The organism is Gordonia jinhuaensis, assembly GCF_014639795.1.
GTDB classification, from domain to species: domain Bacteria; phylum Actinomycetota; class Actinomycetes; order Mycobacteriales; family Mycobacteriaceae; genus Gordonia_B; species Gordonia_B jinhuaensis.
In genome coordinates, this window is record NZ_BMGC01000012.1 from 1 (window position 1) to 57,671 (window position 57,671).

Annotated in this window: 43 protein-coding genes and 1 pseudogene; 34 read left to right on the top strand and 10 right to left on the bottom strand. The window is 66.8% G+C overall.

From position 1 onward, the window contains the following. Positions 1–117 precede the first annotated feature (117 nt). The 3 genes from IEW22_RS10070 to IEW22_RS20470 all read left to right on the top strand — a co-directional run bounded on the left by IEW22_RS10070 (position 118) and on the right by IEW22_RS20470 (position 2,172). Positions 118–498, top strand: coding sequence for a hypothetical protein (locus IEW22_RS10070; RefSeq protein WP_188586487.1), 381 nt, complete (start codon positions 118–120; stop codon positions 496–498). Next, positions 495–1,598 carry a glycosyltransferase family 39 protein gene (locus IEW22_RS10075; protein WP_308421384.1) on the top strand — a complete coding sequence of 368 codons (1,104 nt, stop codon included), beginning with the start codon at positions 495–497 and terminating at the stop codon, positions 1,596–1,598. The genes IEW22_RS10070 and IEW22_RS10075 overlap by 4 nt, the downstream gene beginning before the upstream one ends. A gap of 421 nt (positions 1,599–2,019) precedes the next feature. Further along, positions 2,020–2,172, top strand: coding sequence for a hypothetical protein (locus IEW22_RS20470; RefSeq protein WP_308421385.1), 153 nt, complete (start codon positions 2,020–2,022; stop codon positions 2,170–2,172). Between the two features lie 41 nt (positions 2,173–2,213). Here the strand turns inward: IEW22_RS20470 and IEW22_RS10080 are convergent, their stop codons facing one another. Next, the gene (locus IEW22_RS10080) at positions 2,214–3,353 is read right to left on the bottom strand and encodes a beta-mannosidase (RefSeq protein WP_188586488.1); all 1,140 of its coding nucleotides are present in this window, start codon (positions 3,351–3,353) and stop codon (positions 2,214–2,216) included. A 67-nt stretch (positions 3,354–3,420) separates the two neighbouring features. Here IEW22_RS10080 and IEW22_RS10085 point away from each other — a divergent pair, with 67 nt between their 5' ends. The 10 genes and pseudogenes from IEW22_RS10085 (at position 3,421) to IEW22_RS10130 (ending at position 14,059) form a co-directional block, all read left to right on the top strand. Continuing rightward, positions 3,421–4,989, top strand: coding sequence for a carboxylesterase/lipase family protein (locus tag IEW22_RS10085; RefSeq protein ID WP_188586489.1), 1,569 nt, complete (start codon positions 3,421–3,423; stop codon positions 4,987–4,989). Between the two features lie 23 nt (positions 4,990–5,012). Next, positions 5,013–5,501 (top strand): DUF2599 domain-containing protein, encoded by a 489-nt coding sequence (locus IEW22_RS10090; protein ID WP_188586490.1) that lies wholly within the window; start codon positions 5,013–5,015, stop codon positions 5,499–5,501. A gap of 101 nt (positions 5,502–5,602) precedes the next feature. Further along, on the top strand, positions 5,603–6,547 hold the full coding sequence (locus IEW22_RS10095) for a metal ABC transporter solute-binding protein, Zn/Mn family (RefSeq protein WP_229742418.1): 945 nt from the start codon (positions 5,603–5,605) through the stop codon (positions 6,545–6,547). Positions 6,548–6,552: 5 nt separating this feature from the next. After that, a complete protein-coding gene (locus IEW22_RS10100) occupies positions 6,553–7,389 on the top strand; it encodes a metal ABC transporter ATP-binding protein (protein WP_229742420.1) in 837 nt (278 codons plus the stop codon). Next, positions 7,386–8,297: a metal ABC transporter permease gene (locus tag IEW22_RS10105; RefSeq protein WP_229742422.1), complete on the top strand. Its 912-nt coding sequence runs from the start codon at positions 7,386–7,388 to the stop codon at positions 8,295–8,297. The genes IEW22_RS10100 and IEW22_RS10105 overlap by 4 nt, the downstream gene beginning before the upstream one ends. Continuing rightward, entirely contained in the window at positions 8,294–9,166 is an 873-nt protein-coding gene (locus IEW22_RS10110; protein ID WP_229742424.1) for a metal ABC transporter permease, read from the top strand. Before IEW22_RS10105 ends, IEW22_RS10110 begins: the two co-directional genes overlap by 4 nt. 123 nt (positions 9,167–9,289) lie before the next feature. After that, positions 9,290–10,270, top strand: coding sequence for an alpha/beta fold hydrolase (locus IEW22_RS10115; RefSeq protein ID WP_188586491.1), 981 nt, complete (start codon positions 9,290–9,292; stop codon positions 10,268–10,270). After that, a complete protein-coding gene (gene mshA, locus IEW22_RS10120) occupies positions 10,267–11,637 on the top strand; it encodes a D-inositol-3-phosphate glycosyltransferase (protein ID WP_188586492.1) in 1,371 nt (456 codons plus the stop codon). Before IEW22_RS10115 ends, mshA begins: the two co-directional genes overlap by 4 nt. 62 nt (positions 11,638–11,699) lie before the next feature. Then, positions 11,700–12,365: a type III secretion system chaperone family protein gene (locus IEW22_RS10125; RefSeq protein WP_188586551.1), complete on the top strand. Its 666-nt coding sequence runs from the start codon at positions 11,700–11,702 to the stop codon at positions 12,363–12,365. 115 nt (positions 12,366–12,480) lie between these two features. Next, positions 12,481–14,059 (top strand): annotated as a pseudogene (locus IEW22_RS10130) (AMP-binding protein). Between the two features lie 269 nt (positions 14,060–14,328). Here the strand turns inward: IEW22_RS10130 and eccE are convergent. Further along, entirely contained in the window at positions 14,329–16,743 is a 2,415-nt protein-coding gene (gene eccE, locus IEW22_RS10135; RefSeq protein WP_188586493.1) for a type VII secretion protein EccE, read from the bottom strand. Positions 16,744–16,965: 222 nt separating this feature from the next. Between eccE and eccB the strand changes: the two genes are divergently transcribed. Then, the gene (gene eccB / locus IEW22_RS10140; protein WP_188586494.1) at positions 16,966–18,444 is read left to right on the top strand and encodes a type VII secretion protein EccB; all 1,479 of its coding nucleotides are present in this window, start codon (positions 16,966–16,968) and stop codon (positions 18,442–18,444) included. An 80-nt stretch (positions 18,445–18,524) separates the two neighbouring features. Here eccB and mycP read toward each other — a convergent pair whose 3' ends face one another. Both mycP and eccD read right to left on the bottom strand, forming a co-directional pair. Beyond that, the gene (mycP, locus tag IEW22_RS10145; RefSeq protein ID WP_229742425.1) at positions 18,525–19,985 is read right to left on the bottom strand and encodes a type VII secretion-associated serine protease mycosin; all 1,461 of its coding nucleotides are present in this window, start codon (positions 19,983–19,985) and stop codon (positions 18,525–18,527) included. Then, positions 19,982–21,535: a type VII secretion integral membrane protein EccD gene (eccD, locus tag IEW22_RS10150; RefSeq protein ID WP_188586495.1), complete on the bottom strand. Its 1,554-nt coding sequence runs from the start codon at positions 21,533–21,535 to the stop codon at positions 19,982–19,984. Before eccD ends, mycP begins: the two co-directional genes overlap by 4 nt. A gap of 313 nt (positions 21,536–21,848) precedes the next feature. Between eccD and eccCa the strand changes: the two genes are divergently transcribed. Further along, on the top strand, positions 21,849–25,901 hold the full coding sequence (gene eccCa / locus IEW22_RS10155; RefSeq protein WP_188586496.1) for a type VII secretion protein EccCa: 4,053 nt from the start codon (positions 21,849–21,851) through the stop codon (positions 25,899–25,901). A 181-nt stretch (positions 25,902–26,082) separates the two neighbouring features. Here eccCa and eccA read toward each other — a convergent pair whose 3' ends face one another. Further along, positions 26,083–27,885 (bottom strand): type VII secretion AAA-ATPase EccA, encoded by a 1,803-nt coding sequence (gene eccA, locus IEW22_RS10160; protein ID WP_188586497.1) that lies wholly within the window; start codon positions 27,883–27,885, stop codon positions 26,083–26,085. Between the two features lie 151 nt (positions 27,886–28,036). Here eccA and purL point away from each other — a divergent pair, with 151 nt between their 5' ends. Then, a complete protein-coding gene (purL, locus tag IEW22_RS10165; protein ID WP_188586498.1) occupies positions 28,037–30,319 on the top strand; it encodes a phosphoribosylformylglycinamidine synthase subunit PurL in 2,283 nt (760 codons plus the stop codon). A 17-nt stretch (positions 30,320–30,336) separates the two neighbouring features. Here purL and IEW22_RS10170 read toward each other — a convergent pair whose 3' ends face one another. Then, the gene (locus tag IEW22_RS10170; protein ID WP_188586499.1) at positions 30,337–30,951 is read right to left on the bottom strand and encodes a TetR/AcrR family transcriptional regulator; all 615 of its coding nucleotides are present in this window, start codon (positions 30,949–30,951) and stop codon (positions 30,337–30,339) included. A 175-nt stretch (positions 30,952–31,126) separates the two neighbouring features. Here IEW22_RS10170 and IEW22_RS10175 point away from each other — a divergent pair, with 175 nt between their 5' ends. Together IEW22_RS10175 and IEW22_RS10180 are read left to right on the top strand one after the other, a co-directional pair. Further along, positions 31,127–32,299 carry a thiolase C-terminal domain-containing protein gene (locus tag IEW22_RS10175; RefSeq protein WP_188586500.1) on the top strand — a complete coding sequence of 391 codons (1,173 nt, stop codon included), beginning with the start codon at positions 31,127–31,129 and terminating at the stop codon, positions 32,297–32,299. 159 nt (positions 32,300–32,458) lie between these two features. After that, complete coding sequence (locus tag IEW22_RS10180; RefSeq protein ID WP_268235473.1) at positions 32,459–32,752, top strand: OB-fold domain-containing protein; 294 nt, start codon at positions 32,459–32,461, stop codon at positions 32,750–32,752. A gap of 54 nt (positions 32,753–32,806) precedes the next feature. On the opposite strand, the gene IEW22_RS10185 is transcribed toward IEW22_RS10180, so the two are convergent. Continuing rightward, complete coding sequence (locus tag IEW22_RS10185) at positions 32,807–34,348, bottom strand: MFS transporter (protein ID WP_188586502.1); 1,542 nt, start codon at positions 34,346–34,348, stop codon at positions 32,807–32,809. A 118-nt stretch (positions 34,349–34,466) separates the two neighbouring features. Here IEW22_RS10185 and IEW22_RS10190 point away from each other — a divergent pair, with 118 nt between their 5' ends. Further along, the gene (locus IEW22_RS10190; RefSeq protein WP_188586503.1) at positions 34,467–35,174 is read left to right on the top strand and encodes a TetR/AcrR family transcriptional regulator; all 708 of its coding nucleotides are present in this window, start codon (positions 34,467–34,469) and stop codon (positions 35,172–35,174) included. Between the two features lie 15 nt (positions 35,175–35,189). Here the strand turns inward: IEW22_RS10190 and IEW22_RS10195 are convergent, their stop codons facing one another. Then, the gene (locus IEW22_RS10195; RefSeq protein ID WP_229742429.1) at positions 35,190–36,923 is read right to left on the bottom strand and encodes a PucR family transcriptional regulator; all 1,734 of its coding nucleotides are present in this window, start codon (positions 36,921–36,923) and stop codon (positions 35,190–35,192) included. Between the two features lie 210 nt (positions 36,924–37,133). Between IEW22_RS10195 and IEW22_RS10200 the strand changes: the two genes are divergently transcribed. The 3 genes from IEW22_RS10200 to IEW22_RS10210 all read left to right on the top strand — a co-directional run bounded on the left by IEW22_RS10200 (position 37,134) and on the right by IEW22_RS10210 (position 41,057). Further along, on the top strand, positions 37,134–38,630 hold the full coding sequence (locus IEW22_RS10200; protein ID WP_188586504.1) for a CoA-acylating methylmalonate-semialdehyde dehydrogenase: 1,497 nt from the start codon (positions 37,134–37,136) through the stop codon (positions 38,628–38,630). 72 nt (positions 38,631–38,702) lie between these two features. Next, positions 38,703–40,085 carry an aspartate aminotransferase family protein gene (locus tag IEW22_RS10205; RefSeq protein ID WP_188586505.1) on the top strand — a complete coding sequence of 461 codons (1,383 nt, stop codon included), beginning with the start codon at positions 38,703–38,705 and terminating at the stop codon, positions 40,083–40,085. A 132-nt stretch (positions 40,086–40,217) separates the two neighbouring features. Beyond that, a complete protein-coding gene (locus IEW22_RS10210) occupies positions 40,218–41,057 on the top strand; it encodes a phytanoyl-CoA dioxygenase family protein (protein WP_188586506.1) in 840 nt (279 codons plus the stop codon). A gap of 36 nt (positions 41,058–41,093) precedes the next feature. Here IEW22_RS10210 and IEW22_RS10215 read toward each other — a convergent pair whose 3' ends face one another. Further along, positions 41,094–41,723, bottom strand: coding sequence for a DUF2461 domain-containing protein (locus IEW22_RS10215; RefSeq protein ID WP_188586507.1), 630 nt, complete (start codon positions 41,721–41,723; stop codon positions 41,094–41,096). A 79-nt stretch (positions 41,724–41,802) separates the two neighbouring features. Here IEW22_RS10215 and IEW22_RS10220 point away from each other — a divergent pair, with 79 nt between their 5' ends. The 3 genes from IEW22_RS10220 (at position 41,803) to IEW22_RS10230 (ending at position 45,005) form a co-directional block, all read left to right on the top strand. Continuing rightward, entirely contained in the window at positions 41,803–42,171 is a 369-nt protein-coding gene (locus tag IEW22_RS10220) for a nuclear transport factor 2 family protein (protein ID WP_188586508.1), read from the top strand. A 236-nt stretch (positions 42,172–42,407) separates the two neighbouring features. Then, positions 42,408–43,055, top strand: a complete 648-nt coding sequence (locus tag IEW22_RS10225) for a hypothetical protein (RefSeq protein WP_188586509.1) — start codon at positions 42,408–42,410, stop codon at positions 43,053–43,055. Positions 43,056–43,337: 282 nt separating this feature from the next. Then, entirely contained in the window at positions 43,338–45,005 is a 1,668-nt protein-coding gene (locus IEW22_RS10230) for a CocE/NonD family hydrolase (RefSeq protein ID WP_229742430.1), read from the top strand. 27 nt (positions 45,006–45,032) lie between these two features. On the opposite strand, the gene IEW22_RS10235 is transcribed toward IEW22_RS10230, so the two are convergent. Next, complete coding sequence (locus IEW22_RS10235; RefSeq protein ID WP_188586510.1) at positions 45,033–46,541, bottom strand: glutamate-cysteine ligase family protein; 1,509 nt, start codon at positions 46,539–46,541, stop codon at positions 45,033–45,035. Between the two features lie 117 nt (positions 46,542–46,658). Between IEW22_RS10235 and IEW22_RS10240 the strand changes: the two genes are divergently transcribed. The 9 genes from IEW22_RS10240 to purM all read left to right on the top strand — a co-directional run bounded on the left by IEW22_RS10240 (position 46,659) and on the right by purM (position 57,635). Then, entirely contained in the window at positions 46,659–47,081 is a 423-nt protein-coding gene (locus IEW22_RS10240) for an ArsR/SmtB family transcription factor (protein ID WP_188586511.1), read from the top strand. A 1-nt stretch (position 47,082) separates the two neighbouring features. Beyond that, positions 47,083–48,225 (top strand): cation diffusion facilitator family transporter, encoded by a 1,143-nt coding sequence (locus IEW22_RS10245; RefSeq protein WP_188586555.1) that lies wholly within the window; start codon positions 47,083–47,085, stop codon positions 48,223–48,225. An 8-nt stretch (positions 48,226–48,233) separates the two neighbouring features. Continuing rightward, positions 48,234–48,638, top strand: a complete 405-nt coding sequence (locus IEW22_RS10250) for a sterol carrier family protein (protein ID WP_188586512.1) — start codon at positions 48,234–48,236, stop codon at positions 48,636–48,638. Positions 48,639–48,814: 176 nt separating this feature from the next. Continuing rightward, the gene (purF, locus tag IEW22_RS10255) at positions 48,815–50,446 is read left to right on the top strand and encodes an amidophosphoribosyltransferase (protein WP_188586513.1); all 1,632 of its coding nucleotides are present in this window, start codon (positions 48,815–48,817) and stop codon (positions 50,444–50,446) included. Between the two features lie 343 nt (positions 50,447–50,789). Continuing rightward, on the top strand, positions 50,790–52,319 hold the full coding sequence (locus tag IEW22_RS10260) for an ABC transporter substrate-binding protein (RefSeq protein ID WP_373284169.1): 1,530 nt from the start codon (positions 50,790–50,792) through the stop codon (positions 52,317–52,319). Positions 52,320–52,374: 55 nt separating this feature from the next. Then, on the top strand, positions 52,375–53,478 hold the full coding sequence (locus IEW22_RS10265; protein ID WP_188586514.1) for an ABC transporter permease: 1,104 nt from the start codon (positions 52,375–52,377) through the stop codon (positions 53,476–53,478). Between the two features lie 13 nt (positions 53,479–53,491). Continuing rightward, positions 53,492–54,724, top strand: a complete 1,233-nt coding sequence (locus IEW22_RS10270) for an ABC transporter permease (RefSeq protein ID WP_188586515.1) — start codon at positions 53,492–53,494, stop codon at positions 54,722–54,724. Further along, complete coding sequence (locus tag IEW22_RS10275; RefSeq protein WP_188586516.1) at positions 54,721–56,451, top strand: ABC transporter ATP-binding protein; 1,731 nt, start codon at positions 54,721–54,723, stop codon at positions 56,449–56,451. The genes IEW22_RS10270 and IEW22_RS10275 overlap by 4 nt, the downstream gene beginning before the upstream one ends. Positions 56,452–56,513: 62 nt before the next feature. Next, the gene (gene purM / locus IEW22_RS10280) at positions 56,514–57,635 is read left to right on the top strand and encodes a phosphoribosylformylglycinamidine cyclo-ligase (RefSeq protein WP_188586517.1); all 1,122 of its coding nucleotides are present in this window, start codon (positions 56,514–56,516) and stop codon (positions 57,633–57,635) included. Positions 57,636–57,671 lie beyond the last annotated feature (36 nt).

Consider the following 57,671-nt stretch of genomic DNA (forward strand, 5'->3'; position numbering starts at 1 on the left):
ACCGCCTCGGCAGATTGACCCCCATTGAATTCGAGACCATCATCAACCACGAGGCCCCTCAGGCCGCGTGACTAACCCTGTCACCTATCCGTGCACCAGGCCCACATGCTGTTCTGGATGATGACCTTCGTGTGGGTGATCGGTCAGGTGGGACTGATCGCCGAACTGTTCCCGCCCGGGGTCTACTACCCGGCGATGATCTCGTTCATCTTCGGCAACTCGGCGACCATCTACATGAACCTGATCGCACTGCGTGAGGATCAGCGGAGCGCACTGATGTGGCCTGCCCTGGTGGTGCCGCTCTACTGGGTGTTGATGAGTATCGCTGCGCTCAAGGGCATGTGGCAGATGATCTCGGCACCCTCGTACTGGGAGAAGACTGCTCACGGTCTGGCCAACGACGAATCGGCGTCGGGCACTTCCGGTGACGGCGATGCAGGCATCGGGACGCCGACGGCCGGGGGTTCGGCGCCCCCGGATACGGCGACTGCGACATGAGCCGGATCACCGCGCTGCGCTCACGCGCTCCGGGACTGTCGATCTATCTGGCGGCCTTCGTCTTCTACCTCGCCATCGGCCTCTACCTCAACGTCACCGTGCAGTTCATACTCGGAGACACTCTGTCGAGAGTTGCTGCCGCACAAGCGGTGTTGTTCAGTCGCTTCCCGCACCTGTCGGCGATCGGCTTCGTGTTCACCCCGCTGACCGCGATCGTCCAGCTGCCGGTGGTGGCGTTCAGCCGGATCTGGCCGGTGATCACCGCCGACGCGATCTCGGCGGTGATCATGTCGGCGTCGTTCATGGCGGGTGCGGTGTTCATGCTCTTCGGGATCACCCGCGACCGCGCGCTCCCCTGGACGATGTCCTCGGCGGTCACCGTGCTGTTCGCGATCAACCCGATGATCGTGTTCTACGGTGGCAACGGCATGAGTGAGGCGCCGTTCGTCTTCTTCCTCCTGTGGGCGGTGCGCCGACTGTTGCGGTGGGTCGACAGCGACGACGTCCACGACCTCACCACATGCGGGATCGCCCTGGGCCTGGCCTATCTCGTGCGTTACGACGCGGTGGCGGCCACCATCGCGGTGGCCGTCGTGGTGGCGATCCGTACCTGGACGCGGGCGCCGGAGGAGGGGCGCCGGCGGCGGGTGCTGCTCGACGTGGTGCTGGTCGCCGGGCCGGCGTTCTTCGCGTTCGTGGTGTGGGCGGCCACGAGCTGGCTGGTCACCGGAAATGCCTTCGAGCAGTTCGAATCCCAGTACGGCAACGCCGCGATCCTGCGCGAGTCCGGTGGTCGGGCACCGGAGTCACTGGTGTCGGCGATCAAGTTCCCGATCATCGAGATCGGCATCCTGGCACCGGGACTGGTCGTGGTGGTCGGTGTGGTGGCGCTGGTGCGGGGTGTGCGACGTCGATGGTGGCCGTTCGTGGTGCCGGTGATGGTCTTCGGTTCGGTGCTGGCCTTTCAGGCGCTCACCTACATCCGCGGCTCCACCTTCGGCTTCCTGCGGTTCTACATCGTCGCGATCCCGCTGCTCGCGGTGTTGGCCCTGCTCATGGTCCCGGCCCGCCGGGTGCTGCCGGCCAAGCGCCCCGGGTGACTCGCGCAGATGCCGCAGCCACGCGGTTCCGAGCGCCCCGCAGTACGCGCGGTGGCATCGGTGATGGCGGTGGTCGCGGTGGCCGTCTGCATCCCCGTGACCCTGTGGGGAATGCTCTCGCGCACCTATGCCCCGCAGGAGTTCCCGCTTCATGCGGTGGTCTTCCGTGAGGACACACCCACCTCGGAGCGAGTCAAGCAGGAGCAGAGGGTGCTGCGCACGTTCGCCACTGAGCGCCGGCTGGCCGAGGTGATCGACGCGCTGCACCTGCCGAATTCCTCGGTGCTCAGCGACACCCAGGACGGCTTCGCGATCATCACCCGCTCGCGGCGCCCGAAACAATTCGTCCAGCCCTCGGACCACGACTTCAATCGACATCCTCAACGATCCGGTCGATTACAACATCCGGCTGCTGATCGCCGTGCCCAAGACCGGTCGCGGTGCCTCGAATGCGCTCAACATCCGCTATCCCACCCTGTACGAGAACGGGGCCGGCATTGCCGATCTGATGCTCGAGATCCCCAACCCGTCGCCGAATCAGCCCAGTTACCGCGTGTACCGGCTGCGGCGCTGAGACACGGCTGGGTTCAGGTTTCGGGGCTCAGGGTTCGGGGTTCAGGGTTCGGCCAGGTCGGCGACGACCGAATACAGCGGATCGCCCAAGCCGATGTCGAAGGTGCAGTCCTGTGGCCGCGGGTCGGGCACCCATGCCCACAGCAGCGCTCCGTCGGTGCCCGCCTGTCGCTGTCCGATGATCTTGGTGCGCACGTTGTCTGCCCGTGTCTGCAGCGATCGGCATGAGCCGGCATTTTCCCCGATCTCGGCGACCACCAACGGCTTTGCGACCTCCTTCGCCTGCTGTATGCGGCGCGCGAGTCCGTTGTACCGGTCGCCGGGAAGTGGTACGCCGTCGGCGCCGTAGTCGTGGTATTCGAGGACATCCATGTCGGGCGAGGCGGCGATCGTGGTGTATTCGTCTCCGGCGGTGCCACATTGACCACCGCCCGTCTGCCCGCCCCAGATCGGGTGCTGGCTGTCAAGGCGTCGCAGCTCGTCACCGGCGGTGTCGACGAAACGCCGCAGTACCGCAGTGGCGTCGTCGGGGCAGCGGCGCGCCGACTCGCCGCAGTCGAAGGACGTGCAGATGAGCGGTTCGGGTTCGCCGACGAGGGTCCAGCCCGCCAGAGTCGGCTCGTTGCGCCACCGGGTGACCGCGGTGGCCACCCACTGGGAGAACGTCTGATGCAGTGAGGCCGGCGTCGAATGCCACCCCGAGGCGAACCAGTCGCGGTCCTTGAAATGGTCACCTTCGCACGCCCCGTCGCCGGCGGCGAGTACCGGGACCACGAATTGATCGTGCCGCTTGGCGGCGGCGAAGACGTCGTCGATCGCACGGAAGTCCGCACGTCCGGTGTCGACGTTCACCGCCAGCGCGGCGAATGCGTTGAAGCGAGTCAGCGAATGCGGCGGCAGCGAGGCGAAATAGGCCTCGGGATCGTTGGTGGCGCCGCATCCGGGGTTGAGCGCGTGATTGCTGGCCAGCTGATAGGCGTTGAAACCGGTCGGCCACCAGGGATGCCCGTCCAGTGTCAACCCGGCGGGTGTGGCCGCGACCCGACTGGAGATCGACTGCGGCGTCACCGTGGTGTGGTGGCCTGAGCGCGTGCACTGTGTGAACGTCAGTGTGACCACGGTTACGGTGAGAGCCGACACCAGCGACGTCGTGATGCGCCGAAGACCTCCGCGAATGACCATGACAGCGTCAGATTAACGCGCATCGACATGCGCCGGGGTCGCGAACGAGCAGGAGGGAAACGTCGAGATGAGTGCAGATGGCGGCACCACAGCCGGTGGGCTGAGCGTGACGACCGAATCGGGGACGGTGCGCGGCATCCGTGACGGTGACGTGCGCAGTTGGCGCGGCATTCCCTATGCGGCCCCGCCGGTCGGCGACCTGCGGTTTCGTGCCCCGTCGTCCCCGGTGCCGTGGCAGGGTGTTCGGGCGGCGACCGACTTCGGTGCCGCGGCCCCGCAGTCCAAGATGTTCACCGCCCTCGGGATCGGGGTGCGCGGCGTGCGCTACCAACGCCGCGACGAGGACTGTCTGACCCTTAACATCTGGGCGCCCGACACCGCAGACGCCGACGGGCCGTTGCCGGTGATGGTGTTCATCCACGGCGGCGCCTACATCCTCGGCAGCTCCGCGACGCCGCTGTACAACGGGCGCGATCTCGCACGACGCGGGGTGGTGCTCGTGACGATCAACTATCGGCTCGGCGCGCTCGGCTACCTCGACGTGAGTGCATTCGCCACGCCGGAGCATCCGTTCGACTCCAATCTCGGGCTGCGCGACCAGATCGCCGCACTGGCCTGGGTGCAGCGCAACGTCGCCGCCTTCGGGGGAGACCCGTCCAACGTCACCGTCTTCGGCGAGAGCGCCGGCGGTAACGCGGTGACGACCCTGCTCGCGGTGCCCGCCGCAGCAGGTCTGTTCGCCAAGGCGATCGCGCAGAGTTCGGCACCGAGCCTGACACTGCATGCCGACCACGCCCGCGCGTTCGCGACCGAATTCGTCGAGATCCTGGCCAGATCCGGTGACGCCTCAACCGCATCCGCCACGCCGGCCGAGATGCTGGCCGGCGCCTCGGTCGGCCAGCTCGCGGCGACGATGTCGACACTGTCGGCCCAGATCGGCAAGCAGATGCCCGGCCTGCAGCCGTGGGGACCGTGTGTGGACGGCGATCTGTTGCCGGTCGATCCCATGGACGCCGCAGACGCCGGGACCCTGACCCAGGTGCCGGTGATCATCGGCACCAACCGCGACGAGGGGACGCTGTTCACCAAGCTGTGGGACATCCTGCCCTCCACACCGTCGCGGATCTCACGGATGTTCGACGCCACCGATGTGGCCGCCGCGCAACGGGTGCTCGCCGCCTACCCCGGATTCCCCGACACCGACCACGGCGCCCAGATCGCCGGTGACGCGGTGTTCTGGGCTCCTACGATCGAGTTCGCGGACGCGATCAGCGCGGTGACCCCGACCTACGTCTATCGCTACGACTATGCGCCGATGACCATGCGCGTCAGCGGTTTCGGGGCGACGCACGTCTCTGAGCTCTTCGCGGTGTTCGGTTTCTACCGGTCGTTCGCCGGCCGCTCGCTGAGCACCATCGACCGGCGGAAGTCGTTGCGCGTCACCGACGATGTGCAGTCGCGCTGGGTGGCATTCGCCCGCTCGGGGATGCCCGGTGAGCAATGGCCGGTCTACCAGACGCAGACACGCATCGTCCGGGTGATCGACGACCGGTCCTATCTGGTGTCCGATCCGCGCGCCGATGTCCGACAGGCGTGGCGCGGATACGTCGGGTACCGGGGCGGCATCACGGCGTGAGATCTCGGGCTGGTGTGACGGCGATGATCGGGGTACTGGGGTCGGCGCTGCTGATCGCGGCGTGCGGCTCGGGCGGTGGTGACAGCGGGGCATCGGGTCAGGGCGCGGAATCCACGTCAGTCTCGGCACCCTCAGTCTCGTCGGTACCGGTCTCGTCGGTGTCTTCGCTGACTGCCGAACCGCCCTACGTCGACCACGTGACCTGGGTGCAGACGCCGCTGGGCCCGAGTCTGCAGGTGGTGCCGACACCGGCCGGACGGGTGGCCCACGGTACCGACGCAGCCGGGCGCGACGCAGGCGACATCGCCTGGGCGGAGGTGGTGGACGACAGTCAGGCGACCGGTCGCACCGCCGACACCCCGGGGATGCAGGCGCAGTTCACCTGTCATTGGTCGTTCGCGCGACTGGTCGAACCCGACAAGCCGTCGTGGAATCTCGAACCCTGGCGACCGGTTGTCGACGAATCGCAGATGATCGCCACCCGGTGCAATCCCGGCGGCCCCGAGGAGTGAGCTGTGCCGGCCGAGTCGGACGAAACCGGCGATATTGACAATGGCTTTCATTTGCAGTTAGCGTCGTCCCGACATTTCGACACGACGCTGGGGTGATGGTGATGAGAGCTGGGTTCGGCCGTGGACGCCGCCCGCACATGATGGGGCTGCTGGTCGTACTGGTCGCCGCGGTTGCGGTGGTGGCCGGTTGTGACGCTTCGTCGGGTGGCAGCAGTCGCGACGCCGACGGCAAGATCGTCGCGGTGGCCACCACGAATGTGTGGGGGAGCATCCTCTCGCAACTCGGCGGCGACAAGGTGTCGACGTCGTCGATCATCAGCAACCCGAACACCGACCCGCACGACTACGAGCCCTCGCCGGCCGATTCGCGGCTGATCGCCTCGGCGTCGGTGGTGGTGCAGAACGGAATCGGATACGACTCGTGGGCAGCGAAATCGATTGCAGCCAACCCGAATTCGAACCGCGAGGTGATCACGGTCGGTGATGTGGTCGGAGTTGCCGACGGCGGTAACCCGCATCAGTGGTACTCGCCCGATTCGGTGACCAAGACCGCCGCCGCGATCACGGCCGCCCTGAAGAAGGCCGACCCCGACCAATCGGATTATTTCGACTCCCGGCTCAGCGAATTCGATGGGACCGACCTCGCCGAATATCATCAGCTCATCGACGAGATCAGACGTGAGTACGCCAACACACCCATCGGGGCGAGTGAGAGTGTGGTGACCCCGCTTGCCCAGGCGCTGGGTCTGGACCTCAGGACGCCGTCGGGCTTCCTCTCGGCGATCAGTGAGGGGGCCGACCCGACGGCCGCCGACAAGGCCACCGTCGACCGTCAGATCTCCGACCGCGAGATCAAGGTCTACGTGTTCAACAGCCAGAACTCCACCCCCGACGTCCAGGCCCAGGTGGACATGGCGAAATCCGAAGGCATCCCGGTGGTCTCGGTCACCGAGACGCTCTCGCCTGCCAATGCCACCTTCCAGAGCTGGCAGGTGGCCCAGCTACGGGCGCTTCGCGACGCGCTCGCCTCGGCGACGCGACGGTGACACCGGTGGAGTCCGGCACCTCCGACGCGAATGTGGTCGTGGCGATGAACGATGCCGCGGTGCGTGTGGGCGGCCGGACCATCTGGTCGCATGTGAGCATCGAGGTGCGTGCGGGTCAGTTCGTCGCGGTGCTGGGGCCCAACGGTGTCGGCAAGTCGACGCTGCTCAAGGCGGTACTCGGGCTCATCCCGCTGTCGGAGGGGTCGGCGTCCGTACTCGGTGCTGCGCCGGGGGAACACAATGACCAGATCGGTTATGTGCCCCAACGCCGTTCGTTCGATTCGTCGGCCAGGATCCGCGGTCGCGACATCGTACGGATGGGCTATGACGGCCATCGGTGGGGAATCGCCCTGCCCCAATGGTTTCCGGGGAGCGCAAGCCGGGAGGCGAACCGGCGCGTCGACGAGGTGATCGATCTGGTGGGTGCGCAGGCCTATGCCGATCGTCCCATCGGGCAGTGCAGCGGCGGCGAGCAGCAACGACTGCTCATCGCCCAGGCGCTGGTGCGTCGGCCGCCCCTGCTCGTGCTCGACGAACCCCTCGACAGCCTCGACGTGACCAACCAGGCGTCGGTCAGCGCACTGATCGAGAAGATCTCCACCGTTGCCGGCGTCGCCGTGATGATGGTGGCCCACGATGTCAACCCGATCCTGCCCTACCTCGACGAGGTCATCTACGTCTCCGGAGGCGGCGCGTTGTCGGGGACACCGGAGGATGTGATCACCACGGAGACGCTCTCGGCGCTCTACGGCACCGCGATCGACGTCCTCACCGATCGCACCGGACGACTGGTGGTGGTGGGCCAGCCTGACATCCACGCCACCCACGAGGACGAGCGGTGAATCCGGTCTTCGGGCCGAACCTCGTCGACGACATCCGTCAGATGTTCGAGTTCCACTTCATGGTCAACGCCCTGCGTGCGGGGACGATCGTGGCGCTGGTCGCCGGACCGATCGGCTACCTGATGGTGCTGCGGCGGCAGTCGTTCGCCGGTCACACGCTGTCGGTCATCGGCTTTCCCGGCGCCGCCGGGGCCACATGGTTGGGGCTCAACGCCACGGCCGGATACTTCACCTTCTGCATCGCGGGCGCGATCATCATCGCGCTGTTCAGTGGATCGCGGTCGAGTTCTCCGTCCGGACAGGGTGATTCGGCGCTCATCGGAGTCGTGCAGGCGTTCGCACTCGCCTGCGGATTCCTGTTCATCAGTCTCTACCACGGCTATCTCGAGGGCATGAACACCTTGCTGTTCGGCTCGATCACCGGTATCGCCGACTCGCAGGTGGTGGTCCTCGCGGTCTCGGCGGTGATCGCATTGGTGGTGGTCGCACTGATCTGGCGTCGGGTGGTGTTCTCCAGCGTCGACCCCGTGGTCGCGGCCACGCGCGGCGTGAACGAACGCCTCACCTCGGTGGTCTTCCTGGTCCTGCTGGCGATCGCGGTGGCCGGCACCAGTCAGATCACCGGCAGTCTGCTGACCTTCGCGCTGCTCATCGCGCCGGCCGCGGCCGCGGCACGCCTGACCGGCAGGCCGGGACTCGGTGCGATCCTGGCGACGGTCATCGCACTGGTGGTGGTGTGGGCGGGGGAGACCGCGGCGTACTACTCGCCGTACCCGATCGGCTTCTGGGTCTCGACGTTCGCGTTCGCCGCCTTCCTCCTCGCGCTGATCTACCGTGGCGTCCTCGATGCCCGGGGCAGGCGCGCAGTCGGGCGGCGACGCGAGTCGGTGACAGGGGCGCTCGGGTGAACCCGCTGGCGGGGCTGTCGCACATGCTCGACCACGCGTTCTTCCAGAACGCACTGCTCGCCGGTACCGCGGTGGCGTTCATTTGCGGACTGGTCGGGTTCTTCGTGGTGCTGCGCACCCAGGTGTTCGCCGGGGACGCGATGTCACATGTGGCCTACACCGGGGCGGTGGCAGCGCTGGCCGCCGGCGTCGACCTGCGACTGGGCCTGTTCGCCTCCACGATCGTGGTCGGTGTGGTGCTCGGCCTGCTCGGCGGCCGCGGCGAATCCGACGACGTGGTGATCGGCGTGGTGTTCTCGTGGATTCTCGGTCTGGGCGTGTTCTTCCTGGCCTGGTACACCACCCACAACAGTGCCGGCGGCAGCTCGTCGAATGTGAAGGTGCTGTTCGGCTCGATCTTCGGCATCGCCCGGCACGACGCCGCGGTCGCGGTGATCATCGCCGCCGTCCTGGTGGTGATCCTGCTCGCCATCGCGCGGCCGTTGCTGTTCTCCAGCGTCGATCCGGCTGTCGCGGCGGCACGCGGGGTTCCGGTGCGCCCGCTGTCGATCGTCTTCCTCGCGCTACTCGGCGCGACGGCCGCCGAGGGTGCGCAGATCATCGGATCCCTGCTGCTCCTGGGTCTGCTCGCGGCGCCACCCGCCGCCGCGCGACTGCTCACCGACCGCCCGTGGCGGGCCTTCTGGCTCTCGGGTCTGCTCGCCGTCGCGGCGGTGTGGATCGGACTGGTCATCGCCTATGCGGCGCCGCGGCTGCCGCCGAGTTTCACCATCATGACCGTGGCCGTTGCCGAATACGCGCTGGCCGGAGTGTGGTTCTGGGTGCGCGGACACCGCCTGACGCGCCGCGAGGAGCGGGTCGCCGCCTGAGGCGTGATCGGGGTCGCGGGATGTGCAGGGTGCCTGACCTCCGTCGATGTCGGACGTGGCGGGCGGCAGCGATCTGGCGCTCCACGGCGTGACGGGCAGGACCTCATCGTTATGGTGGACTCCATGTGTTCTGCGAGGTCGAGGGATGTCGGGGATCCGACGCGATCCACGGGGCGACCGTCGGGGGAACTACTGGTCGCCGACAACGACGGTCTGTCGATCGCTTACCGGGCGTGGGGCCCGCGCACCCAGGTCGGCGGCCGGGCTGCGCTGGTGTTCATCCACGGCTGGGCACAATCGCATCGCGCATGGGGTGGACCGTTGCTCGCAGGTCTGGCCACTGGTCGCCGCGTGATCGCGATGGACCTGCGCGGACACGGCGCCTCGGGGATTCCCGAACTCGGCGAATACCCCTCGGCCCACTTCACCTCCCGGCACTTCGCCGGTGACGTGCAGGCAGTGCTCGAGGCCGAAGGTCTGCAGGATCCGAGCCGATCGGGCGGGTATGTGCTGATCGGCTGGTCGTACGGCGGGCTGGTCGCCTGCGATCACCTCCGCGCCGTGCAGGACGGCGGTGGTGTGGGGGGCGACAGCAACACCGGAACCGCCGGCCTGCGGGGACTCGTACTGGTCGGTGCGATCACCGGTATCGGACGCGACAGCCTCGGCGGGCAGGTCGGGTCGGCGATGCGCCGAGCGCTCCCGGATGCGCTGTCCGAGCAGACGCCCGTGGCGGTGCGTGCGCTGGCCTCGTTCGGGTCGGCGATGGTGCCCGCCGACCGTGCCGACCTCGGCGCGACCTCACAGTTGCTCTTCGGTACCTCGCTGGCCACGCCGCCCGCGGTGCGCCGTGCGCTGTTCACCCGGTCGGCAGACAACGACGGCACGCTGGCCGCGCTGAGCGCGCCGGCGCTGGTGATCCACGGCACTGCCGACACGGTGGTCGACATTGCCAGTGCGCGCCACAACGCCTCGGTGCTCGGTGACGTTCGTACGCACTGGTGGGAAGGCGTGGGTCACGCGCCGTTTCTCGCCGACCCGCAGCGGTTCGCCGCTGAGATCGAGGAGTTCCTCGTCGAACTCGACTCCGCGGTGGTCTCATGACCAGGAGGAGCGGTGCCGCGAAGACTCCACGACGGGTCGCGCTGATCTCGCTGCACACCTCGCCGCTCGCCCAACCCGGTGTCGGTGACGCCGGCGGGATGAACGTCTACGTGTGGCAGAGTGCGTTACGTCTGGCCAAGCGGGGCGTCGAGGTGGAGATCTTCACGCGCGCAACCAGTTCCGCAGATCGCCCGACTGTACAGGCCGCACCCGGGGTGTTGGTGCGCAACGTGGTGGCCGGGCCGTTCGAAGGCCTGGACAAACACGACCTGCCGACCCAGCTGTGCGCGTTCACCGCCGGGGTGCTGCGGGCGGAGGCGGCCTTCGAACCCGGTTACTACGACGTGATCCACTCACACTATTGGCTATCGGGTCAGGTGGGCTGGCTCGCCCGTGATCGGTGGGGGGTGCCGCTGGTGCACACCGCGCACACACTTGCGGCGGTCAAGAATCTCGCGGTCGCCGGAGACGATGTGCCCGAACCGCATTCGCGTGAGATCGGGGAACAACAGGTGGTCGCCGAGGCCGACCGACTGGTCGCCAACACGCGCACCGAGGCCGATCAGCTCACCGACCTCTACGGCGCCGATCCCGAACGGGTCGACGTGGTGACCCCCGGTGTTGATCTCGACTGTTACACACCGGGTTCCAGGCAGCAGGCGCGTGCGCGGCTGGGTCTCGACGTCAACGAGACCATCGTCACGTTCGTGGGGCGCATCCAGCCACTCAAGGCCCCCGACGTGTTGCTGCGCGCGGCGGCACCGCTGATCCGGCAGGGGAATGGCGCCCGACGTATTCGGGTACTGGTGGTCGGCGGTCCGTCGGGTACCGGACTCGCGCGGCCGGAATCGCTCATCGAGCTGGCCGCCGACCTGGGTATCTCCGAATCGGTCACATTCCTGCCGCCGCAACCCGCGCAGGTGCTGGCCGATGTCTACCGCGCCTCGGATGTGGTTGCGGTGCCCAGTCATTCGGAGAGTTTCGGTCTCGTGGCCATCGAGGCGCAGGCAGCCGGTGTTCCGGTGATCGCGGCAAACGTCGGCGGACTGTCGGTCGCAGTGCGTGACGGCGAATCCGGGGTTCTGGTCGAGGGTCACGATCCGGCCCGCTGGACACAACGTCTGGACTCGATGCTCGCCGATCCGGCGCTGTTGCAGTCCATGGGGACCGCCGCCCACACCCATGCGCAGTCGTTCTCCTGGGAGCACACCGCCGACGAACTCCTGGGTTCCTACACGCGGGCCATCAGCAGCTTCGCCGCTCGCGCGGGCAAACGGCAGGCCGACACAGATCGATCCGGCGTCGCAGACCGTGGTGGAGTCAGACGCCGCGGGCTGCGCGCGATCCGACGGACGGGAGTGGCATGAGCGACAACAACAGCAGTGGTACCAACAGCAGTGACAACACGTCAGGGGGATCGACGCGGGCGGTGTCGGTCGTCGAACTGTCCGACCGTATCCAGTCGGTGCTCCGCGATCGGGGAATCACCTTCAGCCTCAAGGAATCCGGTGGTTCCGAGAGTGAGCACATCGTTCTCGAGCTGCCCGGCGAACGCAAGCTCAAGACCACGGTGCTGCTCACGGTCAGCAAGCCCGGTGTGCGGGTGGAGGCGTTCGTCTGTCGCCACCCCGACGAGAACTTCGAGGGCGTCTACCGCTTTCTGCTCAAGCGCAACCGGCGGATGTATGGGGTGGCCTACACCATCGACAACATCGCCGACATCTATCTGGTCGGGCGGATGTCAGCGGAGTCGGTCAGTGCCGACGAACTCGATCGTGTGCTCGGTCAGGTACTCGAGGCCGCCGACGGCGACTTCAACACGATCCTCGAGATCGGCTTCCTCACCTCGATCCGCCGCGAGTGGGCGTGGCGATCGTCGCGCGGGGAGTCACTGCGCAACCTGCTGGCCTTCGAGCACCTGATCGACCTCGAGACCATGCCCTCCAAGGGTGAACCGATCCCGTCGCAGTACGCGCCGACGCGCACTGCCGACTCGTCGAGTCCGGACGCCGGCGCCGGTGTGGCGAGCGTGAACGATTCCGGAGGTACGTCGGATGTGAGTGTGACCGATTTGGCGGGTTCGCCGGGAGAGTGAGCCGTTCTGGGCGGTGTGTGTGTCTACTGCGGTAACGGATAGCAGTGTGGTCTGCACCACGAAGGACTTGATAGTGTGATGTTGCTTGTCTCACCGAGTCCAGGAGCTCTCACCCATGTCTTTCAAGAGTCCGTATGCCGAGGTCGTCATCCCGGAGACGACTGTCTACGACTTACTGTTCGCGGAACTGTCCGAGGAGGACGCCGCCCGTCCCGCGATGATCGACGCCTGGTCGGACACCACCACCAACTACGGTGAACTCAAGCAGCAGATCGATGCCTTCGCCGGAGCGCTCGCGGCTCGCGGGATCGGACCCGGCGACGTGGTGGCCCTCGACGCACCCAATTCGACTGCCTTCGCCATCGCCTTCCACGGCATCCTGCGGTCGGGTGCCACCGCGACGACGCTCAACGCGCTGTTCATCGGACCCGAAGTGGCCAAGCAGCTCACCGCGTCGAAGGCGAAGTTGCTCGTCACGGTGAATGCGCTGTACCCCAACGCGATCGAGGGCGCGCACATCGCCGGCCTCGACGACTCCGACGTGTGGGTGCTCGACGGCGAGGGGCTGGCAGCCGGCCCCCACGCCAACGCGGCCGACATCCTCGGTCCCGCGCATCCGGCGCCGGAGATCGACATCGATCCGGCCACGCACCTGGCAGTGCTGCCCTACAGCTCGGGGACCACCGGCAACCCCAAGGGTGTGATGCTCACCCATCGCAATCTGGTGGCCAATGTCGCGCAGATCCAGCCGCTGCAGGACACCACCCCCGACGACAACATCATCGCGATCCTGCCGTTCTTCCACATCTACGGGATGACGGTGCTGCTCAACGCCTCGCTCAACGCGCGCGCGACACTGGTGGTGATGCCGCGCTTCGACCTCCCGGAATTCCTCGGAAACATCGAGAAGTACGGTGTCACTTACGGTTTCATCGCACCGCCGGTCGCAGTGGCACTGGCCAAGCATCCCATCGTCGACAATTACGACCTGTCCTCGTTGAGGACCGTCATGTCAGGTGCGGCACCGCTGGATTCCGAACTCGGCGAGGCGGTGGCCAAGCGACTGAACCTGGTCATGATGCAGGGCTACGGCATGAGTGAGCTCAGCCCGGTCAGTCATTGCATGACGCGTGACCGTGGTCAGGCTCTGTTCGGCGTCACCGCGCCGCTGGACTCCTCGGGCTGGCCGGTTCCCAACTCGGAGAACAGGATCGTCGATCCGGCGACGGGTGACGACATCGAGATCCCGGCCGAAGGTCTCAGCGAGCCCGGCGAGCTATGGGTGAAGGGACCCAACGTGATGGCGGGCTACCTCGACAACCCGGATGCCACGAAGACCACGATCGACGACGACGGATACCTGCACACCGGTGACCTCGCCCAGGTCGACTCCAACGGCTGCGTCTACATCGTCGATCGCCTCAAGGAGGCCGCCCGCCGAACTCGAGGCGCTGCTCTTGACGCACCCCGATATCGCCGATGCCGCCGTGATCGGCGTCAACGACGATGACGGAGAAGAGATCCCGAAGGCATTCGTGGTCCGCCAGCCCGATGTCGAGCTCACCGACACCGACGTGATGGAGTTCGTCGCGAGCAAGGTGGCCCCATACAAGAAGGTCCGGCGCGTCGAGTTCATCGACGCCATCCCGAAGTCGTCGGCAGGCAAGATCCTGCGCAAGGATCTGCGCCGCTGACCACCGGCTCTCACCGCCCTCTCACACCGCACCGCCGGCGAGGTTCTCCTCGCCGGCGGTGCGGTTTTGTCAGGCGCGCGCGGAGCGCGCTGCTCGGCGCGCTGTGAACTGGTTGCGCGGGTGCGTATGCATCCAGTTTTCGTGTACGCGACCTGTGCAGTGGGTGCGTTTGTCAGAACTGGTTGCGAGGAGTTCCGCGCGATCAGTTCACGATGCGAACGCACTCTCCCGCAACCAGTTCGCCTTGGTTGGGGATCAGGACGCGGCGATCAGTCGTCGGCTCGATGGGGGGTCGGGCGGGTGGGGGTGGGGCGATGGTGCCCACCCTGATCTTGTCCACCCTGGCCCTGCCCGCGCTGATCCGGCCGACCCTGTCCTTGACCGCCGACCTGGGTGTGTGAGCCCTGTCCGTCGCGAGGTCGCTGGGGAGCGGTGTTACCGCTGTTCTGCGGGGGTTGCGGACGACGCGGCGGCATCTGGCCCTGCGGTCGCTGCTGAGAGGGCATGCCGTCACGCGCAGGCGCCGGCTGTGGCGGTTGTCCGCTGCGATGGTTGCCGCTCTGCGGATGTCTGCCCGGGGCCGGCTGGGGCTGCTGTGGTGGCCGCTGCTGAGCACCGGGACGTGATCCCGGCTGCTGTGGCATGGGCTGTTGTGGCATGGGCGGTTGCGGCATAGGCCGCTGTGGCATCGGTTGCTGGGGAACGGGTTGCGGCGAGCCGTGTCCGCGCCCGGTCGGATAACCCTGACTGTGAGTCCCCGGCCCTTGCGGGAAACCACCACGAGGACCCCCACCCGGACCGGAACCCCCGCCGGGACCGGAACCGCCGGGACCAGGGCCACCAGGACCAGGACCGCCACCGGGACCAGGACCGTAGCCCTGCTGCGTCTGGCCGCCCTGCAGGTATCCACCCGACACCGGGCCGGCGTGTAAGCGTCGGTTCTGCGACGCGCGACCAGCGGCTCCGGCGCCGACGGCCACCGGCTCGGGCTCCTCGGAGACGTTGCCTAGTAGTTGGTTCTCACTGGGCATCGCGACCAGCGAGACGCGCTCGCTGTGCGTGCGGGTGACCACCGTGACCGACGAGGGCGTCGCGGGATCCTGGACGAGCAGCACGTCGACGCCCACCGGCACATCCGCCGATTCGGCAGGCGTGCGGTGCACGCGCAGATGCGAATTGATCGACGGCTCCTCCATGGCCGCGGCACTGTCGAGAACACAGAGGTCATAGGTGGTGATCGCGTTGCGCTGAGTGGTTTGCCACGACGACACCCACAGCAGCGCCGGATTGCCCACCGACTCGACCAGTCGCCGCCAGGAGTTGGGGCGGTCGGTGTGTACGAGGATGCGGGCACCGATCGCCGAGGCCCGAGCGACGAGCTGCTGTGCCAGGTAGAGGCTGCCGTGCAGTTGCACGCGTCGCACATCCGAACCGAACAGGTTGATCGCCGCGGCATGGCCGGAACGATCGGCGCCGAGCAATTGCCCGCAACCGCCGTCGGGAACGCGGATCGCGTCGAGGTCGGCCAGTTGTCCGCCGAAGGTCGGGACCAGCGGCAGCGACGGGTGTGCCACCGGCAACGTCATCCGCAGGGCCGGGCGCTGGTCGCCGTCCAGACGCGACAGGCCGGCGACCGAGACGGTCTCGTCGGCGTTCACGCCGTTGTAGCGGACCACCGTGCGCACCGCGAAGTCGCCGGCGTCGCGACCACGTGTCCGGCGCGAGCCGGTGGAGATCGAGTGGGTGACCACCGTCGACACCGCGGGCGTGGTCCAGATGTCGGTGAGGGTCTGTTCGTCGAGCTGACCGCTCAGCGCATACGACACCGTGGCGTACTGGCCGAATGTGACCGCATTCCAATGCTCTTCGGCGCTGTCGGGATCGACGTGGTCGACCACCTCGCCGTGGAGTCGACTGATGGAGTTGGCGTTGAGCGGGGTGGCGACGTAACCCGACAGTGCGAGTGCGGCCGCCAGGCGACGAGTTGCGGTGGTGGCGGTCCGGATGACGCCGGTCGACCCGCCGCCGCGGGCCTCGATCGCGTCGGGGCACAGCAGCGGATCCAGTCGCATGACCAGCCACACGTCCTGGTGGGAGATCACCGGCAGCGGACCGATCAGGTCGGAGTAGGGCTGGGTCAGATGGTGTGCGCCGCGCACTCGCCACCCGTGGCTGACCACGTCGATCGATTCGACGTTGATGTCGAACTGGTCGAGCGCTCGTGCGACCACACCGAGGCTCAGACCACGACTGGAGACGATGCCGGCCTCGGGGGACAGTGCGAACAGCTCCGGCGTCCGGCTGATGCGGATCACCGAGATGACCTTGCCGCCGTCCCAGCGCAACCCCACGAGGTCGCCATTGAGAGTCGGCACGTCGAAGGGGGCCTCGGGCCGGTGATCGCCCGCCCCGGCACGCGGGCGACGGGTGTAGGCCAACCGCCGGCGCAACCGCTGGGGGAGTGCGACCCCGCCGGGGCGTACGACCGCCAGCACCAGACCCACCACGGCCACCGCTGCGGTCACACCGGCCGTGATCGACATCGACACGTGTTGTGAAGCGAGCACCGCGAAGATGACGAGTGCCACCAACTCGATGAGGATGACGTCGGCGAGGGGGAGCACGCTGCCGATCAGGGATCGTTTCGGCACGAGGCCGGACTCGCGATTCGGGCTGCTGCTCACGGCCGACACGATAACAAGCCGCCCGATCGCCCGAGCAGGTGAGACGGGACTGCGCCTGCACCTGCCCTCCGGGCGAATGACCGACTGTCGTGCGGATGACCGACAGCGGGTCATCCGGCCGAATGGATCGGCACACCTCGACGCCGGTTCGCTGTCCGACTCGCAGACCACGTCCCCTACACTTCGGGCTGACATTTTCGTAGGTGGGGTGGACGAGAGCAGATGGCGCAGCGGACGACGAAGACTCAGGTCAACGGCTACCGGTTTCTCTTCCGGCGCCTCGAGCATGCGTTGGTTCGCCGCGACGTCCGGATGATCCACGACCCGATGGGCGGTCACATCCGTTCGGTGATGGTCGGACTGGTGATCACCGTGCTGGTGGTGGGTGCATCGGTCGCCCTTGCGGTGTTTCGTCCGCAGGGGTCGGTCGGTGACTCGAAGATCCTCTTGGACCGCGATTCCGGCGCGCTGTACACGATCATCAACGACACCCTGCACCCCGCCCTCAACCTCGCGTCGGCACGTCTGGCCACCGGTAGCCCCGAAGATCCGAATGCGGTGAAGGAATCGGTTCTCTCGGGCTACAAGCGCGGGCCCGCCATCGGCATCCCAGGTGCGCCGTCGTCGCTGAACATCCACAAGGATGCGACGTCGACGTGGACCGCGTGTGACCAGGCCGACGAGCCCGCCAACCCCGAGAGTTCGCTGCAGGTTGGTGTCATCGGCGGCCCGCTGGACTCGGGTGCACATCTGAGCGCACTCGGCCCCACCCAGGCGCTGCTCGCCGAGAACGGCGGCAAGAAATACCTGGTGACCGCGGGGCATGTGGCTGAAGTGGACATGTACTCGTTCGCCATCCGACAGGCGCTCGGGCTGCAGAATGCGAATCCCCGGCCGATCAGCGCGGCGGTCCTCAACGCGATGGCAACCGCACCCGACATCGACGCACCGCAGATCCCCGATCGCGGCAAGCCGGCGCCGTGGGATCTCTCCGGTGCACGCATCGGATCGGTGATCCAGGTCGACGGCACCTCGGAGAGCACGCTCTACGTGGTGCTCGACGACGGCATCCAGCAGATCTCCGAGGTCGCCGGCGACGTCATCCTCAACGGGGGCGACAAGAACACCACCGAATCGGTGGTCAAGGTGGCGCCGGGTGCGATCGCCGACATCAGGCAGGTCTCCGATCTCGATCTGTCTGCCATCCCGGCCACCCGGCCGACGATCGTCGACGGGACCAGCCAGCACGTGCTGTGCTTCTCCTGGAGCAAGAAGGGCGATGACAAGGCGTCGGTGGCCACGTTGATCGGTGACCGATACCCGCTGTCGTCGTCGGCGACGATGGTCAACGTGGTGGGTGCGACCGGCAACGGTACGGCGGCCGACGTCACCTATATCCCCGGCGGCGCCGGCTATTTCGTGCGGGCCACCGGCAGTGAGCCCGACAGCACCCGGGCCGACGGTCAGTTCTACGTCGCCGACACCGGCACCCGGTTCGGTGTCCCCGGGGAGTTGACGAAGCCACTGGGGTTCACCGATGCCCCCAAGAGTGCCCCCTATGGCGTGATATCGCTGCTGCCTGCCGGTCCGACGCTCTCGCGTGATGCCGCGCTGGTCGCCCACACCGACCTCGAGGGCACTGCCGGTGAGGCGATTCCCGGCGACCAGGACTCGGGCGCCTCAGCATCTGACGGCAACTGAGATCCTGGTCCGCACAACATGGTGCGGTCACGTGCGACCGGGATCCGGTGCGTCGGTGAGGTGAATCTGACGGTCGACTTTCAGTAGTCGATGTCTTCGCGCAGTCGTTTTGCCCGGCGGCGTGGAGCCACCGCGAGCCAGATGACGCCTGCGGCGACGACAGCACCGGCCGCGACACCGAGTGCGACGTAGCGCGGGGTGTCGCTCGGTGTGTGTACGACCACCGGCGGCGCGATCTCCTCCTGTGCGTACACGTTTCGCGTGTTGGGTGTGTACGGGAGGCTGTCTGACAGGGCAGCCACCGGATCGATCGCGCCGTACCCGACGGCCTGATCGCGTCCGTCGCTGAAACCGTGGGCGGTCCGTTCGATGCGTTCGATCACGTCGTGAGCCGACATCCCCGGGTTCTTGGCCCTGATCAGCGCGGCCAGGCCGGCGACGATCGGTGCGGCATAGCTGGTCCCCGCGATCGGTGCCGCGGGTTTGGCGCTGCCGTCGGCGTTGTTGCCCTGCGTGGTACCGGTGGCGATGGGATCGCCGCCGCGTTTCCAACTCAGCGAGATGAACCCCGTGCCGGGCGCGGCAACACCCACCCACGGTCCGTGGAGTGTGAAGGAGGCAGGATCGCCGCCGTCGGTGGCCCCGACGGTCAGCACGTAGTCGGAGAACCAGGCAGGGCTCGCCTGCATCCGAACACCACCCCACGGGTCGCTCGGGTCGGCGGGGTTGACCAAAGGGTTCTGAATGTTGCACTTGCCCTGATCCTGGACGTTGCCGGCGGCGGCGACCACCACGACGTTGCGCTGGTACGCATAGCGCACGGCCGCGCCCAGTGGCCCGTCGCCGATGCTGCGTCCCACCGGCTCGCACGCCGCCTGCGAGATGTTGATGACGGTCGCACCCTTGTTGACCGCCTGCACCACGGCGCGGGCCATCGTTGCCACGTTGCCGTAACCACCCTCGTCGGCTGTCAGTCCGCGCTGGTTGTCGGAGTCCTGCTGTCCTTTGACCCGGAAGTAGTCCGAATGCTGCCTGATTGCGATGATCGACGCGTCCGGCGCCACCCCGGCGAAGCCGTCCGACGCGCTGGGATGTCCGGCGATGACGCCCGCGACCATCGTTCCGTGTCCGTCGCAGTCGCTCGTGCCGTCGCCGCCGCTCACGTAGTCCCCACCCGGGATGACACTCAGTCGCGGCACCCGCGCCACACCGGAGTCGATCACCGCGATCTTCTGACCGGCGCCGCGACTGAACTTCCACGCTTGCGCGATGCGCAGCTGGGTGAAGTAGTCCGGTGGCGAGGTGTGGTCGCCGCCGGTGGACGGTGTCGCACAGAGACTGGCCTGTTCGGTCGGCTGGGTCGGTCCGATCGGGCTCGCCGACGGCACCGGCCCACTCACGACGGGCGGGGTGACGGCGCCGGCCGAACTCGCGGTCACTGTCGCACCCGTTCCGGCGCAGGCGGCGACGATCGCTGCCGAGATGAGGGTGCGGGTGGCGGCGTCGAGCCGGCGACCAGCGCTGTGAGAGAACACGGTCACAGGCCGCGAGCCAGCCCGTACACCCCCAGCACCCACGCGGCGAGCGGGATGGTGGCGGTGATCATCAAATACTCGGCGAACTCCCCGATGCGACGCATGACCGGGGAGAACTCGGCGCGCGGTGCGAGGACGCCGAAGTATCCCGAGGCGACCGCGATGAGGATGGCCAGACCGAAGCCGACCACCGGCCAGACGCCGCCGCTGAAGGCCAGCAGCGCGAACACCGCCAGCAGCCCGGCCAGACCCACGCCGATCAACGTGGCGGCCTGCACGAGATCGGCGTGCGAGCGTCCGCGCAGGATCAGCGCCATCGACACCAGGACCGCGAGCACCACGCCCTGCCAGTAGAACCCGTGCAGCGGGATCGCGGTGATCACCGCCGCGGTCGCCGTGACCACCGACGACCCGAGCATCAACCCCGACAGATAGCTGTTGGCCGACTTGGCGCGCACCTCCAGTGCGGTGGCCTCGGGCAGGGCCAGTGCCCCGATCGCCGAGACGCCGGCGTTGACGTTGTTGTGCTGTGGGGCCTCGAGCGTCTCGAGGTTGACCCCCGCCGAGGGCACGGTCGGGATCGGCAGACGGGTGAACAGGATCGTCAGCCTGGGAGCGATCAGGGTGACCAGCAGAGCCACCACAGCGATGATCGCGGCCGATTTGGCCACCGGCTCCTGCCAGAGCACCTGGATGGCCGCACCGATGGCCACCAGCACACCTGAGGTGAGCAATGCCATATGGGTGAAGGGGTGACCTGCGGTGATACGCAGCGACAGCAGCGCGATCACGGCCACGATGGCCGAGCCGACGAGCCAGCCGACCGATCGGTCGTCGCCGCCGATCGCTGTGTACCCCGCCAGGAAGCCGAAGAGCGCCGATGCCGTGGTGAGCGCTGCGGCGAAGCCCATGTCGGACAGGACCGAGGACACCAGGGCGGCGCCGACGAGGAACGCCAGCGCGGCGACGCCGGCGATCACGGTGAAGGCGATGCGATGAGAGGCCCACGGGCCCAGAACCGACCACACGACGGAGCTGAATGCCGCGACGAGCAGCCCGACGATGCCCAGCCACCGAGCCGCCACGGGTGTCCAGGCGGCGAACTCGCGGCGGTTGATGCCGGCGACGGCGTCGATGACGTCGTCGTAGAGGGCGGGCAGTTCACCGGCGGCGCTGGTGTGCAGGACCAACAGGTCGCCGTCGCGCACGCCCACCTCGGTCAGGGTTCGGGACTCGTCGAAAGGCGTGTCGCCCACCCGGCCCAGCGACCACTGCGAAGAGAGGTCGTCGGGAACCGCGCGCGCCTCGCCGAACTCATTGCGCAGCAGCAGTCGGGCCAGCTCGGGCAGCAGCGCGGCGATCGCGACGTCCGACGGCAGGCCGACGTCGACCTGCGTGTTGCCGCACAGCACCGACACACGTGAGAGCTCGGCTTCAGCGGCACGTGAGGCTGTACTCGAGCTGGGTGTTCCACCGATGGTGGGCACCGGGACCGAAGTGGCGCCCGGCGCGGACATCGCACGCGACAGAGATGACCCCGGTACGGAAGTTGTCATGTGAACGCGATCCTCCCCGATCATCACCGCTCAAAACCAGACCGTACGATAGCTGACGCGCCGAACCCGAGAGTGATGACCGTCATTCATACGACATACGGCAAGAGGCGCTGTGGAGCGGTTTCGGAGACCATCGACCGGGGTGACGATCGATCGGGGTGACCATCGACTGGGCTCACCATCGGGTCGGTTCACCATCGGGTCGGTTCACCGTCGAGCGTTGGCGGTGCCCACCATCGACGGGTCCCCGGACGCCACCGCTTCCTGCGCATGGCCACGGGGGACGAGCGCATCAGGACGGCCAGGAGGACACATGACCACCGAGGGATTCGTACGGCGGGCGCGGATCGCTCGGCCACGTATGCCCGGAGGCGAGATGGGCATTCAGCCGCCGCCGGAGGTCCCACGCAACGTGCCGGGCAACATCCTCGCCAAGTTGCTGCCGGTGGTCATGATCATCGCGATGCTCGGCATGATGGCCCTCTTCTTCACCGCGGGCTCGTCGGCGCTGAAGAACCCCATCACCCTGATGTTCCCGATGATGATGCTGATGTCGATGGTCGGCATGTTCGCCAACGGGCGAAACGGCGGCGGCAAACGCGCGGCCGAGCTCAACGAGGAACGCAAGGACTACCTCCGCTACCTCGGACGCCTGCGTGAGGACGTCGACGACACCGCTGAGGCCCAGCTCAAGGCACTCACCTGGTCGCATCCCGCCCCGGGCGCACTCATCTCGGCCGTGGGCACCCGCCGGATGTGGGAGCGCCGTCCCGACGACCCCGACTTCTGTCATCTGCGCGTCGGGGTGGGCGCCCAGCGCCTGGCCACCCGGCTGTCGCCGCCGGAAACAGGTCCGGTCGAGGACCTCGAGCCGGTGTCGATGATGGCGCTGCGCCGCTTCGTCCGGATGCATTCGGTGGTGCGCGGTCTGCCCACGGCGGTGTCGATGCGGGCGTTCCCCGGGATCAACCTCGACGGCAACACCGCCGACGTGCTCGGCCTGACCCGATCGATGTTGTTGCAGCTGTGCATCTTCCACGGTCCCGACCATGTGCGTGTGGCGATCATCTGCGCCGATCCCGATGCCACCGCGTGGTCGTGGGCGAAATGGCTGCCGCATGTCCAGCACCCCGAACGCCGTGATGGCGCCGGACCTGCGCGCATGATCTACACCTCGTTGCGTGAGTTCGAGGAAGACAACGACGCCGATCTGATCGAGCGCAGCCGCTTCTCACGCAGCGCCCCGGTCGCACAGGGCCGCGTCCAGTGGGTGGTGGTGATCGCCGACGGATACGTCGCCGGCGACGAACGTGTGATCAACGACGGCGGACTGGACTCGGTGACGGTTCTCGATCTCACCGCGCCCTCATCGGGCCTGGCTGCGCGCAAGGGTATCCAGCTCGCTGTCGAGGGCCGGATGCTCGCGGTCAAGAGTGCCTTCGGCATGGAGGAGTTCGCCGAATTCGACTCGGTCAGCGTCGCCACCGCCGAGGCGGTCGCCAGACGTCTGGCGGGGTACCAGCTGATGACCGCCGCCGCGCTGGTGAACCTCGAACCCGAGAGCGGGCCCTCGGATCCGGGGCTGATGCGCCTGATCAACGTGGCCGACGCCGCCACGCTCGACCCCGAGGTCACCTGGCGTCCGCGCAGTGCGCGTGAGCGACTGCGGGTTCCGGTCGGCATCACCTCCGACGGCCGTCCGCTGGAGATCGACATCAAGGAGGCCGCCGAGAACGGTATGGGCCCGCACGGCCTGTGCATCGGCGCCACCGGCTCGGGTAAGTCGGAATTCCTTCGCACCCTGGTGCTGTCGATGGTCGCCACGCACTCGCCCGACGCGCTCAACCTCGTGCTCGTCGACTTCAAGGGTGGTGCGACCTTCCTCGGACTCGACGAACTGCCGCATGTCGCCGCGGTCATCACCAACCTCGAAGAGGAACTGGCGATGGTCGACCGTATGCGCGACGCACTCTCGGGTGAGATGAACCGCCGCCAGGAGCTGCTGCGCTCGGCCGGCAACTTCGCCAACGTCGGCGACTACGAGAAGGCGCGAGCCAACGGAGCCCGCCTCGACCCGTTGCCGGCGCTGTTCGTGGTGGTCGACGAGTTCTCCGAACTCCTCTCCCAGAAGCCGGATTTCGCGGAGCTGTTCGTGGCGATCGGCCGACTGGGCCGGTCGCTGCACATGCACCTGTTGCTGGCCTCTCAGCGACTCGAAGAGGGCAAGCTGCGCGGTCTGGATTCGCACCTGTCCTATCGCATCGGTCTGAAGACGTTCTCGGCCAGTGAATCCCGCACCGTCCTCGGCGTCCCCGACGCCTATCACCTTCCCGCGGTGCCGGGTTCGGGCTACCTCAAATGCGACTCGGCCGATCCGGTGCGGTTCAACGCCTCCTACGTCTCGGGTCCGTATCTGCCGCCGGCGCGCGGACGCGGTGGCCGGCCCGGCGTCCACGCCGACAGCGCCAATGCATTCGCGACCGTGTTCAGTGCCTCGGCGGTGGCCAAGGTCGACCGGCAGGTCCTCGAGCCCACCGAGATCATTCCGGCGCCCTCGACGGCAGAGTCGTCGGGGCCGATCATGGAAGACGGCAAGGCCATCACCGAGCTCGACATGGTGGTGCGGCGTCTGATCGGACACGGCCGGCCCGCACATGAGGTGTGGCTGCCGCCGCTCGCCGATCCTGCCTCGGTGGATCAGCTTCTGCCGGTTGCCGATTGGCGTGAGCCCTCGACGCTGGCGGGTACCTTGCGGTTGCCGATCGGTGTGGTCGACCGACCCTACGATCAGCGGCGCGACGCCCTGCTGGTCGATCTGTCGGGCGCCGCCGGACACGCCGCGGTGGTCGGCGGTCCGCAGTCGGGCAAGTCGACGGCGCTGCGCACGCTCATCATGGCGGCGGCCGCGACCCACACCCCCGAGCAGGTGCAGTTCTACTGCCTGGACTTCGGCGGCGGTACGCTCACCGGCCTGTCGCGGTTGCCGCATGTCGGCTCGGTGGCGACGCGTCTCGAAGAGGACCGGGTGCGCCGCACGGTGGCCGAGGTGATCACCATCCTGCGTGAGCGTGAGGCCCGCTTCCGTGAGCTCGGCATCGAGTCGATGTCGCAGTTCCGCCGGCTCAAGGCGCACGTGGCCGCGGGCACCGTCACCGACATCCCGGCCGGTCTGGCCGAGGACGAGTTCGGTGACGTGTTCCTCGTCGTCGACGGCTGGTCGACGATCCGAGGTGAGTACGATTCACTCGAGGAATCGATGAACTCGCTTGCCACTCAAGGGCTCTCGTTCGGCGTCCATCTGGTGATCAGTGCTTCGCGCTGGTTGGAGATCCGCCCGGTGGTCAAGGACCAGATCGGCACCAGGGTCGAGCTGCGGCTCGGCGATCCGGCCGACTCGGAGATGGACCGCAAGATTGCCGCGACGGTTCCGATGGGCCGCCCCGGCCGCGGCCTGACGGCCGAGAAGCTGCACATGCTCATCGGCATCCCCCGCCTGGACGGGTCGAGTTCGACCGACGATCTGGCGGCGGGTGTCGCCTCGGCGGTCGCCGAGGTGGCGGCGGTGTACGGCGATCGTCGTGCACCGGCGGTCCGGATGCTGCCCGACCGGGTGGACCGAGCGGATGTGCTCGCGGCGGTCTACGGGCAGCGTGAGCGGCGCCGCAACGAGGCGGTCATCGGCGTCAACGAGGCCGAATTGGCGCCGGTGGTGCTCGATTTCGCCAAGCAGCCGCACTTCCTCGCCTTCGCCGATGGGGCGAGCGGTAAGACGAATCTGCTGCGCACCATCCTCCACGGATTGATGGAGAACGGTGAGCCGCAGGATCACAAGATCATCCTGATCGACTATCGCCGAACCCTGCTCGGCGAGGTGAACACCAACCACCTCGCCGGTTACGGCACCTCGGCGCAGACCGTGGCGCCGATGATCACGCAGCTGGCGGGCATCCTCAACGATCGCAGCCCCGGCGCCGACGTCACCCCGCAGCAGCTGCGGGACCGCTCGTGGTGGACCGGCCCGGACTTCTACGTGGTGGTCGACGACTACGACATGGTCGCCGTCGCCAGCGGGAACCCGTTGCTGCCATTGGTCGATCTGCTCGCTCAGGCGCGCGATGTGGGTTTGCACCTCATCGTCACGCGCCGGTCGGGCGGCGCCTCACGTGCGATCTTCGACCCCATCATCGCTCGGCTGCGTGATCTGTCCTCCGACGGTCTGGTGATGAGCGCCAGCAAGGACGAGGGTGTGCTGCTCGGTACGCAGAAGGCCTCGCCGAAGCCGCCCGGTCGTGGTCTGCTCGTGTCGCGATCGCAGGAGGGTGGCGAGGGGCTCATCCAGGTGGCCTGGACCGAACCGTCGAACTGACACCGTCACCAGACATCGAATTGACACGGTCACCAGACGTCGAACTGACATCGTCACCGGAACGCCGGTCACATATCAGAAGGGGTCGACCGCGGAATGTGGTCGGCCCCTTCTGATATGACGGGTCCCCAGTGTATGACGGGTCCCCAGTGTATGACAGGTCCCCAGTGTATGACGGGTCTCAGTGCGGGAGGCCGAGGGTCGACAGCACCGAGTCCAACGCCAGTCGCAGATCCTGCGGCTCGATGCGCATCAGCGCGTTCTCGTCGAGCTCGCTGAAGTCGAGATCGCCGGAACTGAGCCGGAATTCGCGTTCTTCCTCGGCAGCTTCGATCACGTTGCGGATGAAGCGACCGTTACCGGCGAGGTCGATGAGGCGTCGGGGCTGGCCGAGCTGATCGGTGGACACCCCTTCGTAGAGCGGCACACATGCCTGCTGGAGTATCTCCACGGATTCGGCGGGCAGCACGTCGTCGCGACCGTGGGCCATCATCTCGCCGATCTCGGCGAGTTCCCGCGGGGTGTAGGACTCGAACCGGATCCGGCGTGAGAACCGCGATGCCAGACCGTCGTTGGCTGCGAGCAGGCGATCGATCTCGCCGTCGTAGCCGGCGATGATGACCACGAGTCGGTCACGGTCGTCCTCCATCCGGGCGAGCAGGGTGTCGAGGGCCTCACGGCCGAATGCGTCGCCGCCGGACAGGCCGGTCTGGATCAGGGTGTAGGCCTCGTCGATGAACAGCACTCCGTCGAGGGCACGGTCGATCACCGCCGACGTCTTGGGGGCGGTGCTGCCGAGGTGTTCGCCGACCAGATCCCGGCGAGTCGCCTCGACGATCGAATCGGATTTGAGAAGCCCCATCCCGCAATAGGTCTTGGCGATGATGCGCGCGATCGTGGTCTTACCCGTGCCGGGCGGCCCGGTGAATGCGAGATGCAGGCTGCGCGAGTTCGACGACAGGCCGCGATCGGCGCGCACCTTGGCCATCGCCACCGCCGACTGCAGCTTCTTCACCTGAACCTTCACCGACTGCAGACCCACCTGCCGCTCGAGTTCCCTGGTCGCCTCGGCCAGCAGGTCGTCGTGATCGGCGTCGGTGTCCGACGTTCCTGCGGCCGACGAGGATCCCGGAGTCGGTTCGGGGACCGACGCCGGATCCCAGGGGTCGGTGCGGGCGGCGATCTCCTCCGGGGTCGAGATCACCAGGCGGTAGCGCGGATCGCGCAGGGCCTCGACGTTGGCGGTGAACGAGGGGTCACGGGAGTAGACCTGTTCGAACAGGGCCTTGGCCTTGTCCTCGTGACCGTTCTCGCGCAGGGTGAGGCCGTGGGTGAACATGGCCGCGGTGGCCGCCGCGGGTATGGGCCCGGCCTCGGCGGCCTCCAGGCGGCGGATCGCCTCGGTGAACATTCCCAGCTGAGCGCACGCGGATCCGGCCATCATGTCGGCGCCGGCGCGCATGTACTCATCGGTCCAACTCGTGGACCGGGCGAGGATGGTCAGTACATCCGACCAGCGCTGGGTGGAGAAGTGCAGTGTCGCGCGGATGTACTCGCAGATCGGGCTCGACGCCTCGGGCGGGATCGTCTCGAGGATCTCGGCGGCACCGGCGTGGTCGCCACCGATGATGAGGCTCGCGGCATAGGCCGCGGCGGCCTCCACCCGGTTACCCACCGGGTAGTCGAGGTACAGCCCGGTGGGAAAGCGTCCGGTGAGGGTGCGCTCGGGCAGTCCGGCGCGGCGTTGCTCCACGCCGATCGAGTTGCGGGTGCGGAACAGGTGGTAGAGCACGGCCGGCTGGTTGTCTCCGCAGGCGACACGTCCCAGCCAGGCGTCACCCATGTCGGGATCCCACTCTGTCGCCCGACCGAAGGCCTGGAGTGCCTGCCCGATGTTGTGGACCGCTTCCTGGCCGTCGATCGGTATCCCCAGTGACAGAATCCCCAGATCGAACAGCTGTCGTGCCTGCCTGACGTCCGTCACGCCCCCCGGTCCTTCCCGCATGCCGACTGCCAGCCGGCTCGTGTCTGCTCGTGGCGGCACCGCACTCTGAGTGCTCGGCGCCGTCACCGTGCACTCAGGGTAACGATCAGACCCCTGCCGTCGATCACCTGTCGTTCACGCGGACCATAGAATGGCGATCGTGAGCGCACACGTCGACACCGTCTCCCATGCCGCCGACACCCCCGACACCGAGCAGCCGTTCCGCGAACTCGGTCTCAAGGATGACGAATACGAGCGCATCCGCACGATCCTGGGCAGGCGACCCACCGACGCCGAATTGGCGATGTACTCGGTGATGTGGAGCGAACACTGCTCCTACAAGTCCTCGAAGGTGCATCTGCGCTACTTCGGTGAGACGACCACCGACGAGATGCGGTCGTCGATGCTCGCCGGTATCGGTGAGAACGCGGGCGTGGTCGACATCGGCGATGGCTGGGCGGTCACCTTCAAGGTCGAGAGCCACAACCACCCCTCCTATGTGGAGCCCTATCAGGGCGCGGCGACGGGTGTGGGTGGCATCGTGCGCGACATCATGGCGATGGGTGCCCGCCCGATCGCGGTGATGGATCAGCTGCGTTTCGGTGAGGCGGAGGCACCCGACACGCGTCGCGTGGTCGACGGCGTGGTGCGCGGCGTCGGCGGATACGGCAACTCCCTGGGACTGCCCAACATCGGCGGCGAGACGGTCTTCGACGCGTCCTACAACGGCAATCCGCTCGTCAACGCACTGTGCGCCGGTGCGATGCGCACCGAGGATCTGCACCTGGCGTTCGCCTCGGGCGCCGGGAACAAGATCATCCTGTTCGGCGCGCGCACCGGCCTCGACGGGATCGGCGGTGTGTCGGTGCTGGCATCGGAGACCTTCGACGGCGAGGGTCGGCCCAAGAAGCTCCCCAGCGTCCAGGTGGGCGACCCCTTCACCGAGAAGGTGCTCATCGAATGCTGTCTGGACCTCTATCGCGAAAAGCTCGTGGTAGGCATCCAGGATCTTGGCGGAGCCGGATTGTCCTGTGCGACATCGGAACTCGCCGCCGCTGGTGATGGCGGTATGCATATCGAGCTGGAGAAGGTGCCGATGCGCGCCACCGGCATGACGCCCGCCGAGGTGCTCTCCAGCGAATCCCAGGAGCGCATGTGCGCTGTGGTGACGCCGGAGAACGTCGACGAGTTCATGGCCGTGTGCAAGAAGTGGGATGTGCTCGCGACGGTGATCGGTGAGGTCACCGACGGCGACAATCTGGTGATCACCTGGCACGGCGAGACCGTGGTCGACGTGCCGCCGCGCACCGTCGCACACGAGGGGCCGGTCTACCAGCGACCGGTCGCCCGACCCGACTGGCAGGACGACGTGATCGCCTCGACCACCGAGGGCTTGGCGCGACCCAAGACGGGTGAGGAACTGCGCGAGACCACGATCGCGATGCTCGCCTCACCGGCGCTGTGCAGCCGCAAGTTCATCACCGAGCAGTACGACCGGTACGTGCGCGGCAACACCGTGCTGGCCGAGGACGCCGACTCGGGCATGATCCGCATCGACGAGTCGACCGGTCGGGGCATCGCCCTGGCAACCGATGCGTCGGGTCGCTACACCTACCTCGATCCCTATCGCGGCGCACAGCTCGCGCTGGCCGAGGCCTACCGCAACGTGGCCGTCTCCGGTGCCACGCCGAAGGCCGTCACCAACTGCCTCAACTTCGGCTCGCCGGAGGACCCGGCGGTGATGTGGCAGTTCCAGCAGGCCGTACACGGTCTCGCCGACGGCTGCGCCCAACTCGGCGTCCCGGTCACCGGCGGCAACGTCAGCTTCTACAACCAGACCGGTGCCACGCCGATCCTGCCCACCCCGGTGATCGGTGTCCTCGGTGTGATCGGCGACGTGCGCCGCCGCATCCCCACCTCCCTGGGCACCGAACCGGGGGAGACGCTGATCCTGCTCGGTGAGACCCGAGACGAATTCGACGGGTCGATCTGGTCGCAGGTGATCCACGGACATCTCGGCGGGGTGCCACCGCAGGTCGATCTCGACCGCGAGAAGCTACTCGGGGAGATCCTGGTCGCAGCCTCCCGCGACGGGCTGATCTCGGCGGCGCATGACCTGTCCGAGGGCGGCCTGATCCAGGCGGTCATCGAGTCGGCGTTGTCGGGGGAGACGGGGTGCCGGATCCTGCTTCCCGAGGATGCCGATCCGTTCGTGTGGCTGTTCTCCGAGTCGAGTGCGCGGATCCTGGTCGCGGTCCCGCGGACCGAGGAGTCGCGTTTCGTGTCGATGCTCGACGCGCGTTCGATGCCGTGGACGCGTATCGGTGTGGTCGATCAGGGCAGTGACGCCGTCGAGGTGCAGGATCAGTTCGTCATCCCGCTCGCCGAGCTGCGCGAGACCTTCGAGGGCACGCTGCCGAAGCTGTTCGGCTGAGAGAGCGTGTCCCGGGGCTACCGCGCGTGTGCGGTCGCTCCGGCGATGACCGCGTCGACGAGTGCGTCGAGGTAGTCCGCCGAGCGTTCCTGGGCGACCGACCGCAGACCGGGCGGGGTGATCGAGGCGTGCATCACGCTGGCGCCGAAGAGCATGTCCATCAGCACGGTCGGGCTGGTTCCCCGGGGTAGTTCGCCTCGCTCGATCGCATTGCGGACCAGTCGGCGCGCATCGAGCACGATCGGGCTGCTGCCGTCGCCGCGGCGGAACACCTCCGGGTGGACCGAGCTGTCGATGATGCGCCGCATGTAGGCCAATCCCGTGTCGGTCCAGAGCATGTCGAGCATCTGCTCGGCCAGCCGGCGCAGATCAGCCCGGAAGTCGCCGGTGTCCACGCCGGTGTCGAGCACGATGCGCGCGGCCAGCGCGTCGCGGATGAGGGAATCACGATCCTCCCACCGCATGTAGAGCGAGGCCTTGCCCACGCGGGCGCCGCGTGCGACCGCACCCATCGTCACGCCGTCGAGACCGTGCGCCACATACAACGCCACCACGGTGTCGAACACGCGATCCTCGAAATCCGGGTCACGGGGGCGGCCGCGTTGGCCGGTGGTTGCGGAGTCGCTGGACACGGCAATGCTCCTCGGAGGAGTCGATGACGAGAGTCGGGGCGGGGATCGGGGGTTGGGGATCGGAGGTCGGGAGACGCTGACGGAAAAGCCGACGGGGGCTCCGTCAGCATGGCACACTAATTTCAGACTGAAAAGGTCTGAAAAGTGATCCGACAACCGACGGAGGGACATTCGGATGAGCGGTGGCACGTCGAGCGCGGTGGCGATCTCCGGCCTCGGGATGACCGAGATGGGCAAGGTGTACGGGCCGACCGCCGAGGACTTCGCAGTCGAGGCGATCGATCTGGCCGTCGCCGACGCCGGGGTGTCGCTGGCCGATGTCGACGGTCTGCTGGTCAACCCTGGGATGTCCGGTGGTGTCGATATGCGGTTGGCACGCCGACTCGGGCTGCGGGATCTGCGGATGTCGACCACGATGCAGGCATTCGGGTCGTCGGCCGGTGTGATGGTGGGCTACGCGACGATGGCCATCGAGGCCGGGGTCGCCTCGACTGTGGTGTGCGTCTTCGCCGACGCGCCGCTGGCGCCGGGTCGTTCGAGCTCGTCTGCCTATACCGGTCGTCGCCGCCCGCAAGGATTCGACGGGTTGTTGGCCGCAGCAGGCTTCGGAACGGTCAACACGTCCTACGCGCTTGCCGCGCAACGGCATATGCAGACGTACGGCACGACGTCGGAACAACTGGGTGCGATCGCGGTCGCCCAACGTGGCTGGGCGCAGGGTAATCCGCTGGCGCAGATGCGCGAACCCATCACAGCGGCCGACCATCAGGCCTCCCGTCTGATCGCCGACCCGCTGCACCTGCTCGACTGCTGTCTGGTGAGCAACGGGGCCATCGCGGTGGTGGTCACCTCTGCCGACCGGGCCGGTGACGCACCCCATCCGCCGGTATATGTCCACGGGTTCGCTCAGGCGCATCCCGGCTATCCCCAGTGTGCCGGCAGCGAATTCGGATTGGTCAGCGGTGCAGCGCAATCGGGGGCCGACGCGTTGAAGATGGCAGGTGTGACGATCGAGCAGATCGACATCGCCGAGATCTACGACTGCTACACCTTCACGGTGTTGATCACGTTGGAGGACTACGGATTCTGCGCCAAGGGGGAGGGCGGCGCATTCGCGGCGAGCGGTGCGCTGGCCCCGGGTGGCTCGCTGGCGGTGAACACCGGCGGCGGCCAGTTGTCCTCGTACTACATGTGGGGGATGACCCCGCTGTCGGAAGCGGTGATCCAGTCGCGAAACGCAGGCGGATCCCGTCAGGCGCCACACAACGACATGATCATGGTCAGCGGCAACGGCGGTGTGCTCGACCACCATTCGACCCTGATCCTGAGTCCGCACCGCACCGCGTGACATGAACCGCCGAACCGCGAGTCAGGAGATCGACGTGACCATCACCCCGATTGCCCGTGATCAGGCTTCGGCAGAGTTCTACGATGCGACCGCCCGCGGCGAGTTGCTGCTCCGACGTTGCCCCGAGTGTGGACGTGTGTCGTCACCGGAAGCCACCCGATGTTGCGCCTGCGGGCATCCGCGGTTGCAGCCTGTCGTGGCCGCGTGGTCAGCTGGTCGGTTCCCCGCAGCCGGGACGGGGAGGTGTTGATGATCTCGGGTCTGATCGAACTCGACGAGGGCTGCTGGATGCGTGCCCGGATCGTCGGCGCCGAACCCGCGACGCTCGCCGCGGGGACCCCGGTCCTCGTGGAGTTCGTACGCTCGGGTCCCGGCGATCATCTGTCGGGCAGCGATCGGTCCGGCCAGGAGGTGACCGGCGAGGTGATACCGGTCTTTCGCGTCGGGGTGTGAGGGGCACACCCCGACGCGGGACCGACAACCGGTGGGAGAGCAGCGGGTGAGATATCAGTGGTGAGTGGCCTTCTCGACCTCGCGGGCGGGCTCGTGATGACGAGTCATACCCAGCGTCGCCACCGGTGCCAGCAACAGGAAGCAGACCGCGGCGATGGTGAAGACCACCGTGAATGCGTCGTCGGCCGGGACGGCCGGATATCCCTTGGGCAGTGAATGATTGAGCATCGACGCCAGGATGGTGGTGACCAGCGCGCTGCCGATCGCCGACCCGGTGGTGCGCGAGATCGAGTTGATGCCGTTGGCGATGCCGCTCTGGTGGGAGGGCACGTTGTAGGCGATGACCGCGGGCATCGCACCGTATCCGAAGCTCACCGCCGCGCCGACGAACATGCCGGCGATGATCATCACTGCGGACGAATCATGTTCGAACACCAGCAATCCGAAGCCGATGACACCGAGTGCCGACGAGATGAGCAGGACCATGCGCGGGCCGATCCTGGTCAGGGCGATGCCGGCGAAGGGGGCGGCGACCAACGACATCGCCGCACAGGGGAGCAGGAACTCGACGGATGCGCGCAGCACGCTGGCTCCGAATCCGTAGCCGATCGCGGTGGGGATCTGCGCGAAGTAGGAGATCGCGAGGAAGGCGGCGAACATCCCGAAGCCCACCAGTAGTCCGGCGATGTTGGACATGAGCACCGGCCGGTGGATGAACATCCGCATGTCGACCAGTGGCTCGTTGACCTTTGTCTCCACGAACGCCCAGACGGCGAACATCACCACGGCGCCGGCGAAGCAGCCGATGGTCGCGGCCGAGCCCCAGCCCCATTCGTGGCCCTGGGAGATGGCGAGCAGCAGCAGCAGCAGTGCACCACCCAGGGTTGCGGCGCCGAGGAAGTCCACATGTCCGCCGACGGTCTGCTTGGTCGCGGGCACGAGCGTCACCACGAGGACCAGCGCGAGCACGGCCAGACCGGTGGCCAGCCAGAAGGTGTTGCGGTAGTTGGGATCGCTGCCCGAGGTGAGCAGTCCCGCGGCGACCAGTGCCAGTCCACTGCCGAAACCGAGGGTGCCTGAGACGAGTGCCATCGCACCGGGCAGGCGCTTCGGGCGCACTTCCTCGCGCAGGATCGACAGCGCGAGGGGGAAGATCGCGGTGGCGATACCCTGCAGCGCCCGGCCGAACACCAGCAGGCCGATGTTGTGGGCCAGTGCGGTGATGACCGACCCGATGACCATCACCACGAGCACCGCCACGAGGGTCTTCTTCTTGCCGTGCTGGTCGCCGATACGGCCGAGCAGCGGTGTGAAGACGGCGGCGGCGAGCAGGGTCGCGGTGGTGACCCAGCTGACGGCGGAGGTGCTGGCCCCGAGGTCGGAGCGGATCACACCGAGGATCGGGACGGGCAGCGACTGCATCATCGACACGACCATCGCGGAGATGCACAGGGCGACGATGATGAGCGTCTCCTGACGCCCGGACAGATGAGCGTGCTCAGAAGCCGGGGTTCGGGCTGGTGACGCGGGAGCGGCGGATGATGCCGCGGTCTGCGCCGACGTGGTGGGTGCAGGCGAGTGTCGTGCTTCTGTCATCGATGTGGCTTCCGACTCTATGCAGGGGCTGGACGAGCGTTTCAAATGTGGAGCCTACTCCGTTTGGAGTTCGATCCACATGTGTCGTCCCTTACGATCTAGGCGGAAAGGGGTTGCCATGACACTGCACAACGGTGTGCCCGCGCGCGGCGAGGATCCTTCACCGGACGAGGGTGGCAGCGATGCCACCGGCGCGTCGGAATGGGGTGCAGAGCAGGCGATCGGCCGTCGACAGCGTAAGAAGCTCGACAATCAGCGACGCATCCTGGCGAGCGCGTCGGCGCTGTTCGCCGAGCGCGGGTATTCGAATGTGACGACCCAGGAGATCGCCGACGGCGCCGACGTGGGTATCGGCACGGTGTTCCGCTTCGCTCGCACCAAGGCCGAGCTGCTGGTGTACGTGATGGGCGACCTCCTCGACGACGGCATCGAGGCGGCACTCTCGGCGGCCGGAGCGGGTGCGTCGCCCGTCGATGCGATCGTCGAGATCGTGGCGCCGTTCGCCGACGACCGCAGGTCACATCACCAGAACATCGTCGCCTACCAGCGCGAGGTGCTGTTCGAGTCCGGCCCCAACGCCACCGAGGCGGCGGCGCGCATAGGCCGCGTCGAGGAGGCGATCGGGGAGGTGTTGCTGCTCTCGACGAGAGGGCGCCCCGATCTGTCCGACGACTACCTGCGCAAGGTCGCCCACGCGGTGTTCGGAACCGTTCTCATCGACCTCAACCGAGTGGCGGTTGGCCGTGCGGAGAAATCCGAACTGCTTGCCAGCGTGCGGGATTCGGTGAGTTTCTTGCTCGATCAGCTCCTCTCGCGGCGCGGATGAGGTCACCGGACAGGACTACCGCAGCCCGACCCCGGTGAGCCCGGCGGCATCGTGGTCGAGCACAGCGTCGGGGATGAGTGCGGCGTCGTGGATGAGCACAGCGGTGTGCAGCGATGTGCGCGACTCGGCGTCGTCGAGGGAGACCCCGAGCAGCCGTTCGATCAGTGCCAGACGTTGGTAGACGGTCTGCCTGCTGCGGCCCAGATCGGTGGCCAGCTCGGATTTGTTGCCACCGAGTTCGAGGAACCTCCGCAGCACGTCGAGATTCGACTCGCCGTGTCGGGCGTCGCTGGCCAGCAGTGGGCCGAGTTCGGATTCGGCGAATTTCTGGACACGCGCGTCGTCGCGCAGCAGTGCGACCAGACCGCGCAGGCGCACGTCGGTGGCCCGGTGATAGAGCCGAGTCGATCCGCTGAGTCCGGCGGCGACCTCGGCGATCTGCGCGGATTCATCGAGACCGGTTGCCGTGGTGGTCAATCGGGCTGAATCGCGGCCCACGCCGATCGTGATCGCGCCGCTCGCCTCCAGTCTGTGCAGTTGTGTGCGGATGCGCCCGGCGACGAGATCGACAACGTCGTCCAGATGTGTGTCCTGTCCGGGTCTTCCCGACCCGGCCCTCCCCGCGCCGACCGCGAGCAGGACGGCGACCTCTGACTCGCGCCGCAGCGCCGTGAGCGCCGAATGCGACGTGGCGGCGACGGCGTGGACCACGCTGTCGAGTGCGTGAAGTCCCCGCTGGTGGGCGGCCACCGGATCGCCGCCGCCGAACGGTGAGAGTCGCACGGTGAGCGGTACGTACCGCGCGGCCTGTGCGAGGCCGAGCGCACCGGCGCGTGATCTGGCCTCGTGTTCGTCGGTGAGCTCACGTCGCGCCAGATCCTCGAGCAGCCCGCTCTGGGCCTGTTGGTGCAGCGAGGTGCGATCGCGCTCGACCATCCGGTGCAGGGTCACCGCCTGGGCCGCACGTTCGATCACCGTGCGTGTGCGGGATCGCGCAGTCGGCGACGGTCCGATCTCGTCGCGCGGGTCGACCACCACCAGGCGTCCCCAGACCTCGTTCACCGGTCCCACCGGTGTGTGCGTCCAGCCCTCGATCTCGTCGCGCACGGTGGTGTCGGAGGAAGCGACCAGTCGCGACCGTCGGGTCCAGCCCTCGAGCAGATCGCCCGCACCGGCGCCGGCGGGGCGGAAGGCGAGTACCTGATGGGCGAGGTCCTCGAGCACCACCGACCGGTCGAGGATCTCCGCGGCCGCGGACACGATGCGGGTCAGCGACGCGCGTTCGACGTTGAGGGTGATGAACGTCTGATGCGCCGCGGCGGCGAACTCCAGCTCCGCGTACTGGTCGGCGACGATGATGCGGTGCACCGCTTCGGTGATCGCGACGAAGCGGGTGGTGCGGTGCAGCTCGATCACCGGGAACCCCAGGTCATCGGCCACCGCGCGCGCCGCGGCAGGGACGGCGTCGACGAGTGTGCCGACCTCGACGATCAGCCCGGCCACGCCGGCGGCGACGAGATCGCGGATGTAGGCGGCGCAGCGTTCGGCGGTTCCGGTGAGCGCGGTGCCGATGGTCAAGACCAGCTTGTCGCCGGAGACCAGATCGGTGAGGTCGGCGACCTCACTGACGTGTACCCAGCGCACAGGTCGGTCACCGAGTGCCCCGGCAACCAGGCGGGGGTCACCCAGCTCGACCTCGGGCAGCGCCACGACGTCGCGGACCGTGGGCAGGGTGATCGGGGCGGACACGGCGTCAAGTCTAGAAGTGCACTGGACAGTCTGTCGGATATCACCCTGAAAACTGGACACAATGTCCAGGACGCGCCGCCCCGTGGCGCCGCACAATGGTCCGCAGAGGGTGCGAACGTCCGCGGCCGCACCAGTGATCCGCCCCACGAGCGCCCGGTACCTACGAGAAGAGCCGGGTACCCCAGGCGCACTACCCGAGAAGGAGACCTCATGGCCGAGATCCTGCACTGGATGGACAACAAGCCGTTCGCCGGCACGAGCGGGGAAGTGGGGCCGGTCACCAACCCGGCCACCGGCGAGGTCACCGGTCAGGTCGCCTTCGCCTCGGTGCAGGACGCCCGCACGGTCATCGACGCCGCGGCGGCGGCCTTCCCGATGTGGCGCGACACCTCGTTGGCCAAGCGAACCGCGATCCTCTTCGCCTTCCGCGAACTGCTCAACGCCCGCAAGGACGAACTCGCCGCCATCATCACCGCCGAACACGGCAAGGTGCTCTCCGATGCTGCCGGCGAGATCTCGCGCGGTCTCGAGGTGGTCGAATTCGCTTGTGGCATCCCACATCTCGTCAAGGGTGGATTCACCGAGAATGCCTCGACGAATGTCGACGTGCACTCGGTGCTGCAGCCGGTGGGGCCGGCCGCGATCATCTCCCCGTTCAACTTCCCGGCGATGGTCCCGATGTGGTTCTTCCCGGTGGCCATCGCCGCAGGCAACACCGTGGTGATCAAGCCCTCCGAGAAAGACCCGTCGGCAGCGGTGTGGCTGGCCGAGCTCTGGGCCGAGGCCGGGCTGCCCGCCGGTGTGTTCAACGTTCTCCACGGCGACAAGACCGCCGTCGACGAGCTGCTGACCAACCCGGCGATCAAGTCGGTGTCCTTCGTCGGTTCCACGCCCATCGCGCAGTACGTGTACGCGACCGGGACCGCCGCCGGCAAGCGTGTGCAGGCACTCGGTGGCGCCAAGAATCACGCCGTGATCCTTCCCGACGCCGATCTGGATCTGGCCGCCGATTCGATGGTCAACGCCGGTTTCGGGTCCGCGGGCGAACGCTGCATGGCCGTGTCGGTGTGCGTGGCCGTCGGTGAGATCGCCGACGAGTTGGTGGCCAAGATCGCCGAGCGCACCCGCACCCTGAAGACCGGTAACGGTGTGGACAATCCCGATATGGGCCCGCTGGTGACCAAGGCGCATCGCGATCGGGTCGCCTCCTATGTGGAAGCCGGTGAGAAGGCCGGTGCCACCGTGGTGATCGACGGTCGCGACGTGACACCGGTGGGTGAGGACACCACCGACGGCTTCTGGCTCGGTCCGACGCTGTTCGACAACGTCACCACCGACATGACGATCTACACCGACGAGATCTTCGGGCCGGTACTGTCGGTGGTGCGGACCGACACCTACGACGAGGCGCTCGAACTGATCAATTCGAACGCCTACGGCAATGGCACCGCCATCTTCACCAACGACGGTGGGGCCGCACGCCGCTTCGCCAACGAGGTCGAGGTCGGCATGGTGGGCATCAACGTGCCGATTCCGGTGCCGATGGCCTACTACAGCTTCGGTGGCTGGAAGAATTCCCTCTTCGGGGACTCCCACGCCCACGGCATGGAGGGTGTGCACTTCTTCACCCGCACCAAGGCGATCACCACGCGGTGGCTCGACCCGTCGCACGGTGGACTGAATCTCGGTTTCCCCCAGAATGATTGATCGCCAGGATGACCATGGTCGTGACGACAGGTCGACCACAGTGACTGACACACAACCTCATCGGAGGAGAGTATGACCACCACGGAATCCGACGTTCTGCCCAACGGGCTCACGATCGAGCAGGCGCGACAGGAGAGCGCGCGAGCGTACGAACTCGATCGCAAGCACGTCTTCCACTCGTGGGCCGCACAGGCGACGCTGAAGCCGATGGTGATCTCGGCGGCGCAGGGATCGCAGGTGTGGGACGGTGAGGGCACGCGCTATCTCGACTTCTCGTCACAGCTGATCTACACCAACATCGGGCATCAGCACCCGAAGGTGGTGGCCGCGATCCAGGAGCAGGCTGCCAAGCTGTGCACTGTCGCACCGCAATTCGTCAACGACGCCCGCTCGGAGGCGGCACGCCTGATCGCCTCGCACACCCCGGGCGACCTCGATCACGTGTTCTTCACCAATGGCGGTGCCGACGCGGTGGAGCATGCCGTGCGGATGGCCCGACTGCACACCGGTCGCTACAAGGTGCTCGCGCGCTACCGTTCGTATCACGGTGGTACGCAGACCGCGATCAACCTCACCGGAGATCCGAGGCGCTGGCCCAACGACACCGCCACCGCGGGCGTCACGCACTTCTTCGGGCCGTTCCTCTACCGCTCGCAGTTCCACGCGACCACCGAAGAGGAAGAGTGCCAGCGTGCACTCGAGCATCTCGAGCAGACCATCGCCTTCGAGGGCCCCGAGACCATCGCGGCGATCATCCTCGAGTCGATCCCCGGCACCGCCGGCATCATGGTCCCGCCGCCGGGATACCTCGCCGGTGTGCGCGAACTGTGCGATCGCCACGGGATCGTCTACATCGCCGACGAGGTGATGGCGGGATTCGGCCGTTCCGGAAAGTGGTTCTCTGTGGACCATTTCGACGTGACGCCCGATCTGATGACCTTCGCCAAGGGCGTCAACTCCGGCTACGTCCCGCTCGGTGGCGTCGCGATCAGTCAGCCCATCTACGACACCTTCGCCCAGCGTGCCTACCCCGGCGGCCTCACCTATTCGGGCCACCCGCTCGCGACCGCGGCAGCTGTGGCCACCATCACGGCGATGGAAGACGAAGGCGTGGTGGAGAACGCGGCTCGCATCGGCGAGGACGTCCTCGGGCCCGGTCTGCGTGAGCTCGCTGCCAAACATCCCAGTGTGGGGGAGGTTCGCGGCCTCGGCGTGTTCTGGGCGGTGGAGATGGTGAGCAACCCGCAGACACGGGAACCGTTGGCGCCCTACGGTGGAGGCAGTGAGGGTATGAACGCCTTCGTCGCCGCATCCAAGAGCAATGGACTCCTCTCGGCGGTGAACTACAACCGGCTGCACATGGTGCCGCCGTGCACCGTCGCCGACGATGAGGTCCGTGAGGCCCTCGGCATGCTCGATTCCGCACTCGATGTCGCCGACGGCTACGTGAGCTGACGCCTGCTCCGGTCGCATTCGCTGCACCATTTCCTATCCGCTACACGGATCCGATCCGCGTACAGGAAATGGTGCAGCGTGGCCTTCGGCGCATGCGCTGCGAAGCATTCCTGGTCGACTTACGATCAGAGAATGCTTGATTCACCCGGCGTTTTCGGTCCCAACGACATCGCGGGGCTGGTGTGGTTCTACGACATGCACGGCTATGCGATCGTGCGTGGTCTGCTCGGCCCCGGTGACGTCGACACGATGGAAGCCGAATGTGTGGCCGCCCAGAATGCCGTCATCGCAGGGGAACTCGAAGCCCGACACGGGTCGACGGTATTCCTCGACGAGGAGGCCAAGGCGGAGAAATTCGCCAATTACGTCGAGTTCATCAACGAGCTCTCGCCGGCGGTGACCGCGGCGATCGAACATCCGGTGCTCGTCGAGATCATGCGCACGCTCGTCGGTCCGGACTGCTGGGTCCGCGCCCACGAACAGTTCGGCGTGGTGTACCAGGATGCGCGGCCGGGTAAGGAATCCGGATACACCCGGATCGGTTGGCACTCGGATTGGCAGGCAAGTCCGAGCCTGGACGTGTGGCCGTCGACGGCGTTCACCATCCACATCGACGGCACGTCACCGGCCAACGGATTCCTGCGGGTGGTGCCCGGTAGTCACCTGTGGGCCACCCCGGCGCCCTACCGGAACATCAACGGGGTGCAGGTTCCCGACACCGCGCGCCCGACCGGGGGTCGCACCGACCGCACGCCGCCGTTCGAGATGCCGCTGGGATTCGAGAAGATTCGCGGCGAGGTGGGTGTGTATGCCGAGCGCGGGGACATCATCCTGCACGACGCCTACCTCTGGCATTCGGCGGCTCGTGCCACCGACGACCACGCCCTGCGACGCCACGTACGCGGCGGCTACTTCGGCGGTACCAAGCCGGACGACAACGTCTTCGAATTCATCAAGAACGCCGCGAGGTAGCCTGCTGATCGCTGTCGGAGTGTCTGCATCGGCAGTTCAATCCCCGTGACGGACCAGCCAGTCGAGCAGTGGCGTGGTCTGGCGCCAGTCGGCACGGATCCGATCGACCAGAGCGCGACTGTGGATCACCTCGTCGAAGCCGAGGTGATGAGAGACGGTCAGCGTCTTGTGCCGGAGCAGCTCGATCCGGGGGTGGTCCGCAGGAAATCCGCGCGGGCTCGTTTTCAGTGTGCTGCCGCCGATCTCCCAGTCGGCAGCCATGAGTGAGCCGATGATCCGCTCGAGTTCTGGGCCGTGGCGGTCATGGTCGATCGCGGCACGGATCGACGCAAGTCGATCGGGGCTCGCATCGTAGAACCCAGCTCCGATGAGCACACCCGGTGCACCGATCTGCACGTAATACCCCGTGGCCGGCGCCACCGGCACGTAGGCGCCCTGATGGGTCTTGTACGGGGTCTTGTCCTTGGCGAACCGCACGTCGCGATACGGGCGAAAGATCTTCGCCGGGCCGAATTCGTCGGCCAGTTCGTCGGTGAGTTCTCTCATCGGAGTGGCAATTTCGGTGCGGTACACCTCGGAATGGGCTTCCCAGAACGACTTCGAGTTGTCGAGTTCGAGATCGTCGTAGAAGTCCAGCGCAGCCTCGCTGAAGCCGTCGAAGGTCATGGCGCCGAGCCTAGTTGCGCCGGGGTTGTTCGCGGCGGTTCGATTGCCGGTGGCGCTCGGCGGTTGTTCACTGGATGACATGAGCGATGACGTTTCCGCTGATGAGTCTGCGGCTGAGGCGGCGGTCCGTGCCTACTACGCCGCTTACAACGGCCGCCCGGAGTTGTTCGACACTGCCGTTGCGGCCGACTACGTGGACTACGGACACAACCCGCCGGGCCACGGGCCACAGGGTGCCCGTGATGACTACGAGCACGCGGTCGCTGCGGTGGGTGGGGTGAGCACCTACGACATCGACGCACTGGTGGCCGGCGGTGACACCGTGGCCGTTGTGTGGACCGGACATCTGCCGGACGGGCGGACCGCACGCGGGCTGAGTCTGCATGGTGTGCGCGGGGGCAAAGTCTCCTGGACCCGGCATACCGCGATCGGCGCGCCACCTTCCTGAGACGGCAGAGCCGGCCATCTGCTATTTGTCATCACGACAATATTTGTCACCACGAATTTGTCACCACGAAAAAGCCTGGCGCCGAACCTCCGTCGATCATCGGTTATGGCAGGTCGTTGTGCCATAACGACTTCCGTGCCGATTTGTGGCGTTTGGGGCAATTGTGGCCCGTGGTGTCACAGACATATCGGTCATCAGTGCGTGTCGTTCACCTGGGTCTGGTAGTCCGTTGTGGTATGGGCATTCGCTTGGCGTTCTCGGTCGTCGTCGCCGTCACGGCGATCGGTGCGTCCTCATGTGCCTCGCATTCGTCGCCCTCCGCCTCCGATGTCACCGGATCGACTGCCGCGCGGCAACCCACTGCGGCCGTCGCAGCACCGCTCATCGACGACGCGGCCGATGCGCCCGGCGTCGTCGTCCCGGCCCTCGCTGTCACGCCGGTGGCGGTCGGTGATGCCTTCACCGTGTGGAGTGCCGGCGAGGTGCGCCGCCCCGAGTCCCGGGTGACGGTGCTCGAATTCGACGTGGATCCCAAGCTCGGGTCCATCGTGGCGAAGGCTCCCGACGGTGATGAGTCGGATATCGGCCGGATACCGCTCGGTGTTCGCGTGCGCGTCGACAACGTCGACCCCGCCGGTGTGGCGATGCCGGCCTCGGGTTTCGGCATCCGCGAGCGCATTCCCGACGGCACCCCCGCCGGCGGCTGGTCGGTCGAACCCGTTGACGACAGGTTGGCCGACACGGCGTTCGCCGATGGCAGACGTAAGCTCACCACGGTCGACGCGGGCACCTCGCAAGAGGGGTGGTTGCTGCTCGACGTCTCCGCGCCGGTCGGCTCACTCGTCTGGCCGACGAACCCGGGCGCGGCGGTCGTCGAGTACTGAACCAGATAGACGCGCCCGTCGACCGTTCGGCCGACTTCATCGGAAACCTGTCCGAGAACGGCTCATCCGGCGTAGCGTCACCGCGAGCCCGGGGCAGCGTGGCACCGGGGAGGTCGAGGGGTGATCGGTGTGTGGACAGGTCGTGTCGGCAGGGCATGCGGCAGACGTCGTGCAGGACTGGTTGCCGCAGCCGTTGTTGCGTTGGGGCCGTTGTGTATTCCTGCTCAGGCTGCCGCGGCACCCCGGACACCGCCGTCCACCTTGGCGGGTTCAACGGTCCAGGTGAGCAAGTCGACCCTGCACTTCGCGGTACCCGGCGGATGCGACATCGTCGGTGATCTCTACGTTCCCTCCACCGCGACGGCATCCACACCGGCACCGGCGATCCTGGCGACCAACGGCTTCTCCGGCTCCAAAGACGATCTCGCCGACGACGCGAACACCTATGCCCGCCACGGCTATGTGTTCCTGGCCTATTCCGGACTCGGCTTCGGCGGGTCCGGCTGTCGGATCACCTTCGATGATCCGACGATCGATGGCAAGGCAGCACGATCTCTGGTGAGCTACCTCGGCGGTGCGCCGGGAATCGCGTTCACCGACAGCGCTCATCGCACCGCCGCGCCGACCCTGACGTCAGTGCGTCACGACCGCACCGATCACACCGGGAAGCCGTCGCAGTTCGATCCCCGTGTGGGCATGCTCGGCGGCTCTTACGGCGGCCAGATTCAATTCGCCGCAGCAGCAGTCGATCCGCGCATCGATGCGATCACCCCGATGATCACCTGGAACGATTTGTCCTATTCACTGGCACCGAACGACACCGGGACCCGCATCGGGGTCACCCCTGCGGTCACCGGTGCGGTGAAGCTCAACTGGGCCACCACCTTCGCAATCGGGGGTGTGGTGGCCGGACTGACCCATGCCGAGGTCGATCCGGCGCGACTTCTGGGCTGCCCCAACTTCTCCTCGACTGCATGCAGCGCACTCGTGTCGGCGCTCGGACGCGGCGCGATGACCTCGGATCAGGTCGCGACCCTGCACAATGCCTCGGCGGCAGCACATCTCGACCAGATCCGGATCCCGACACTCATCGTCCAGGGGGAGCGCGACACCCTGTTCAACCTCAACGAGGGGATCGCCAACTACCAGGGCCTGCGGGCGCGAGGCGTGCCCACGTCGATGATCTGGTACAGCGGAGGACATTCGGGTGACCCCGCTGCCGGTGATGTGGATTCCACCGACCCGGCCAAGGGATATGTCACCGGGCGGGTGATGAATTGGCTCGATCACTACGTTCGCGGTGACGCCGTGTCCACCGGTCCCGGCTTCGCCTACTTCCGCGACTGGGTGGCGTATGACGGAAATGCGGCACCCGCCTATGCCACATCGAGCGCATATGAGCCCAGTGGTTCTGTGACATACCGGCTTTCGGGTTCAGCCGGTCTGACCACAGGTGCACCGGCGCCCGGTTCGCAACGGCTGCGTACCGCACCACTGGGGCTGCCGACCAGCACCGACAAGCCCGACGGACTGGGTCTGGTGAACGTGCCCGAGGCCGATGTGGCCGGCACCGTCACCACGTGGACCGGTACACCGCTGTCGGCCCCGCTCGACGTGGTCGGCTCGCCGACTCTGACACTGCGCATCTCGACCACCGCGCCCCGCACAGCAGATGCTGCGGCGATGACCGTGCTGTTCGCCCGCGTGGTCGACGTGGATCCCTCCGGTGTCGCCACCACGGTGGAGGACCTGGTCGCACCCGCGCGCATCGCCGATCCGTCGAAACCGTTCACCGTGACGATGCCCGCGTTCGCACATCGGTTCGCGCCCGGACACCGAGTGCGACTGGTGATCTCGGGTGGCTCGACGAACTATCGTGGCGCCATGTCGTCGGTGCCGGTCACGATTGCCGCCGGCGGCGGGCAGACGCTGACTCTGCCCACCGCGTGAGCCGCAGCCGATGTGCGGACCCGGAGTTCACAGGGGCCAAACGTGAACCGGTTCACCCTCGTGCATCAGCTCGATGTAGTCGCGCAACATTCCCGAGAGTGCGGCCTCGCGGCTGGCACCGGCGTCCTCACGCGCGGCGACACTGCGTCGTTGCCACACGGCGCCGGTCTGGCGGGTGAGGCTTCGTCCCTCGATCACCGACAGGTAGCGCGAGATGACCTTGTCGGCGACACCGAACGACCGTAAGCCCTTCTCCGCCACCGGCAGAAGCTTGCGCAGAACCAGTTCGTCGGGCCGCACCCAACCGGTGTCAGGCCAATAGAGCCGTCCGTCGAGTCCTGACCGGGCGCCGAGCTGAAGGTTCTCGGCCGCGGCGTCGAAGGACATACGTGACCAGAGCGGACGATCGTCCTCGACCAGTCCGCGCACCAGACCGTAGTAGAACGCCGCATTGGCCATCACGTCGATCACGGTCGGACCGGCGGGCAGCACGCGGTTCTCCACACGAAGATGTGCCTGACCGTCGACCACTTCGTAGATCGGGCGATTCCAGCGGTAGATGGTCCCGTTGTGCAGGCGTAGCTCCTCCAGTTCGGGGATCTCGCCCCGGTCGAGCTCGTCCAGCGGGTCGACGTCGGTGGTGACCGGCAACAGTGCGGGGAAGTACCGGGTGTTCTCCTCGAAGAGATCGAAGATCGTCGTGATCCAGCGTTCGCCGAACCATACCCGCGGCCGCACTCCCTGATTCTTCAGTTCCACCGGACGGGTGTCGGTGGCCTGCTCGAACACCGGAATCCGACTCTCATGCCACAGTGCCTTGCCGTCGAGGAACGGTGAATTGGCGGCCAGTGCCGCCTGCACACCCGCGATGGACTGTGCGGCATTCCAATAGTCGGCGAAATCCTCCGGCGCGACGCGCAGATGCAGCTGTAGGGACGTGCACGCGGCCTCCGGGAGTATCGAGTCGGTGGTCACATGCAGCCGGTCGGCGACCAGGTGGTCCTCGAGTGCCACCCCGTCGATATCGAGTTCGATGTCCTCACCGCGCTGGGCGAAGATCTGCCGGTTCAACAGATCATATCGATCGTTCGACGAGATCCATTGGTGCCGAAGATGTTCCATTCGCAGTGTGGGTAGCATGCCCACCATCACCAGATGATTGTCGGTCGCCGCGGCACGCTTCTCGGCACGGTTGAGCGAGGCGCGTAACCCTTGTTCGAGCGACATGGTGCCCTCGCGGACGAACGGTCGGGGCGAGACATTGATCTCGACGTTGAACTGACCCAACTCGGTCTGGTAGTCGGGATCGGCGATGGCGTCGAGGACCGAGGCGTTGGTCATCGCCGGATTCGCGGCGCGATCGACGAGGTTGAGTTCGACCTCCATGCCGAGCAGGGGTTCGGGGGGAGCCCCGTGATCGGTGAACAGTTCGCGGTTGAGCATCCGGGCGATCGCCTCGGTGCCCTTGCCCACCTGTTCGCGGAACCGGCGTCGGTCCTCTCGGGTGAACTCACGGCTGCTCACGTCGGTACCCATCGCCTCATGCTAGAGACGCCAGGCGCTTGTCGCGGCCGAAACCCGGCCCCGACGACCTCCACTGCGACCTCCACTGCGACCCTGGCGCCAGCGTGTGCCATTGTTTACTATCTGCGTATGAATGCAGGTAATGAGACCGGGGGCGACCGTCCTCGCGAGCTCGACGCCGACGAACTGAGTCTGGTGGTCGAGGCATTCCGCATGCTGTCCGATGCCACCCGCGTGCAGATCCTGTGGCGGCTGATCGATCGCGAACTGTCCGTCGGCGAGCTCACCGCGGAACTGGCCAAGCCGGGACCCGCGGTGAGTCAGCATCTGGCGAAACTGCGTATGGCGCGACTCGTGGCGACCAGACGCGTTGGCACGCAGGTCTTCTACCGACTCGAAAACGACCATGTGCGCGCGCTGATCGCTGACGCCGTCTACAACGCCGAACACATCGGTTTCGGTGTGCCCCCGCATCACCGCGGCACCCGGTCCGTGCCGGAAGTCCCTGATCTGCAACGGCATCGAGGTGACCGACGTGACCGATCGCAGTGACATGACCGAGGGGGACTCGACCGGCGATCGCGTGCACTCGCACCATGACCATGACCATGACCATGCTCACCACGAGCACGGTCACACGTGTGACGACCACTCTCACGGCCATCACTCGCATGAGCACCATGTTCACGAGCACAGTGGTCGCCGGAGAGGATTCGCCCACGCCATCAGCCACGCGCTGACACCGCACAGCCACGATGCAGCCGACAGTGTCGATGACGAACTCGCCACGAGCGCGGAGGGGATCCGTGCGGTCGCGATCTCGCTGGTGATCCTCGGTGTCACCGCGGCGATCCAGCTCGCCATCGCACTGGGATCGAGTTCTGTTGCACTGTTTGCCGATACGATTCACAACTTCTCTGATGCATTGACCGCGGTGCCACTGTGGGCGGCATTCGCACTCGGCCGCCGGGGGGCTACCTCGCGGTTCACCTACGGGCTCGGGCGCACCGAAGATCTCGCCGGTCTGATGGTCCTCGCTGCGATCGCCGCGTCGGCGGTGTTCGCGGGCATCGAGGCGGTGCACCGCCTCGTCGAGCCGCGGGAGGTGACGCATCTGGGCTGGGTCGCCGCGGCGGGTGTGATCGGATTCATGGGCAACGAGGTGGTCGCCGGCTATCGGATCCGGGTCGGCAGGCGCATCGGGTCGGCGGCACTCGTCGCCGACGGACTGCACGCCCGCACCGACGGGATGACGTCGCTGGCCGTGGTCGCCGGTGCGGTGCTCGTCGCCGTAGGCCTACCGCTGGCCGATCCGATCATCGGTCTGCTGATCGCGATCACGATCCTGGTGGTCCTGGTGTCTGCCGCCCGTGACGTTCTCACCAGGTTGCTCGACGGCGTCGACCCGGCCGTGGTCGACCGAGCGCGTGAAGTCCTGGATCTCGACGCCGACGTCCGCGGCGTGCGGTCGCTGCGGATGCGCTGGATCGGTCATCGCCTGCACGCCGAGGCCGACCTCGACGTGGAACCGACGCTGTCGCTGCAGCGCGCCCATGCGGTCGCGCACCGCGCCGAACGACGCCTGCGTGAGGTCACCCCGAGACTCGCCGAGGCGACCGTGCACGCCTATCCCGCACATACGCCCGCTTCCGCGCACGACCATCCCCAGGTCGGAGCGGGCGGCGTGGATGTTTGAATCGGGTCGTGCCGTCCCGTAAACCCGTCGATCCCGCCCAGATGCGCGCTGCCGTGGTCGGCGCTGCCGAGTGGTTGCGCGCCGCCGATGACGAGGACGTGAGCGCGCCGGGACGAACCGAACTCGCCTCGGCGGTACGGGGGAGCGCCAGGACGCTCGCGGAGGTGGCGCCGGGATCGTCGGTGGAGGTGCGGGTGCCGCCATATGTGGCGGTGCAGTGCATCGAGGGACCCCGCCACACCCGTGGCACGCCGCCCAACGTGGTCGAGACCGATCCGCGAACGTGGTTGCGGCTGGTCACCGGGCTGATCGACCTCGACACCGCCATTACCGAGGGCCTGGTGAGCGCGTCGGGGAGTAGGGCACGCGACATCGCGGGCTGGCTGCCGCTCATCCGGCTGCCCAGAACGTGATCTATCTAACAATCGGCCGCGGCCAGGCCAAGCGGAATTTCCTCCGCCACACCGACTGTTGAGATCTGGTGTGCCGTGGCAGGTGAACACGCCCGTGTTCGTAGATTGGCCTACAGCACGTCCGCAACCGTAAAGTCGGGGGTAACTCCATGCCCGGCCCACCCAGGGAGCCTCACGTGACCGAGCTGTCCATCCACAGCAAGAATCTGCTCACAGGTGCTCCTTCTGCACCCTCATGTGGATCGGGGGCCTGCTCGTCCGGCTCCATGTCCTCGAGTTTCGGGGCCGACGAGATCCCCGCCGAGAACGAGCCGCGTGAGGAATGCGGCGTCTTCGGCGTGTGGGCGCCCGGCGAAGAGGTCGCCAAGCTCAGCTACTACGGGCTCTACGCACTGCAGCATCGCGGCCAGGAAGCCGCTGGCATCGCCGTCGGCGACGGCAGTCAGGTGCTGGTGTTCAAGGACCTCGGTCTGGTGAGCCAGGTGTTCGACGAGCAGACCCTCGGTGCGATGCAGGGGCACGTCGCGATCGGCCACTGCCGCTACTCGACCACCGGCTCGACCACCTGGGAGAACTCGCAGCCGATCTTCCGCACCACCTCGGCGGGGACCGGTGTCGCACTCGGCCACAACGGCAATCTCGTGAACACCGCCGACCTCGCCTCCGAGGCGCGTCAGCTCGGCCTGATGGCAGGCTCGGCGACGTCGGATTCGGATGTGGTGGGAGCGCTGCTGGCGCATCGCGCCGCCGACACCACACTCGAGCAGGCGGCGATGGAGTTGCTCCCCACGTTGCGTGGCGCCTTCTGTCTGACCTTCATGGACGAGCACACCCTCTACGCCGCGCGTGACCCGCACGGCGTACGACCGCTGTCGCTGGGCCGCCTCGACCGCGGCTGGGTGGTCGCCTCGGAGACTGCGGCATTCGACATCGTCGGCGCCTCCTTCGTCCGCGACATCGAACCCGGCGAACTGCTGGCGATCGACGCCGACGGCGTGCGAAGCAGCCGTTTCGCCCCGGCCACGCCCAAGGGCTGTGTGTTCGAATACGTCTACCTCGCCCGCCCCGACAGCGTCATCAACGGCCGTTCGGTGCACTCGGCGCGAGTCGACATCGGACGCCGCCTCGCCCGCGAGTACCCCGCCGACGGCGACCTGGTGATCCCGGTGCCCGAGTCGGGCACTCCCGCCGCGATCGGGTACGCGCAGGAATCGGGAATCCCCTACGGCCAGGGCCTGATGAAGAACGCCTATGTGGGCCGCACGTTCATCGAACCGTCGCAGACCATCCGCCAGTTGGGCATCCGACTCAAGCTCAACCCGCTGCGAGAGGTCATTCGCGGCAAACGCCTTGTGGTGGTGGACGATTCGATCGTCCGCGGCAACACTCAGCGTGCGCTGATCCGCATGCTGCGTGAAGCCGGCGCCGCCGAGGTGCATGTGCGTATCGCATCGTCGCCGGTGCGCTGGCCATGTTTCTACGGCATCGATTTCGCCTCGCCCGCCGAACTGATCGCCAACGGCATGGAGTCCGAGGAGCACATGGTTGACGGTGTTCGGCAGGCCATCGGCGCGGACTCCCTCGGGTACATCAGCATCGACGAGATGATCGCGGCCACCGAGCAGCCGGCCGAATCGCTGTGTGCGGCATGCTTCAACGGCGAGTACCCCATCGAGCTCCCGCAGGAGACCTCGATGGGCAAGGCGGTACTCGAGACCATGCTGAAGAACGCCGCGGGGTCGGAGTCGGTGCTGGTGGAGACCCTCGCCGAGGCCGACGACAACGTGAGTGCCCTGCGCCGCCCCTGAATCCGATTTCTCGCGCTGCACCCCCTCACCAGCTTCTGTGGTGCGGGGGTGCAGGCGTCTTCGCTGGTCGCACAATCTGATCCGGCTGATCTGCCAGGCGCTTTCGAATCGTCGCGTCCGTGGTTTGTGAAACAGAATTTCGCGACTGTAATGCGCGTGAAACAGTTGTTCGGTAGCGTCGCTCCCCGTGCCGATCGCCGCGGTCCGTGTGCTCACGTGTCGCGGGATCCTCGAGGCAATGGACTGTCATTGACAGGTAGGGGGAGAGGAACCTGTGAACCACAAGATCACGCGCGTGGCGCGTGCCGCGACATTCACCGCGGCCGCTGCAACGGCGGCCACCCTGGTACTGGCCGGCTGTGGGTCGGGGCGCACCGACAGCAGTTCCGGTGGATCGTCGACCGTGACGATCGGCACCACCGACCAGATTTACGCGCTCGATCCCGCCGGCTCCTACGACAACGGCTCGCTGGCCGTGATGAAGAACGTCTACCCGTTCCTCATGGATTTCGAAACCGGCAGTGGTGAGCTGAAACCGTCTGCGGCACAGAAGTGTTCCTACACCTCGGAGATGGTCTACTCGTGCACTCTCAAGTCGGGTCTGACCTTTGCCAACGGTGATCCGCTCACCGCGCAGAGCGTCAAGTTCAGCTTCGATCGGATGCTCAAGATCAACGATCCCAACGGCCCGGCGTCGCTGCTGACGAATCTCGACCACACCGACGCGCCCGACGCCACCACGGTGAATTTCACGCTCAAGGCGCCGCACGACCAGACCTTCCCGCAATTGCTCGCCACCAACGTCGGTCCGATCGTCGACGAGAAGGTGTTCCCGGCCGACAAGGTCCTCGACGACAACACGATCGTGTCGAAGAAGCCGTTCGCCGGGCAGTACGAGATCACCAGCTACCAGAAGAATCAGTTGGTGGAGTACAAGGCATTCGACAAATACGACGGTCTGCTCGGCAAGCCCAAGACCGACACGATCCGGATGAAGTACTACGCGCAGCCCACCAACCTCAAGCTCGACATCCAACAGAAGCAGATCGATCTCGCCTGGCGATCGTTGACGCCCACCGATGTCGATGCGCTGCGTAAGGATTCGGGACTGACGGTGCATGACGGACCCGGTGGTGAACTGCGCTACCTGGTGTTCAACCTGAACTCGATGCCCGGCAACTCACCTGAACAGAAGCTCGCTGTGCGCAAGGCGATCGCCTCGTCGATCGACCGCCAGGCGATCGCCGAGCAGGTGTACCAGAACACCTACACCCCGGCCTACTCGATGGTCGCCGGTGGACTCCCCGGCACCGACGACTCGTACAAGATGTATCCGCTCGACAAGTCGGCCGCGGCAAGATTCCTCTCCGATGCCGGTGTGAAAGCCCCTGTGGCGCTGAATATCTGGTACAACCCGGATCACTACGGGTCGAGCTCTGCTGATGAGTACGCGAAAATCAAGTCGCAGCTGGAGTCGACGGGCCTGTTCACCGTCACCCTCAACTCGGCGAACTGGGAGACCTACAACAAGGAGCGGGTCAAGGACACCTACCCGATCTATCAGCTCGGCTGGTTCCCTGATTTCCCTGATGCCGACAACTATCTGACGCCGATGCTCGACGAGGGTAACTTCCTGCAGTCGCACTTCTCCGACCCGGGCATCACCCGCCTGCTCGAAGCCGAACGCGGCGAACAGGATCCCGCCAAGCGTCAGCAGATCGAGGTGCAGATCCAGCAGGATGTCGCGCAGAACTTCATTCCGACCCTGCCGCTGCTCGAGGGCAAGCAGATCGCGGTGGGTGTGAAGAACCTCGACGGCGTCACGCTCGACAAGTCCTTCATGATGCGGTTCGGCACGCTCTCCAAGAGCTGAAGCACGCATCAGTGAAGGCCGGAAAGTATGAGCCAGTGAGGAACTCGGTTCGGCAATGACACAGTCACTCGCAGAGCAGGAGACGCCGGTCGCGTCGGCGACCGCCCCGGGATCCCCGGGGCGGTTCGCCTCGCGGCGAGCGGCACTGGCGCGGTATCTGGCGATCCGGCTGGTACTGATCATCCCCACCATCTGGATCCTGGTGACGGTGGTGTTCTTCGTGATGCGCATTGCCGGCGACCCGATCTCGGCGAAGCTCGGCGGTATCCTGCCGCCCGCCGAGATCGCGGCCCGGCGGCATGCCGCGGGACTCGACAAGCCGATTCTCGTGCAGTACTGGAATTACCTCTCGGGGCTGGTGACCGGCGATCTCGGTCGGGCCAGCGCCGACGGCGAACAGATCAGCCATGTGATCCTCACCTACGGGGCCGCCACCCTCGAGTTGGTGTTCTGGTCGTTGATCGTGGCCTTCGCGGTGGGAATACCGTTGGGGCGCTTCGCGGCCACCCATCGCGATCACCTCTCCGATGTCACCCTGCGCGTTGCGGCGATCCTGTTCTACGCCGCGCCCGTGTTCTTCGTCGGCATCATCTTCAAGCTGGTCTTCGGCGCGAAACTGGGCTGGCTGCCCGCGAGTGGACGTGCGAATGTGTCGACGGAACTCGATCTGCAGAACGTGTCGCCGAAGACCAACATCTATCTGATCGACGCGATCCTCTACGGCGATCCGCACGACATCCTCGACGTGCTGTCGCATGCGGTGCTGCCCGCGCTGGCGCTGGGCTTGATGACCGCGGGTGTGTTCCTGCGACTCGTGCGGGTGAACCTGTCGCAGTCGATGCAGTCGGGGTATGTGGAAGCCGCACGTGCGCGAGGCCTCACCGAGCGACAGGTGGTGGGGCGCCACGCATTCCGCAATTCGATGGTTCCGGTGGTCACCGTCATCGGCATGCAGATCGCGATGATGCTGGGCGGCGCTGTGCTCACCGAGACGACCTTCGAGTGGAAGGGGCTCGGCTATCAGCTCGCCAGATACCTCCAGGACAGCGACTACATCGCGGTGCAGGGCATCGTCGCGTTCATCGCCGTGGTGATCGCCGTCATCAGCTTCATCATCGACGCCGTGGTTGCACTGATCGACCCGCGAATCCGCTTCTAGGAGAAGCCCTGTGATGCCACCGAACGCACAGCACACGGAGCCCGAAGCCGACCCCGAACTCGCCGCCGCAGATCAGGCCGCCGCAGATCAGGCCGCCGCAGATCAGGCCGCCGCAGATCAGGCCGCCGTAGATCAGGCCGGGGTCGATGAGGGCACTGATATATGGGCGGGCCCGCGCACTCCGCTGCTCTCGCGGATCCCCGGTCGCGATCTGCTCACCGCCACGGCTGGTCTACAGCGAGGAACGTTGATCGCCGGGCTGGTGCTGGTGGCGGTCTTTTTGCTCGTCGCGATCTTCGCGCCGCTGATCGCGCCCTTCGGGTTCAGTCAGCAGGCCGATGCACAGGGTGCATTCCCCGCACTGGCTGCCCCGGACGCCACCCACTGGTTCGGCACCACCGTCGGTCAGCTCGACGTGTTCTCGCGGGTGGTCTTCGGAGCCCGTACCGCGCTCTATGTGATCGTGCTGTCGGTGTTGTTCTCGATCGTGATCGGTGTCGTACTCGGTCTCGTGTCGGGCTACCTCGGCGGCTGGATCGACCGGCTGCTGGTGCTGTTCATGGATGCGATGTACGGCTTCCCCTCGCTGCTGCTCGCGATCGTGGTGAAGGCCTCCCTCGGAGCGCATCTCAAGGGAGGATTCGGCGGCATCCTTGCCGCGGCCATCTCCATCACGGTGGTGTTCGTCCCGCAGTACTTCCGGCTCATCCGTAACGCCACCGTGGCGGCGAAGGCGGACCCGTTCGTCGACGCCGCACGCGTCACGGGCGCCTCGAGTGCGCGGATCATGTTCCGTCACCTGTTTCCCAATGTGACCTCGACGCTGCCGGTCATCATCACCCTCAACTGCTCCGAGGCCATCCTCACCCTCGCCGGGCTGGGTTTCCTGGGCCTGGGCATCGAGCCCACCGCAGCCTCGGAATGGGGATACGACCTCAACCGTGCCCTGCCCGATGTCACGAACGGGATCTGGTGGACCGCGGTGTTCCCGGGTATGGCGATCGTGGCGGTGGTGCTCGGTCTGACGATGGTGGGCGAGTCGATCAACGAGGCGGCCAACCCGCTGTTGCGCACCCGTCGCCCGGGAAAGGTCAAGTCGAACAACCCCAGTTCGGACAATCCCAAGTCGGACAAACCCAAGTCGGACAACGCCAGTCCCGTCGATGCAGATGCCGACGCGCAATCGCGTGCCGCGTATGAGCAGAACGGTCGCGAGTCCGGCGAGCAGAAGGACGGCATTCAATGACGGTGGAGAACGCTTCGGTGAACACGCCGTCGACGGCGACCGAGGCTGCGCCCGCACTGCGGATCGAGGATCTGTCGGTCACTTTCCTCACCGATGCCGGTGTGGTCGACGCGGTTCGGGACGTGAGCTATCGCGTCCGGCGTGGGGAGATCCTCGCCGTGGTCGGAGAATCCGGTTCAGGCAAGTCGGTGAGTTCCCGCACCGCCATCGGTCTGCTCCCGGACACCGCGACGGTGACCGGACATGTCTACCTCGGCGACCACGAGGTCACCGCGATGTCCAACAAGCAGATGCACAGGCTACGGGGCAAAGACGTCGCGATGGTGTTCCAGGAGCCCGGTGCAGCGCTCGATCCGCTGTTCACCGTCGGATATCAGATCGCCGAAGCTGTTCGCGCACATCCGATGCCGGGCCACAAGATCGGCCGTAAGCAAGCCCGTGACCGTGCCGTGGAGCTGCTGACGATGGTCGGACTACCCGACCCGCAACGCCGCGTGGACTATTACCCGCACGAGTTGTCGGGTGGGCAGAAGCAGCGTGTGGTGATCGCCATCGCGATCGCCTGTGATCCGGCGGTGATCATCGCCGACGAACCGACCACCGCGCTCGATGTGACCGTGCAAGCCGAGATCCTCGCGCTGCTGCGCGACCTGCGTGATCGTCTCGACAGCGCGATCGTGCTCATCACCCACAACATGGGTGTGGTCGCCGAGATGGCCGACCGGGTGGTGGTGATGAACCGGGGACGCGTGGTCGAGGAGGCCGGCGTCACGGATCTGTTCGCCCACCCTCGCGCGGCCTACACCCGCCAGCTGCTCGACGCCGTCCCGCATCTGGGGGCACAGGATTCACCGGCGCCGGTCGCCGAAGACGCCGAGACGGTGCTGGCGGTGCGAGATCTGAGTGTGGTGTTCCCCGGTGGGGTGGGATCCGGGTCCTTCACCGCGGTCGAGGAGGTCTCCTTCACCATCGCCCGTGGCGAGACCTTCGGTCTGGTCGGCGAGTCGGGGTCGGGTAAGACCACGATCGGGCGGTGTGTGGCCGGATTGCAGTCACCGTCGTCGGGGTCGATCACCGTGCTCGGGACCGACATCGCCGGGTTGTCGCCGCGCCGACTCAAACCGCTCCGCAAGCGCTTCGGTTTCGTCTTCCAGGACCCGGCGACATCGCTGAACCCGCGGATGACGGTCGGGGAGTGCATCGCCGAGCCGCTGATCGTCCACGACCGGGTTTCCGGTGCGACTGCCCGTCGGGCCAGGGTGCGCGAACTGCTCGACGCGGTGCGTCTGCCCGCGGGCACCGAGAAGCGCTACCCCCATGAACTGTCCGGCGGTCAGCGGCAACGTGCGAACCTGGCACGCGCATTGATCCTGGAGCCCGATCTGGTGGTGGCCGACGAGCCGACGAGCGCTCTGGACGTGTCGGTGCAGGCGTCGGTGCTCGAGCTGTTCGCCGAACTGCAGCAACGCTGGAATTTCGGCGCGCTGTTCATCAGCCACGACCTCGCCGTCGTCGAGATCCTCGCGCACCGCGTGGGTGTGCTGCAGCACGGACGCCTGGTGGAGTCCGGGCCCACCGAGTCGGTGCTGCGATCGCCTGCTCAGCCCTATACGCAGCGGCTGCTCGCCGCGGTGCCGGTGCCTGACCCGGCACGTGCTCGCACCGAGGGCCGCACGACCTCATCGACAAGCGTTCCCGACGCCGGAGAAGAGCGGCAGGTCGGGTAGCCTAAGCCCGGATCACGCCGTCGCGCGATTTGCCCCCCGACGAATGGAACAGCGCAGCAATCATGACCGACAGGGATGAGTCCTCCACCGGTGACATCGCGGCATCGCAGCCCGATTCAGCTCCAGAAAAGGCCTCCTACGCTGCTGCCGGAGTCGACATCGACGCCGGCGACCGTGCGGTCGCGCTGTTCGCGCCGCATGCCCGTCGCACCACCCGTCCGGAGGTGATGGGCGGTATCGGCGGCTTCGCCGGACTGTTCGCGCTGAAGAACACGTACCGCGAACCGGTGCTGGCTTCCTCGACCGACGGCGTGGGCACCAAGATCGCGATCGCCCAAGCACTCGACAAGCACGACACCGTCGGCCGTGATCTGGTCGCCATGGTCGTCGACGACCTCGTGGTGTGCGGCGCCGAACCCCTGTTCCTGCAGGACTACATCGCCGTCGGCCGGGTGATCCCCGAGACGGTCGCCGAACTCGTCTCCGGCATCGCCGACGGCTGTGTGGAAGCCGGTTGTGCGCTCCTCGGTGGCGAGACCGCCGAACACCCGGGCCTGATGGCCCCGGACGAATACGACCTCTCGGCCACCGGAGTCGGTGTGGTGGAGGCCGATTCGATCCTCTCGCCCGAGCGGGTGCGCCCCGGTGACGTGGTGATCGCGATGGGGTCCTCGGGTCTGCATTCCAACGGATACTCGCTGGCCCGCAAGGTGTTGCTGGATTGGGGCCACATGGATTTGCGCGGGCATGTGGAGGAGTTCGGTCGCACGCTCGGTGAGGAACTCCTCGAGCCGACGCGTATCTACGCCCGCGACTGTCTCGCGTTGATCGCCGAGACCGATGTGCGGACGTTCGCCCACGTGACCGGCGGTGGACTCGCCGAGAATCTCGCCAGGGTGATCCCGGAAGGACTGGTCGCCGAACTCGACCGCAGCACCTGGACGCCGTCGCAGGTATTCGGCCTGATCGCGCAGCGCGGACGCGTGGAGCGCGCCGAGATGGAACGCACCTTCAACATGGGTGTGGGAATGGTCGCGATCGTCGCACCGGAGGACACCGACCGTGCGCTCGCGGTTCTGACCGCACGCCATCTCGACAGCTGGGTGCTGGGATCGATCAAGAAGACCGCGAACTCGGATTCGACCGTGCGTGCGGAACTGGTGGGGGAACACCCCCGGTTCTGAGTCGGGTCTGATCTGCCGACGGCAGTGATCTGCAAC

Excerpts from the sequence above, each read along its gene's own strand:
- IEW22_RS10070 (WP_188586487.1), top strand. The coding sequence starts at position 118 with ATGATGACCTTCGTGTGGGTGATCGGTCAGGTGGGACTGATCGCCGAA.
- IEW22_RS10075 (WP_308421384.1), top strand. The coding sequence starts at position 495 with ATGAGCCGGATCACCGCGCTGCGCTCACGCGCTCCGGGACTGTCGATC.
- IEW22_RS10080 (WP_188586488.1), bottom strand. The coding sequence starts at position 3,353 with ATGGTCATTCGCGGAGGTCTTCGGCGCATCACGACGTCGCTGGTGTCG.
- IEW22_RS10085 (WP_188586489.1), top strand. The coding sequence starts at position 3,421 with ATGAGTGCAGATGGCGGCACCACAGCCGGTGGGCTGAGCGTGACGACC.
- IEW22_RS10090 (WP_188586490.1), top strand. The coding sequence starts at position 5,013 with ATGATCGGGGTACTGGGGTCGGCGCTGCTGATCGCGGCGTGCGGCTCG.
- IEW22_RS10095 (WP_229742418.1), top strand. The coding sequence starts at position 5,603 with ATGAGAGCTGGGTTCGGCCGTGGACGCCGCCCGCACATGATGGGGCTG.
- IEW22_RS10115 (WP_188586491.1), top strand. The coding sequence starts at position 9,290 with ATGTGTTCTGCGAGGTCGAGGGATGTCGGGGATCCGACGCGATCCACG.
- mshA (WP_188586492.1), top strand. The coding sequence starts at position 10,267 with ATGACCAGGAGGAGCGGTGCCGCGAAGACTCCACGACGGGTCGCGCTG.
- eccB (WP_188586494.1), top strand. The coding sequence starts at position 16,966 with ATGGCGCAGCGGACGACGAAGACTCAGGTCAACGGCTACCGGTTTCTC.
- eccD (WP_188586495.1), bottom strand. The coding sequence starts at position 21,535 with ATGACAACTTCCGTACCGGGGTCATCTCTGTCGCGTGCGATGTCCGCG.
- eccCa (WP_188586496.1), top strand. The coding sequence starts at position 21,849 with ATGACCACCGAGGGATTCGTACGGCGGGCGCGGATCGCTCGGCCACGT.
- purL (WP_188586498.1), top strand. The coding sequence starts at position 28,037 with ATGGCGATCGTGAGCGCACACGTCGACACCGTCTCCCATGCCGCCGAC.
- IEW22_RS10175 (WP_188586500.1), top strand. The coding sequence starts at position 31,127 with ATGAGCGGTGGCACGTCGAGCGCGGTGGCGATCTCCGGCCTCGGGATG.
- IEW22_RS10180 (WP_268235473.1), top strand. The coding sequence starts at position 32,459 with ATGTTGCGCCTGCGGGCATCCGCGGTTGCAGCCTGTCGTGGCCGCGTG.
- IEW22_RS10185 (WP_188586502.1), bottom strand. The coding sequence starts at position 34,348 with ATGACAGAAGCACGACACTCGCCTGCACCCACCACGTCGGCGCAGACC.
- IEW22_RS10190 (WP_188586503.1), top strand. The coding sequence starts at position 34,467 with ATGACACTGCACAACGGTGTGCCCGCGCGCGGCGAGGATCCTTCACCG.
- IEW22_RS10200 (WP_188586504.1), top strand. The coding sequence starts at position 37,134 with ATGGCCGAGATCCTGCACTGGATGGACAACAAGCCGTTCGCCGGCACG.
- IEW22_RS10205 (WP_188586505.1), top strand. The coding sequence starts at position 38,703 with ATGACCACCACGGAATCCGACGTTCTGCCCAACGGGCTCACGATCGAG.
- IEW22_RS10210 (WP_188586506.1), top strand. The coding sequence starts at position 40,218 with ATGCTTGATTCACCCGGCGTTTTCGGTCCCAACGACATCGCGGGGCTG.
- IEW22_RS10215 (WP_188586507.1), bottom strand. The coding sequence starts at position 41,723 with ATGACCTTCGACGGCTTCAGCGAGGCTGCGCTGGACTTCTACGACGAT.
- IEW22_RS10220 (WP_188586508.1), top strand. The coding sequence starts at position 41,803 with ATGAGCGATGACGTTTCCGCTGATGAGTCTGCGGCTGAGGCGGCGGTC.
- IEW22_RS10225 (WP_188586509.1), top strand. The coding sequence starts at position 42,408 with ATGGGCATTCGCTTGGCGTTCTCGGTCGTCGTCGCCGTCACGGCGATC.
- IEW22_RS10235 (WP_188586510.1), bottom strand. The coding sequence starts at position 46,541 with ATGGGTACCGACGTGAGCAGCCGTGAGTTCACCCGAGAGGACCGACGC.
- IEW22_RS10240 (WP_188586511.1), top strand. The coding sequence starts at position 46,659 with ATGAATGCAGGTAATGAGACCGGGGGCGACCGTCCTCGCGAGCTCGAC.
- IEW22_RS10245 (WP_188586555.1), top strand. The coding sequence starts at position 47,083 with ATGACCGAGGGGGACTCGACCGGCGATCGCGTGCACTCGCACCATGAC.
- IEW22_RS10265 (WP_188586514.1), top strand. The coding sequence starts at position 52,375 with ATGACACAGTCACTCGCAGAGCAGGAGACGCCGGTCGCGTCGGCGACC.
- IEW22_RS10270 (WP_188586515.1), top strand. The coding sequence starts at position 53,492 with ATGCCACCGAACGCACAGCACACGGAGCCCGAAGCCGACCCCGAACTC.
- IEW22_RS10275 (WP_188586516.1), top strand. The coding sequence starts at position 54,721 with ATGACGGTGGAGAACGCTTCGGTGAACACGCCGTCGACGGCGACCGAG.
- purM (WP_188586517.1), top strand. The coding sequence starts at position 56,514 with ATGACCGACAGGGATGAGTCCTCCACCGGTGACATCGCGGCATCGCAG.